Raw genomic sequence first — 56,533 nt, forward strand, 5'->3', positions numbered from 1 at the left:
GGATCGGCGACGTCCTGATCCGCAACAGCGCCACCGGCACCGACAGCTACGAGCAGAACCGCAACCTGGTCCTCTCGGACGGCACGCGCGCCGACTCCATCCCGAACCTCGAGATCGAGACCGGTGACATCGCCGGAGCGGGGCACGCCTCGGCGACCGGCCGCTTCGACGACGAGCAGCTCTTCTACCTGCAGTCCCGCGGGATCCGCGAGGACGAGGCGCGACGCCTGGTCGTGCGCGGGTTCCTCAGCGAGATCGTGCAGCAGATCAAGGTCGCCGAGCTCGAGGACCGCCTGCAGCTCGCGATCGAGGCGGAGCTCGCCGGGAGCGCCGGCCAGACCGGCTCCTCCCGCGGAGCGGCGGTCAGCGCATGAGCAACGCCGCGATGATCTGCTCGGTCTCCGAGCTGATCCCCAACCAGGCCATGCGGGTCGAGGTCGACGGAGTCGCGATCGCGGTCGTGCAGGACTCCGCCGGCGAGATCCACGCCATCGGCGACACCTGCACCCACGGCGAGATCTCGCTCTCCGAGGGCTTCGTCGAGGGCGACAGCCTCGAGTGCTGGGCGCACGGCTCCCAGTTCTCCCTCCGCACCGGCACCCCGCTGAACCTCCCGGCCTACGAGCCGGTCCCCGTCTTCGTCGTCGAGATCATCGACGGCGACGTCTACATCGACCCGACCGTCACGAAGGAAGTCTGAATGTCCGTTCTCCAGATCAGCGATCTCCACGTCAGTGTCGAGACCGAGCAGGGGACCAAGCAGATCCTCCGCGGTGTCGATCTCACCATCAAACAGGGTGAGATCCACGCGATCATGGGCCCCAACGGGTCCGGCAAGTCCACCCTCGCGTACACGATCGCGGGACACCCCAAGTACCACGTCGACGGCGGCTCGATCACCCTCGACGGCGTCGAGGTCCTCGACATGTCCGTCGACGAGCGCGCCCGCGCGGGCCTCTTCCTCGCCATGCAGTACCCGGTCGAGATCCCCGGTGTGACCAACACCAACTTCCTCCGCACCGCCAAGACCGCGATCGCCGGAGAGGCGCCCGCCATCCGCACGTGGACGAAGGACGTCAAGTCGGCGATGGCGAACCTCCGCATGGACTCGTCCTTCGCGGCGCGCAACGTCAACGAGGGCTTCTCGGGCGGCGAGAAGAAGCGCAACGAGATCCTCCAGCTCGAGCTGCTCGCCCCGCAGTTCGCCGTCCTCGACGAGACCGACTCCGGCCTCGACGTCGACGCGCTCAAGATCGTGTCGGAGGGCGTCAACCGCGCCCACCAGAGCACCGGTCTCGGCGTGCTGCTGATCACGCACTACACGCGGATCCTCCGCTACATCCAGCCCGACTTCGTCCACGTCTTCGTCGCCGGCCGCGTCGCCGAGCAGGGCGGCAAGGAGCTCGCCACCCGGCTCGAGGACGAGGGCTACGACCGCTTCCTGACCTCGGCGACGGTCTGATCATGGCGGTCACCACTCTCGAGCCGAAGCTCTTCGACCAGGTCGAGGAAGCCCTCAAGGACGTCATGGACCCCGAGCTCGGGGTCAACGTGGTCGACCTGGGCCTCATCTACGACCTGGGCTGGGACGACGAGAACGACGCCCTCGTCATCCACATGACCCTCACCTCGGCGGGCTGCCCGCTGACCGACGTGCTCGAGGAGCAGACCGCCGAGTCGCTCGACGGCATCGTCGAGGCGTTCCGGATCAACTGGGTCTGGATGCCGCCGTGGGGTCCCGACCGGATCACCGAGGACGGGCGCGACATGATGCGCGCACTCGGCTTCTCGATCTAACCGCTGCACACCGACGCCGAAGGGCCGGGAGGAGTCGTCCTCCCGGCCCTTCGGCGTTCCTGTCGTCTTCAGCCTGTCGCAGTCCGTCGTGGAGTCGGAACGGCCGGGCGGGACGGCTCCGGAGTCCGGGGCCGTCGTCGTCCCCGCCGGTCGAGTCGGTGGAGGTGCCCACCGAGGTCGAGCAGGAGGACCGGGCGGCTCGACCTCTGCCGGACGCCGAAGGGCCGGGAGGAATCGTCCTCCCGGCCCTTCGGCGTCCGTGCGACCGCTCAGCGCGAGCGGCGCGAGAGCATCGCCCAGGTGGTGGGGAGCAGCGCGGCGGCGACCAGCGCCTTGAGCGCGTCGCCGACCAGGAAGGGTGCGAGTCCCGCGGAGAGGACGGAGCCGAGGTCGGCGGGCAGCCCCAGCGAGGCGAGGGCGGCGGCCAGCCAGGGCAGACCGACGAGGTAGATGGTGGCGGTGCCGGCGAGGAAGGTCACCAGCGTGCCGAGGACGCGACGGTCCCACTGCCGCTGGGCGAGCCACCCGGTGACGATCGACGCGAGGACGAAGCCGACGATGTAGCCGCCGGTGGGGCCCGCGAGGACCGCCCAGCCGTGCGAGCCCTCGGTGAAGACCGGGGCGCCGAGAGCGCCGACGAGCGCGTACACGAGCATGGAGAGCGCGCCGCGGAGTGCGCCGAGCGTCGTGCCGACCAGGAGGACCGCGAAGGTCTGGCCCGTGAAGGGGACCGGCCACATCGGGATGAACAGCTGCGCCATCGCTGCGGTGAGACCTGCACCCGCGAGCACCAGCAGGGCGTCGGTCGCGACGGAGCGGGTGACGAGCCGGTCGGCGAGGACCGGGCGCGGGAGGGCGGAAGAGGAAGGGGACATGGGTGATCTCCGAGAGTCCTGGTCGCCCGAGAGCGAGGAGCGAGCGCGTCCGCGGTGAGCGGACGTGGATCCGCCCCGCGGCTCAGGAAATATACTAGGGGGCTGCCGCATCGCGGCCCCTTGCCCCACTCCTCCCGAACCGAACGCCATTTCTTGGCGGGAACGGACAGCACTGTGCTCAGCGTGCACGACCTCGAACTCCGAGTCGGCGCCCGACTCCTGATGGAGAACGTCTCCTTCCGGGTGGGCGACGGCGACAAGGTCGGCCTCGTCGGCCGCAACGGGGCGGGGAAGACGACGCTGACCAAGGTCCTCGCGGGCGACCTCATCGCCTCGAAGGGCACGGTCGACCGCGGCGGCGAGATCGGCTACCTCCCTCAGGACCCGCGCTCCGGCGACCCGGAGGAGCTCGCGCGCACCCGCATCCTCGACGCCCGCGGGCTGGGGCAGCTGGTGCTCGGCATGCAGGAGGCGACGGTCGCGATGTCGAGCAGCGACACCTCCGTGAGCGAGGCCGGCATGAAGAAGTACGGCAACCTCACGGACCGCTTCCTCTCCCTCGGCGGATACGCGGCTGAGGCGGAGGCCGCGTCGATCGCGAGCAACCTCAACCTCCCCGACCGGATCCTCGACCAGCCGCTCAAGACGCTCTCCGGTGGCCAGCGGCGCCGCATCGAGCTCGCGCGCATCCTCTTCTCCGACGCGAGCACGCTGATCCTCGACGAGCCGACGAACCACCTCGACGCCGACTCCGTCGTCTGGCTCCGCGAGTTCCTCAAGAACTACCGCGGCGGCTTCATCGTGATCAGCCACGACATCGAGCTGGTCGGCGAGACCGTGAACCGCGTCTTCTACCTCGACGCCAACCGCCAGGTCATCGACGTCTACAACATGAACTGGAAGAACTACCAGCGCCAGCGCGCCGCCGACGAGGAGCGCCGCAAGAAGGAGCGGGTCAACGTCGAGAAGAAGGCCGGCGCCCTCCAGCTGCAGGCCGCCAAGTTCGGCGCGAAGGCCTCGAAGGCCGCAGCGGCGCACCAGATGGTCGCGCGTGCCGAGCGCATGCTCAGCGGGCTCGAGGAGGTCCGCGCGGTCGACCGCGTCGCGAAGCTCCGGTTCCCGACCCCGTCCGCCTGCGGTCGCACCCCTCTGCAGGCTCAGAACCTGTCGAAGAGCTACGGCTCGCTCGAGATCTTCACCGCCGTCGACCTCGCGATCGACCGCGGCTCCAAGGTCGTCATCCTGGGGCTCAACGGAGCGGGCAAGACGACGCTCCTGCGCATCCTGGGCGGCGTGGACCAGCCCGACACCGGAGTGATCGAGGCCGGGCACGGCCTCCGGATCGGCTACTACGCGCAGGAGCACGAGACGATCGACGTCAAGCGCTCGGTGCTCGAGAACATGGTCTCCTCCAGCCCGAACCTCACCGAGACCGAGGCCCGCCGGGTCCTGGGCTCGTTCCTGTTCACCGGGGACGACTCGCACAAGCCGGCCGGGGTCCTCTCCGGCGGGGAGAAGACCCGTCTCGCCCTGGCGATGATCGTGGTCTCGGGCGCGAACGTTCTCCTGCTCGACGAGCCCACCAACAACCTCGATCCCGCGAGCCGCGAGGAGATCCTCGACGCGCTCGCGCACTACGAGGGCGCGGTCGTCCTGGTCAGCCACGACGAGGGAGCCGTCGAGGCGCTGAACCCCGAGCGCGTCCTGATCATGCCGGAGGGCACCGAGGACCACTGGGCGGCCGACTACCTCGACCTGATCACGCTCGCCTAGCGGGCGTCGAGCAGCTCGTCCTCGACCTCGGAGTCGCTGCGGCCGCGGCGTCGGCGGCGCTCCTCGCGCCGCTCCTCGGCCGCCACGACCTCGGGGTCGTCTGCGTTGCGGATTCGGTACTCGTGGCGGATCGCCCAGCCGAGCCCGCCGAAGCCCATGACGGCGAACAGCACCCACTGGATGGCGTAGCTGATGTGCAGGCCCTCGTCGGCGACCGGCTTGATCGCGGCCAGCGGTGGAGCGTCGACCGGCGCCGGCGCCTCGGCGACCAGCAGGCCGTACGCCGAGGTCCGCAGGGGCTCGTCCAGCTGCGTCGACAGGTCGTCGAGCTGGATCGTGGCGATCTGGCCGGCCGGTGCGGAGCGTCCGTCGATCCGTCCCTCCGCGGGCTTCAGGCGGGCGACGACGGTCACCTCCCCCTCGGGCGGCGCGGGGATCGCGTCGGGGGAGTCCTGGGTCGAGCCGACGGGGACCCAGCCGCGGTCGACGACGAACACGCTGCCGTCGTCGAGCCGCAGCGGCGTCAGGATCTCGAAGCCGGGGTTGCCGTTGTAGGGCCGGTTGCGGACGAGGGTCTGCCCCTCCGTCTCGTAGACGCCGGTGACCTCGACCGGGCGGTACTCGAGCGCGTCGTCCCACGTGGAGTCGGCGGGGAGCAGCCCGTCGAGCGCGACCGGGTCGGCGGTCCAGTTCGCGGTGACCAGCCGGTTGGTCGAGGCGGCCTGGTCGAGCCGCGCGACCTGCCAGCGCGAGAGCAGCACGCAGGCGACGGCGAAGACGATCGCGAGCGCGAGATAGCCGAACCAGCGCCGCGAGAAGACGAAGCGCCAGGAGGGACGGGGCGCGTCGCCGCTCATCGTTCCGCTCCGCGGTCGACCGTGTAGAGCGGCTTCACCTCGAGCGGGAAGTCGCGGGCGAGGAGGAACTCGCGCAGGAACTCCAGGTGCTCGCCGCAGGCCAGCCAGGTCTTCCGACGGTCCTCCGCGTGGATCCTCGGGTTCCGCCACTCGATCGCGAACGTCGCCGTCCGCGGGCAGCCCGCTCGGGAGCAGGCGTGCGCGTCGGGGACCCGGCCGAGCGGGATCACGGCCGGTCTCCCCGCGGGTCGCCGCCCTCGGGGCCGGTCGGCGCCTCGGAGTCGGGGGCGGGGGGCGGCGGGACCGGCCGGGAGAGGACGATCGCACCCGGCCGCTCGACGTTGCCGCGCTCGCCCGCACTGCCGACGTTGGCCAGCACGACGGCGAAGTAGGGCAGGACCACGGCGCCGATGGCGAAGAACAGCAGCCACCAGCCGTGGGCGAAGAGCAGGCAGATGACGCAGAGCATTCTGATGCCCATGGCGATCGAGTACTTGATCGCGCGGGAGCGCCGCTCGGCGCTCGGCGACGGCGGTAGGGAGGTGAGTGTCTCGCGTGGTTTCACAGCCCTGCAAGCCTACGTCGCGGCGGGCGGGTGCAGGCCGGGAGGGCCTCATCCCGGAATCTGTTGCGCGACGCGCCTCTAGGATGTACGGGTCGCCCGGCGCCGCACGAGCGCCGGCAGGAGGGACACCATGACCACGCCGCGCACCGTCCTCGTCACCGGGGGCAACCGGGGGATCGGCTTCGCCATCGCCCAGGAGTTCGTGGCCGCCGGTCACCGGGTCGCCGTGACCGCGCGCTCGGGATCCGGTCCGGAGGGCTCTCTCACCGTCGTCGCGGACGTGACCGACGCCGCCTCCATCGACGCCGCGTTCACGCAGGTCGAGGCGGAGCTGGGCCCGGTCGAGATCCTGGTGGCGAACGCGGGCATCACCCGCGACACCCTGCTGCTGCGCATGACGGAGGAGGACTTCACGTCCGTCGTCGACACGAACCTCACCGGGGCGTTCCGCGTCGTCAAGCGCGCATCGAAGGGGATGCTCAAGCAGCGCTTCGGCCGCGTCGTCCTCATCTCCAGCGTGGTCGGCCTCTACGGGTCGCCGGGCCAGATCAACTACTCCTCGTCGAAGGCCGCCCTCGTGGGCTTCGCCCGCTCGCTGACCCGCGAGCTCGGCGCCCGCAACATCACCGCCAACGTCGTCGCTCCCGGCTTCATCGAGACCGACATGACCGCCGAGCTCTCGCCGGAGCAGCAGGCGGAGTACCGGAAGAGCATCCCGCTCGCCCGCTACGGCACCGCTGCCGAGGTCGCGAAGGTCACGCGCTGGCTGGCCGGTGACGAGGCGGCGTACATCTCGGGTGCCGTGATCCCGGTCGACGGCGGCCTCGGGATGGGCCACTGACCGATAAGCCCTGGGCTTATATCCGGCGGATATAAGCTCTAAGCTTATGCGATGACCTCCTCCGATGTCGTCGCCGTGCTCCTGGACCTGGTGACCTCCCGCTCCCTCGTCGACCGCGCGGGTGCTCAGCGCGAGATCGAGCGGGGCTTCGCCGAGGTGGAGGCCGCGGTCCCGGCGATCCAGCCCCTGCACCCGACGGTCGGCGACGAGTTCCAGGCGATCTACCCCTCCGTCCACGCCGCGCTCCGGGCGACGCTGCAGGCGCGCCTCTCGCTCCCGGCCGGCGTCGACTGCCGCGCGGGCATCGGCCTGGGCGAGGTGCGGGTGGTCGGGTCGGGGATCGCCGGGGACCTCGAGGACGGGTCCGGCTGGTGGCGCGCGCGCGAGGCCATCGATCGCGCCCACGCGCTCGAGGACGGTGCCGTGCCCACGGCCCGCGGATGGTTCGTCGCCGGGGACGCCGACGGGGACTCCGGCGAGGCGGCCGTCAACGCCTACCTCCTCTCCCGCGACGCGCTGGTCGGAGCGCTCAGCGCGCGCGATCGCCGACTCGTGCTGGGGAGCCTGCGCGGAGCGTCGCAGAAGGAGCTGGGCGAGCAGGAGTCGATCTCGCAGCCCGCCGTCTCGCAGGCGCTGCGGCGCGCGGGAGCGGGCGCCCTCCTCGCCGGCGCGCGCCTGCTGGAGGAGACGTGCTGACGGCGCTGCTGCTCGCCGTGATCGGCCTCGGCGACCTCGCGCGCACGCACCTCCGCCGCCGTGCGGCCCTCCTCGCGATCCCCGTGCTCGCCGCCGCAGCCGTGACCGCAGCGCTCCTCGTCGGAGCCCCGCCGCTCGGTGCGGCGATCGTCGTCGTCCTGGCCGGAGCCTGGCTGCTGACGACCACGACCGTCGAGAACGCGCGGCCGCCCGGGGGTCTGCGTCCGGCCGTCGCCCTCGTCGCGGCGGTCCTGGTGCTGACCGCTGTCGACCGCGCCGCCGGCGTCCCGACGAGGCCGCTCGCGCCGACCACCGTCGCGAGCACGCTCCCTCCGATCGAGCAGCTCGCTCTGGCGGTCGGAGCCGGGCTCTTCCTGCTGGAGAGCGGCAACGTGATCGTGCGGGCGGCGCTGTTCCGCGAGCTCCCGCAGGCCGAGCCCGCGCCGCGTCCGCGCTGGAGCGAGCGGTTCGCGCGTCGGGAGCCGGCCGACGCCCGCCTGCCGGACCTCCAGGGCGGGCGCACGATCGGACCGCTGGAGCGGCTGCTGATCGCCGGTCTCACGCTCGCCGGAGCGATCGGCCTCGCCGGTGCCGTGCTCGCGGCCAAGGGGATCGTGCGCTTCCCCGAGATCTCCCGCGACGGCGGCAGCGGCGAGAAGGCGGAGTACTTCCTGGTGGGCTCGCTCGTCAGCTGGGCGCTGGCGCTCGGCTGCGCCGGACTCGTCGCGATCGCGGGCCGCTGACCTCCCTGAGGCCGGGGGAGGCGGGCCTCAGCCGCGGAGGCCGAGGACAGGCAGCAGCTGCGACAGGTCGAGGCCGCCGACGACGAGGTCGGCGCGCTCGCGCACCAGGGGCTTGGCGTTGAAGGCGACCGCGAGGGAGGCGACCGCCATCATCTCCAGGTCGTTCGCACCGTCGCCGACGGCGATCGTGCGCTGCGGCGGGACGCCCGAGACCGCCGCCCACTCGCGGAGCGCCTCCGCCTTGGCCGCGGCGTCGATGACCGCCCCGTCGACCGCTCCGGTCAGCAGGCCGTCCCCGCAGCAGAGGCGGTTGGCCCGGACGAAGTCGAGGCCGAGCGCACCGGCGACCGGGTCGAGGACCTCGTGGAACCCTCCGGACACCACACCGATGCGGCCGCCGGCGGCGTGGACGCCGGCCACGAGCTCGGCGGCGCCGGGCGTGACGCGGACGCCCGAGCTCACACCGGGGAGCACCGACTCCGGGACCCCGGCGAGAGTGGCGACCCGCTCGCGGAGACTCTCGCCGAAGTCGAGCTCGCCGCGCATCGCCCGCTCCGTGACGGCGGCGACGCGCTCCTCGGAGCCGGCGTGCACCGCGAGGAGCTCGATCACCTCGTCCTGGAGGAGGGTGGAGTCCGCGTCGAGGACGACGAGGAAGCGGGCAGGCGTCGCAGGACGCTCACTCATGGGCCGGTCCGATCGGTCGGGTGGGCGCGCCGGGGCGCAGAGCTCGACCCGCGGGGGTGCTACGGGTGGACGACGACGCCCTTGCCGACGACGGTGATGCCCGACTCGGTGACGGTGAACCCGCGCTCGCGATCGCGGTCGTGGTCCACGCCGACTCGAGCACCGGGCTCGACGACGACGTCCTTGTCGAGGATAGCGCGGACGACCAGCGCGTCCGGGCCGATGCGGACCTTGTCGAAGACCACCGAGTCGGTGACCGTCGCGTTCGACTCGATGACCGTCCAGGGCCCGACGACGCTGCGCTCGATGTGCGCGCCCGAGATCACGGTGCCGAGCGAGACGACCGAGTCGACCGTCGATCCCATGTTGCCCTTGCCGTCGCGGACGATCTTGGCCGGAGGGGAGTTCAGCTGCGACGAGAAGATCGGCCACTGCTGGTTGTAGAGGTTGAAGACCGGCAGCGCCGAGATGAGGTCCTGGTGGGCCTCGAAGAAGGAGTCGATGGTGCCGACGTCCCGCCAGTAGTAGCGGTCGCGGTCGGTCGAGCCGGGGACGTCGTTGAGCTTGAGGTCGTAGACGCCGGCCTCGCCGCGCGCGACGAAGTCGGGGATGATGTCGCCGCCCATGTCGTGGTCCGACGTGGAGGACTCGCCGTCGCGGATGACCGCGTCGATCAGGGCGTCCGCGTCGAAGACGTAGTTGCCCATCGAGGCGAGGACTTCGTGCGGGGAGTCGGCCAGGCCGACGGCGTCCTTGGGCTTCTCGAGGAACTCGGAGATCATCGTCGGGACGATGCCGTCGCCCGCCTCGTCACCGGCGAGCTGGATGACGCCGAACTGGTCCGCGAGCTCGATCGGCTGGCGGATGGCCGCGACGGTCGCCTTCGCACCGGACTTGATGTGCGCGTCGATCATCTGCGAGAAGTCCATGCGGTAGACGTGGTCGGCGCCGACCACGACGACGATGTCGGGCTTCTCGTCGCGGATCAGGTTGAGGCTCTGCAGGATCGCGTCGGCCGAGCCGCTGAACCAGCGCTTGCCCAGGCGCTGCTGCGCGGGGACCGAGGCGACGTAGGAGTTCAGGAGCCCGGAGAGGCGCCAGGTCTGCGAGACGTGGCGGTCGAGCGAGTGCGACTTGTACTGCGTCAGCACGACGATCTGAGTGAGACCGGAGTTGATCAGGTTGGACAGCGCGAAGTCGATCAGCCGGTACTGCCCGCCGAACGGCACCGCGGGCTTGGCCCGGTCCGCCGTGAGGGGCATGAGGCGCTTTCCCTCGCCGCCGGCGAGGACGATGCCGAAGATCTTCTTTGACTGCATGGCACCACAGTAGGGGCTCGGGCTTCCCCGTGGACCCCGGCTGTCGCCGGGGGAGCGCCCTGTACTACGGTTCGGGGGTGCGAGTCGATCTGCTGACCAAGGAATACCCGCCCGAGGTGTACGGGGGAGCCGGTGTCCACGTGGCCGAGCTCACCAAAGCGCTGCGCAGCGACCTGGAGGTCGTGGTGCGCTGCTTCGGCGCGCCGCGCGAGGAGGAGGGCACGTTCGCGTACTCCGTCCCCGCGGAGCTCGCCGAGGCGAACGGCGCGCTGCAGACCCTCGGGGTCGACCTGCAGATCGCGCAGGACGCGGCGGGGGCCGACCTGGTCCACTCCCACACCTGGTACGCCAACGCCGCGGGGCGTCTCGCCCAGCTCCTGCACGGCATCCCGCACGTGGTCTCGGCGCACAGCCTCGAGCCGCTGCGTCCGTGGAAGGCCGAGCAGCTCGGCGGCGGCTACCGCGTCTCGAGCTGGATCGAGCGGGAGGCGTACGAGAACGCCGACGCCGTGATCGCGGTGTCCGGCGGCATGCGCGAGGACATCCTCCGCTCCTACCCGGCCCTGGACCCGGCGAAGGTCCACGTGGTCTACAACGGCATCGACCTCGACGCCTGGCACCCGGTCGAGGACGAGGCCGTCCTCGCCGAGCTGGGCATCGACCCCTCGCGCCCCTCCGTGGTCTTCGTCGGCCGCATCACGCGGCAGAAGGGCCTGCCCTACCTGCTCCGCGCTGCAGCGACCCTGCCTCCCGAGGTGCAGCTCGTGCTCTGCGCGGGCGCCCCCGACACCCCCGAGATCATGGCCGAGGTCACCTCCCTCGTCCGCAGCCTCCAGGAGGAGCGCACCGGCGTCGTCTGGATCGACCGGCATCTGCCGCGCCACCAGCTCTCCGCGGTCCTGACGAACGCGACCACGTTCGTCTGCCCCTCGATCTACGAGCCCCTCGGCATCGTCAACCTCGAGGCGATGGCCTGCGGTGCGGCGGTCGTCGGAACGGCGACCGGCGGCATCCCGGAGGTCGTCGACGACGGCGTGACCGGCCGTCTCGTCCCGATCGAGCAGGTCACCGACGGCACCGGCACCCCCGTGGACCCGGAGCGCTACGTCGCCGACCTGGCCGCCGCCCTCGCCGAGGTCGTCGCCGACCCGGAGACGGCGAAGCGGATGGGCGCCGCGGGCCGCGAGCGCGCGCAGAGCCACTTCAGCTGGACGCAGATCGCGCGGGACACCCGGGCGATCTACGACTCGCTCGTCTGAGCCTCCCGGCCGTCTCCTTTAGAATGGCTCCCATGCCCAGCGTTGTCTCGTTCGTCGATGTGTCCTTCGTCCGGAACGGCAAGCGGATCCTCGACCACGTGTCGTGGGACGTGGCCGAGGACGAGCGCTGGGTGATCCTCGGCCCCAACGGGGCGGGCAAGACCTCGATCCTGCAGATCGCGGCCGCGCAGAACTACCCCTCGACCGGTGCCGCGCACCTGCTCGAGGAGACCCTCGGCCGGGTCGACGTGTTCGAGCTGCGCCCGCGCATCGGCTACGCCTCGACCGCGATGGCCCGCCGCCTCCCGGCGGGTGAGAGCGTGCTCGACGTCGTGATGACCGCCGCCTACGCCGTCACCGGCCGCTGGAACGAGGGCTACGACGCGATCGACGAGCGCCGCGCCCGCCGCGTGCTGTCCGAGTGGAAGCTCGAGCACCTCGCCGAGCGCACCTTCGGGACGCTCTCGGACGGCGAGCAGAAGCGCGTCCAGATCGCCCGCGCGATCATGACCGACCCCGAGCTGCTTCTGCTCGACGAGCCGGCCGCGAGCCTCGACCTCGGCGCCCGCGAGGAGCTCGTCCAGCTGCTGGGCGGCTTCGCGAAGGACCCGGCGTCGCCCGCGATCGTGATGGTGACCCACCACGTCGAGGAGATCCCCGACGGCTTCACCCACGCCCTGCTCCTCCGCGACGGAGCGGTGGTGGCGGCGGGCCCGCTGGCCGAGTCCCTGACCGAGGCGACGCTCGCCGAGACCTTCGGGCTCGACATCGCTCTCACCCGCGAGAACGGGCGCTTCTCGGCCCGCGCCCGCGGCTGACCCCGGCTCCGGGGTCGGGGCGCGGCGCGACTTCTGCGCGCGCTGCCGGTCTGGTATTCTCGGTAGCTGGTTCGGGCCCGTTCGCGGTGCGCCCGCCCTCATCCACCCGTTCCCGTCGACGACAGGTGCGGTTCAGGACCATCGACGACAGGACACGACCATGAAGACCGACATCCACCCCGAGTACTCCGCGATCGTCTTCCGCGACCTCGCGTCCGGTGAGACCTTCCTCACGCGCTCGACCGCGAAGAGCAGCAAGACGATCGAGCTCGACGGCGTGACCTACCCCGTCATCGACGTCGAGATCTCCTCCGCCTCGCACCCGTTCTACACGGGCAAGCAGCGCATCATGGACTCGGCCGGCCGCGTCGAGAAGTTCAACAGCCGCTACAAGAACTTCGGCAAGTAGCACTCCTCGAAGGGCCCTCGACCTCACGGTCGGGGGCCCTTCGTCGTTCCCGCGGGGCGGTCCTCAGTAGCGGTAGAAGCCCTCTCCGGTGGCCGTTCCGAGGCGGCCGCGATCGAGGTACTCCGTCTTCAGGTGGGCGGCGAACGCCTGGGAGGCCTCGTCCGGGGCCGCGGCGGCGATGTTGTAGGCGGTCCGCAGACCGACGACGTCGAAGATCTGGAAGGGTCCGAGAGGGGCGCCGGTGCCGATCCTCCAGGTCTTGTCGATGGTCTCGTGGTCGGCGTAGCCGCCCATGAGCAGACCCGACGCCGCGTTGAGGAGCGGCACCAGCAGCGAGTTCAGGACGTAGCCGGCCTTCTCCTTCTGCAGCCTGATGGGCTCGAGGCCGCTGGAGACGGCGAACTCCACGACGGCGTCGACCACGGCGGGGTCCGTGTCCGCCGTTCCCATGATCTCGGCCGTGTTCTGCGCCCAGACGTGGTTGGCGTAGTGCAGCGCGAGGAACCGGTCGGGTCGGCCGGTCGAGGCCTTCAGGTCGCTGGGGAGCAGCGTGGACGAGTTGGTCGCGAAGACCGTGCGCTCGGGAGCGAGCGCACCCAGGCGGCCGTACAGCTCCTGCTTCAGGCCCAGGTCCTCGGGGACGGCCTCGATCACGAGGTCGGCGTCGGCGACAGCCTCCGCGAGGTCGGAGGTGAGGCGGAGGGAGTCGAGCGCCTCCTGCGGTCCGCCGGCGACGCCGCCGGGCACCGACTCGTAGACGCCCGCGAGACCGCGGAGCCGCTCGCGCGCCGACTCGAGGACGTCGTCGGAGAGGTCGTAGACGGTGACGGCGAAGCCGTGGAAGGACGACTGGAAGGCGATCTGGGAGCCGAGCACTCCGCTGCCGAGGACGGTGACCGTGCGGATCGTGGGCATGACTTCTCCTTGCGAGAGGGGGGAGGGGGAACACGTGCTCACCCGATCCCACAGCGCCGCGGTCCGCGGAGCGAGGGCTTGCGCCGACGGGCGGGCCGTGGCCGTCGGGGAGCCGGCGCGGTAGCGTCCCGGCATGGTGTCCTTCGCCGACAAGCCGATCCTGCCGTTCACGACTCCTGAAGAGTGGGACGCCTATCTCCGCGGCGAGCCCGACCCGGACGGAGTCCGGCTGAAGCTGCGGAAGAAGGCCGCCGTCGATCCGGGGATCACCTACGCCGAGGCGCTCGACATCGCGCTCTGCCACGGCTGGATCGACGGTCAGGCGGGAGCCTTCGACGAGCAGTTCAAGCTCCAGGCCTTCACGCCGCGGCGTCGCGCGAGCCCGTGGTCCAAGGTCAACCGCGATCATGTCGCACGGCTGCTGGCTGAGGGTCGGATGCTGCCGGGCGGGCTGGCCGAGGTCGAGCGGGCACGCGACGACGGGCGCTGGGACGCGGCCTACCGGCAGCGCGATGCGGAGGTGCCGGACGACTTCCAGCGGGCGCTCGACGCGGATCCGCAGGCCCTGGCCTTCTTCGCGACCGTCGGCGGGCAGAAGCGCTTCGCGTTCCTCTTCCGCCTCTCGCAGCTGAAGCGGGCGGCGACGCGGGAGCGGCGGATCGCGGAGTACGTGGCGCTCCTGCGCGAGGGGCGCACGCTGACCTGAGGGGTCAGTGGCGGACCGGCCAGCCCCCGTCGGCGACGAAGGACTCGTCGCGGACGCGGCGCATGTACTCCTGGAAGGACTCGGCCTGGGTGCGGCACCAGTCGACCTGGAGCGCGTGCAGGGCCTCCGCGCCGACTCCGAGCTCGTCGGCGAAGGCGCGGCCCAGCGCCTGGGCGACCCGACCCGCCGCGATCGCGTCCGCGCCCGCGTCGTGCGCCTCGGTGAGGGCGACGCCGTAGTGCTCGGCGGCGAGGGTCAGGGTGCGCTTGCCCTTGCGGTAGCGGTCCACCGCCTTGTCGATCACGAGCGGATCGACGACGGGGCTCGGGTCGAGCAGCACGGGCACGCCCCAGCGGCGCGCCTCGTGGGCGAGAAGCGAGAGGTCGTAGGGGGCGTTGTAGACGACGACCGGGATGCCGCGGGCGAGGAGCGAGCGCAGCGCCTCGGAGATCTCGGCCACGACCTCGCCGGCGGGGCGGCCGTGCGCGCGGGCGTGCTCGGTGCTGATCCCGTGGACGGCGGAGGCGCCGGCCGGGATCTCGACCCCGGGATCGGCGAGCCAGGTCGTGCCCTCGATCGGCTCGCCCGCCGCGTCGATCACGCCGACGTGCGCGGTGACGATGCGGCTCGTGCGGACGTCGATGCCGGTGGTCTCGAGGTCGAACACGGCCAGCAGATCGAACCACCGCGCCCCTTCGGAGGGGACGAGCTCCTGCTCGGCGTCGTCGAACAGCATCGGCTCGGTCTGCGTCTCGGTCGTTCCGGTGGTGCTCACGCCGACAGCCTAAAGGGGGCCTCCGACATCGGCCGGAGGCCCCTCGGCGTGCTGCCGGGTCAGCGGACCTCGTGCGCCTTGGCGACGTGGAGCCAGAAGAAGCCCTGCGTGCCGAGTGTCATCGTCAGCGTGCCGTCGTCCGAGAATCCGGGGAAGCGGCCGCCGCCGAACAGGTCGCTGAGCGTCGATCCGGGGTTCTCCGGGTCCGTGATCGTGACCGAGACCGGGTTGTGGTTGAAGCTGAAGACGCAGAGCACCTCCTCGGGCTGGTCGCCCATCTCGGAGCCCGAGCCGGCGTAGTCCCGCACGAAGGCGAGCACCGACTCGTGGTCCGTCTCGAGGACGCGCATCGACCCGAGGCCGAACGCCGGGTGGCCGCGGCGCACGTGCAGGACGTTCCGCATCCAGTGCAGCAGGGAGCGGGACTGCGCCAGCTGCGCCTCCACGTTGACCTGGTTGTAGTGGTAGACGAGCGACTGGACGATCGGCTGCACGAGCTTGCCGGGGTCGGCGGCCGAGAAGCCGGCGTTGCGGTCGGGCGTCCACTGCATCGGCGTGCGCGACGCGTCGCGGTCGTTGAGCCAGATGTTGTCGCCCATGCCGATCTCGTCGCCGTAGTACAGGAACGGGCTGCCGGCGAGGGAGAAGAGCAGGGCGTTGATCAGCTCGAGCTCGGCACGCGAGTTGTCCAGCAGCGGCGCGAGCCTGCGGCGGATGCCGATGTTCGAGCGCATCCGCGGGTCGTAGGCGTACCAGCCGTACATGGCCTGGCGGTACTCCTCGGACACCATCTCGAGCGTGAGCTCGTCGTGGTTGCGGAGGAACACGCCCCAGGCGGCGCCGCTGGGGATGTCGAACGTCTCGGAGAGCACCTTCTTCAGCTCGTTCGCCGTCTGCGCGCGGAGGGAGTAGAAGATGCGCGGCATGACCGGGAAGTCGAACGCCATGTGGCACTCGGGCTCCTCCTCGGTGCCGAAGAACGCGGCGACCTCCCGCGGCCACTGGTTCGCCTCGGCGATCAGGATGCGGCCGGGGTAGTCGCGGTCGACCATGGTGCGGAGGTTCTTGATGAACTCGTGGGTGGGCGGCTCGCCCTCTCCGTTGCCCTCGTCGGACTCGTAGAGGTAGGGGATCGCGTCGAGCCGGATGCCGTCGACGCCGAGGTCGAGCCAGAACTTGACCACGTCGTGGATCGCCTCGTGCACGGCGGGGTTCTCGAAGTTGAGGTCCGGCTGGTGGGAGAAGAAGCGGTGGAAGTAGAACTGGCGGCGCTCGGCGTCGAAGGCCCAGTTCGAGTCCTCGGTGTCGACGAAGATGATGCGGATGTCCGGCCACTTGTCGTCGGTGTCGTTCCAGACGTAGAAGTCGCCGTAGGGACCCTCGGGGTCGGAGCGGGACTGCTGGAACCACTCGTGCTGGTCGCTGGTGTGGTTGAGCGGGAAGTCCATCACGATGCGCATGTTGCGCTCGTGGGCCTTCCGGACGAGGTCGCGGAAGTCCTCCATCGTGCCGAACTCGGGGAGGATCGCCTTGAAGTCGGAGACGTCGTAGCCGCCGTCGCGCAGAGGCGACATGTAGAACGGCGGGAGCCAGAGGGCGTCGATGCCGAGCCACTGCAGGTAGTCGAGCTTGGAGGCGAGCCCGTTGATGTCGCCGGCGCCGTCGCCGTTGGAGTCGTAGTACGACCGGATCATCACCTCGTAGAACACCGCCCGGCGGTACCACTGGGGGTCGAGGGCGAGTCCGGGGAGTTGGATCGGCGACGTGAAGCTCACGGTGCTCCTTCTGCTGCTGCCTGAGCGGATGACCGTCTCGCGAGACGGGTGGGCGGTGCGCCGTGTTGCGAGCGCGTGATCATGCTCCCGGCTCGGATCGAGGCCACGCAAGGCGTTGCGGCCAGATCTTCGACGGGCTTTCCCTACGATAAGGAACGCGATGACCACTCCCTCCCCCTACGCCTCCGATCTCGGCCGTGTCCCCGTCCGCGAGGCCGCGGTGGACGTCGCCGGATCCCGCACCGCCTACTGGACCTACGGCGCTCCGGACGCCTCGACCGTCCTCGTGCTGGTGCACGGGTTCCGCGGCGAGCACCACGGCCTCGAGCCCGTCGTCGCCCGTCTGCTCGCCGGGGGAGCGGACGTGCGGGTCGTCGCTCCCGACCTGCCCGGCTTCGGCGCCTCGACCCCGATGACGCGCCTGCCGCACGACGTGGACGGCTACGCCTCCTGGCTCGGCTCCTTCCTCGACACGCTGGGGCTCCGCGGCGAGGCGGCCGTCCTCGGCCACTCCTTCGGCTCGATCGTCGCGGCCGCGGCCGTCGCCGACGGGCTGCCCGCTCCGCTCCTGGTGCTGGTCAACCCGATCGGCGCGCCCGCCCTGCAGGGTCCCCGCGGCGTCCTGACCAGGCTCGCCGTCCTCTACTACCGGCTCGGCGCGCTCCTGCCGGGGCCCCTCGGACGCCGCCTGCTCAGCGACCCGTTGATCGTGCGGGCGATGAGCCTGGCGATGGTGAAGACGAAGGAGCCGGCGCTGCGACGCTTCGTGCACGACCAGCACGACCGCTACTTCAGCGCCTTCGCCTCCCGCGACACGGTCCTCGAGGCGTTCCGCGCCTCCGTCTCGCACGACGTCGGCGAGTACGCCTCCCGGATCCGGGTGCCGACGCAGCTGATCGCCGCGGCGCAGGACGACATCACTCCGCTCTCGGCGCAGTACCGCCTGCTCGAGAGGCTGCCGCACGCCCGCCTGCACGTCATCGACGGAGTCGGCCACCTGATCCACTACGAGACGCCGGACGAGGCCGCCGCCGTGCTGCGGACGGCCCTCGAGGAGGGGATCGACCGATGAGGATCGTCGTCGACTGCCGGTACACCCGGCTCGAGCGGCACGACGGGATCAGCCGCTACACCGCGGAGCTCGTCCGCGAGCTCGCGAAGCTGCACGACGTGACCATGCTGATCAGCGACCGCCGCCAGCTCGCGATGCTCCCGTCGCTCCCGTGGGAGCGCGTGACCGGGCCGACCAGCCCGTTCGAGCCGTTCGTCGCGCTGCTGGTGAACCGGCTGCGGCCCGACGTGGTCTTCTCGCCGATGCAGACCATGGGCTCGCTCGGCCGCCGCTACCGGCTCGTCCTGACCGTGCACGACCTCATCTACTACCGCCACCGCACTCCGCCGCGCGACCTGGCCGCTCCCGTGCGCGCGCTCTGGCGGCTCTACCACCTCGCCTGGTGGCCGCAGCGGAGGCTCCTTCAGCGCGCCGACGCGGTCGTCACCGTCTCGGAGACCACCCGCGACCTGATCCGCTCCCACCGCCTCACCACCCGGCCGGTGGTCGTCGTCCCGAACGCGGCGACCGAGCCCGACGAGGCGAGCGCCGCTCTGGCGGGATCGCTGCCCGACCGGTCGGCCGGGCGCTCGCTCGTCTACATGGGCTCGTTCATGCCCTACAAGAACGTCGAGACGCTCGCGCGCGCGATGCGGCTTCTGCCCGACTACGAGCTGCACCTGATGAGCCGGGCGAGCGACGAGACCGTCGAGACGCTCCGGGCCCTGGCGCCGACCGCGAAGCTGGTGTTCCACCAGGGGGCGCCGGACGCGGAGTACCGCGCGGTGCTCGCGCGGGCGACCGCTCTCGTGACGGCGAGCAGGGACGAGGGCTTCGGGATCCCGCTGGTCGAGGCGATGGCGCTCGGGACGCCGGTCGTGGTGAGCGACATCCCGATCTTCCGCGAGATCGCCCAGGACGCCGCCGTGTACGTCGACCCGTCGAGCGCGAAGGGCATCGCGGACGGCGTGCGATCGCTCGAGGACGGCGCCGTGTGGCGGACGCACTCGGCCCGGGCGAGGGAGCGGGCCGCGGCCTTCTCCTGGCGCGACTCCGCCCGGGTGCTCTTCGGGCTCCTGCACGACCTCGGCCGGCGCTGACGCGGGGCCGGCGATCGGACCGCTGCCGGGAGGAGGGCCGTCAGGCTCCCGGAGCCGGGCTGAGCACGTCGTCGAGGTCGACGTCCGCCACGACCACGTCGCCGGAGTCGTCGACGCCGACGATGCGCAGTGCCCCGTCGACGATCGCGAAGTCGTGCCGGGAGCCGTTGCCGACCGAGACGCCGTGCACGGGGAGGTCCTCGCTGCTGAGCGCCCGGATCAGGCTGCCGATGACCGCACCGTGCGTGGCGACGACGACGGACGCGTCGGGGAAGCGCTCGGCCACCTCGAGCAGCGCGGCGGTCGCCCGCTCGACGACCTCGGCGCGGGTCTCGCAGCCGGGGATCGGCGCGCGCTCGATGCCTCCGGGGAAGCGCTCGGCGAGCTCGGGACCGGTCATCCCCTCCGCCTCGCCGTAGGCGCGCTCGGCCAGGCCCGGCACCGCCAGCGGCTCGTCGAGTCCGAGACCGCGCGCGATGATCGCTCCGGTGTCGAAGGCGCGCTGCAGCGGACTGGCGACCACCGCGTCGAAGCGCCGGTCGGCGAGCAGCCGCGCCGCCGCCCGCGCCTGGGCGCGCCCGGTCGCGTTGAGCGGGATGTCGCTCCTGCCCTGGATGCGCCGGGCGGCGTTCCAGTCGGTCTGGCCGTGGCGGACGAGGGTGAGCTGGGTCACAGGGGCCTCTCGGGAGGTCGGGTGCGGAGCGGGCGGGAGCTCAGAGGGCGGCGGTGCGGCGCGCGGGCAGGCGCTCGGCGAGCTCGCGGAGCACCTCGCTGGTGCCGCCGTCGATCTTGATGCTCGCGCGCGAGTCGCCCTTGGTGGTGCCGCGGTTGACGATCACGATCGGCATCCGGGCGCGACGGGCGATCTCGAGGAAGCGGATGCCGGAGTTGACCACGAGCGACGAGCCGGCCACGAGCAGGGCGTCGGCGCCCGCGACGATGGCGCGCGCCTCCTCGAACCGCTCGGTCGGGATGAACTCGCCGAAGAAGACGATGTCCGGCTTCAGGATCCCGCCGCAGACCGTGCACTCGGGGACGGTCATCGCCGAGACGTCGTGGACCTCGGCGTCGCCGTCGGGGTTGAGGGAGGAGACGTCGGGGTCGTCGAGCCAGGGGTTGAGCGCCTCGATCCGCTCGGCCACCGCGTCGCGGGCGAAGTACTGGCCGCAGGTCATGCAGCGCACACGGTCCGCCGAGCCGTGCAGATCCACCACACGGCGCGAGCCGGCCCGGACGTGCAGGCCGTCGACGTTCTGGGTGACGACGCCCGTGAGCAGGCCGCGCTCCTCGAGCCGGGCCAGGGCCCTGTGGCCGTCGTTGGGGAGCGTGCTGGTGAAGCGGCGCCAGCCGAGCTGGCTGCCGGCCCAGTACCGGCGGCGGTAGTCGGGATCGGCGACGAACTGGGAGTAGGTCATCGGGCTGCGCACCGGGGCCCCGGCTCCGCGGTAGTCGGGTATGCCCGAGTCGGTGCTCATGCCCGCGCCGGTGACGGCGGCGATGCGGCGCCCGCTGAGGAGTTCGACGGCCTGCTCGACCGCGAGCGCCTCGGGGCCCTCGGCGACCGGTGTCGGACTCGACTCCATCCGCGCCTCCTTCGAGGGCCGTTCGAGCGGCCCCTGGACGAGTTTAGTCCGCGCCGTGCCCTAGATTGCCGGGATGCCGATCGTGCACATCACCGACCTCGACCACCCGCTCCTCGCCGACTACCACCGCCTCACCGACGTGGCGCTGCGGCGGGTGCTGGAGCCGGAGGGCGGTCTGTACATCGCCGAGTCGGCCAAGGTGATCGAGCGGGCGCTCGACGCCGGGCACCGCCCCCGCTCGGTCCTGGTGCAGGAGAAGCGGCTGCCGGACGCGGCCGGGGTGCTCGAGCGTCACCCCGAGGTGCCGGTCTTCGTGGCGCCGGATCCGCTGATCGAGGAGCTGACCGGGTTCCACCTCCACCGCGGAGCGCTCGCCTCGATGCACCGTCCGCCGCTGCGGCCGATGGCCGAGCTGCTGGAGGGCGCGCGCCTCGTCGTGATCCTGGAGGACCTGGTCGACCACACCAACGTCGGCGCCGTCTTCCGCGCCGCGGCCGGCATGGGCGCGGACGCGGTCCTCGTGACGCCGCGCTGCGCGGACCCCCTGTACCGTCGCAGCGTCCGGGTGAGCATGGGCACGGTCCTGCAGGTGCCGTGGACCCGCACCCCCGAGTGGGCACCGGCTCGCCGGGCTCTGGAGGAGGCCGGGTTCTCGGTCGCCGCGCTGGCGCTCGCTCCGGACGCGGTGCCGCTCGACGAGTACGCGGCGGCTCGCCCCGAGCGCGTCGCGATCGTCCTGGGCGCCGAGGGGGACGGGCTCAGCCGCGCGGCGCTGGACGCCTCGGACACCGTCGTCACCATCCCGATGCTGCACGGCGTCGACTCGCTCAACGTGGCCTCGGCGAGCGCCGTCGCACTGTGGGCGCTGACCCGCGGGCGCTGACCGCCGGGCTCCAGCGCTCGGCGGCCCGGTGGTGACCCGCCGCTGACGCTCGCGACGCGGGATCGGGGTCGGTGCCGCGCGTCACCCGCCGCGTCCGACGACGGGGCGGCGTCCGGGACGGGGGAGAGGCCCGCCCGTACGATGACGGGGTGACCTCCCCGACCCGATCCGACGACGCCCTCGACCTGTTCGGGGAGCCCGCCGCGCCGGAGCCGCGACCGCGTCGACGGCGCGGGGCGGTCGTCGCCGGTCTCGTCGCCGCGACCGTGCTGGTCGGCGGAGGCGGTGCCTACGCGACCAACGCGGCGACCGCGGAGCTGCCGACGGCGAGCGCCGTCGCGGTGCACCCCGACTCGAGCACCGTCGACGCGCCCGCTCCGGCCTGGCCGGCCTACGGCTCCGGCGCCGTGGCGGCCGTGGGCATCGACGGGACGGAGGAGGACGGGCTGCTCGCCCGCTACGGCTCCACCGGAACCGTGCCGACGGGGAGCATCGCCAAGGTCGTCACCGCTCTCGTCGTCCTCGCGGCGAAGCCGCTCGCGGAGGGGACGGACGGGGAGACCATCACCTTCACGAGCGCGGACGTGCAGTACTACAACGACACACTGGCCGAGAACGGCTCGAACGCTCCGGTCACCGCGGGTCTGCAGCTGACCGAGCGGGAGGCGCTGACCGCCATGATGCTCCCGTCCGCGAACAACTATGCGAAGTCCCTCGCGATCTGGGCGTACGGCTCGGAGGACGCCTTCCTCGCCGCGGCGCGCGGCTGGCTCGACGGGCAGGGGCTCGAGCGGACCTCCCTCGCCGACACCAGCGGGCTCTCGCCGGCGACGGTCAGCACGACGGCCGAGATGGTGCGCCTGGGCGAGCTGCTGATCGCGGACCCGGTGCTCGCTCCGATCGTCGCGATGCCGACCGCGGTCATCCCGGGGGTCGGCGAGGTCGACAACACCAACTCGCTCCTCGGCCGCTCGGGAGTGGACGGGATCAAGACGGGGACGACCGACGAGGCGGGCTCGTGCCTGCTGTTCTCGCTCGACGCGACCGTCGAGGGCCGGCCGGTCACCCTGGTCGGCGTGGTGGTGGGCGCGCGCACGCACCCGCAGCTCGCCGCGGACGTGCTGACCCTCGTCCCGACCGTCGAGGCGGGCTTCCGGACCGTCCCGCTGACCGTCGAGGGCCAGGACTACGGCACCCTCACCAGCGCGTGGGGGGAGACGGCGACGGCCGAGACTGCGGAGGCGCGGTCTGTGCTGGTGTGGGGCGCGGTCTCGACGACGACCACGGTCGCCCTCGATCCGCTCGAGACCGTCGCCGACGGCGAGCGCGTGGGGACCGCGACCGTCGACGTCAACGGCACCCCGTACGAGCTTCCCCTCGTCGCCGACGGGTCGATCGAGGACCCGGGCTTCGCCTGGCGCCTCGGCCACCCGGCCGAGCTGTTCGGCTGAGCGCGGGGCGAGCCGCCGCCTCCCGGGAGCGGATCAGGCCAGGGGATCCGCGGCCCTATCGCCGATGATCCGCACGCCCGCGGTCGCGATGTCCTCGGCGACCTCCTCCGGCGTCGCGTTGCCCGGCACGACCGATCCCGGCTCCGAGGCCGCGGGATCGGTGCTCCAGCGCTCGGCGGAGGGCCGCTTGGCGGTGATGAAGTCGCCGGAGGACTGGTGGCGGACGCGGCGCAGCACCCACGGCACGAGGTACTCCCGCGCCCACTGGATGTCCTCCGTGCGGGCGGCACGCCAGGTGCGGGCGTGCAGCGGCTCCGGGGCCAGGGGGCGCAGGTCGTTCTCGACGTTCAGCGACTCGAGGACCATGCGCGCGACCTCGTGGTGGCCGTGCGGGTTGAGATGCAGGCGGTCCGGCGCCCACATCCGCACGTCCTGGATCTCCTGGAGGGACCACTGGTCGGCGACGATGCAGTCGTACCGCTTGGCCAGCGCCCGCAGGTTCTCGTTGTAGATCGCGACCTTCCCGCGGATCCGTCCGAACACGGGGGAGAAGCCCACATCCACTCCGGTGAAGAGGACGACGGTCGCCCCGTCGGAGCGGAGCCGGGCGAGGCCCGACTCGAAGCGGGACGCGATGTCGTCCGGGTCGGTCCCCGGGCGGATGACGTCGTTCCCGCCCGCGGAGATGGTGATGAGGTCGGGGCGCAGCTCCAGGGCGGGCTCGACCTGCTCGTCGACGATCTGCTGCAGGAGGCGGCCGCGGACCGCCAGGTTGGCGTAGGCGAAGTCCTCGTTCTGGCTGCCCAGGACCTCCGCCACGCGGTCCGCCCAGCCGCGGTGCCCGCCGGGGCTGCCGGGCTCGGGATCGCCGATCCCCTCGGTGAAGGAGTCGCCCAGGGCGACGTAGCGGGACCACGGGTGACGCTGCTCGACCATCCCTCCATCATGCTCCGCACCCGGCCGCCGGTGGCACGGCGCGACACGCCGTGCGCCTCCCGGCGGACCGCGGAGACCGAGCCGCTGTCGGTGGCGTCGGCTAGATTCGGTCCACGTGAACAGTCCCTCGAGCTTCGGTCATCAGGTCGGCACCTCCGCCGCTGAGCACCTGTCCCCGTCGTTCCCGGGCAGGGCGCCGTGGGGTACCGCGAACAAGCTCCGCGCCTGGCAGGCGGAGGCGCTCGAGGCCTACTTCCAGCACGAGCCGCGCGACTTCCTGGCCGCCGCGACCCCGGGCGCGGGCAAGACCACCTTCGCGCTGCGGCTGGCCGCCGAGCTGCTGCACAACCGCACGGTCGACCGGATCACCGTGGTCGCGCCGACGGAGCACCTCAAGCGCCAGTGGGCCGAGGCCGCGCACCGCGTCGGCATCCGCCTGGACCCGACCTTCACCAACCGCATGGGCCGCCACGCCCGCCACTACCACGGCGTCGCCGTCACCTACGCGCAGGTCGCCGTCCGCGCCGAGCTCCACCGCGAGCTCACCCTGTCCGGGCGCACCCTCGTCATCCTCGACGAGGTGCACCACGCCGGCGACGCGCTCAGCTGGGGCGACGCGGTGCGCGAGGCCTTCGAGCCCGCCGTCCGCCGGCTCTCGCTGACCGGGACGCCGTTCCGCTCGGACACGGCAGCGATCCCGTTCGTCAGCTACCTGCCGGACGAGGAGGGCATCCGCACCTCGCTCACCGACTACGCCTACGGCTACGGCCGCGCGCTCGCGGACGGCGTCGTCCGGCCGGTGCTGTTCATGGTCTACGCCGGGCAGATGCGCTGGAAGTCGAAGGCCGGCGACGAGATGGAGGCGCGGCTCGGCGAGGGCAACACCAAGGACATCACCTCGCAGGCCTGGCGGACCGCGCTGGACCCGAAGGGCGACTGGATCCCCTCGGTCCTCCGCGCCGCGAACACCCGCCTCACCGAGGTGCGGCGCGCCGTGCCCGACGCCGGCGGCCTGGTCATCGCGACCGACCACTACACCGCGCGCGCCTACGCCGCGATGCTCCGCGAGATCAGCGGCGAGACCGTCACCGTCGTGCTCTCCGACGAGAAGGAGGCGAGCGACCGGATCGAGGAGTTCGCGAAGGACACCAGTCGCTGGATGGTCGCGGTCCGCATGGTCTCCGAGGGCGTCGACGTGCCGAGGCTCGCCGTCGGCGTCTACGCGACATCGGCGTCGACTCCTCTGTTCTTCGCCCAGGCGATCGGCCGCTTCGTGCGCGCGCGACGCCGCGGCGAGACCGCCTCGGTGTTCCTCCCGAACGTGCCCGGCCTGCTCGCGCTGGCGGGCTCGATGGAGCTGCAGCGCGATCACGCCCTCGACCGCAGGACCTCCGACGACGAGGAGTACCCCGAGGCCGATCTGATGGCCGACGCCGAGCGCAGCGACAAGGCGTCCTCGGATCTCCTGGAGGAGGGCCGCTTCGAGTCGATCGGCTCGGCCGCCACCTTCGACCGCGTCGTCTACGAGGGCGCCGAGTTCGGGATGGAGGTCGAGGTCGAGAGCGAGGAGGAGCTCGACTTCATCGGCCTGCCGGGGCTCCTCGAGCCCGACCAGGTGCGGGAGCTGCTCCAGCACCGGCAGCAGCGGCAGGCCAAGCGCGCCGGCAGCCGCGCGGGGGCGGCGGCCCCGGCCGAGCCGGCGAGCGAGATCCCGGCACCGCTCTACCGCACGCTCAAGGAGCAGCGCAGCCTGCTCAACTCCCTGGTCGGCCTGTGGGCGCGGGGGACGGGCGAGTCGCACGGCCAGGTGCACACCGAGCTGCGCCGGCTCTGCGGCGGACCCGCGGTGGCGCAGGCGAGCGTGACCCAGCTGCAGGCGCGGATCGATCTCCTGCGGCGCAGGCTCGGCTCGCACTGATCGCGGTGAGGCGCCCCGGTACGTGGCGCCGCGCTCTCGACGACGGAGCCGATCGCTGCTCCCGCCCAGCCCGGCCGGCCCCTCCGCGCGCGCCGGACAGTCCCTCCGGCGCGTTCTAGCCGATGCACCCGGCGCGGCGCCAGCCCTCCCCGGCGGACCGGGCGCGACCGTACTGTTCGAGCGTGACCCACCGGAACGACCTGCCCGCTCACGCGCCCGCAGGACGAACCGGACGGCGGTTCCGGCCGCCGGTCGTGACCACCGGAGGAGGACCGCGCGATGAGCGCTGACCGTCAGGGGAATGCTCGAGACACGCTCGCTAAGCTGAGCAGTCGGTCCGTTGCGGAAGTGACGGACCATCACCCCCGACGTCGGGCATCCGCAGACCGCACATCGGCGTCTCCCGGACTGCCCGAGAACAATCCCCTGAGGAGTCTCGTGGAGACCTGGCCCGGAACCGCCTACCCGTTGGGCGCGACGTTCGACGGAAGCGGCACGAACTTCGCCCTGTTCAGCGAGATCGCCGAGCGCGTCGAGCTGTGCCTCTTCGAGGAGGACGGCACCGAGACGCGCGTCGAGATCCAGGAGTCGGACGCCTACGTCTGGCACTGCTACCTCCCGCAGGTCCAGCCGGGCCAGCGCTACGGCTTCCGCATCCACGGACCGTACGACCCCGATGCCGGCCACCGCTGCAACCCGAACAAGCTGCTGCTGGACCCCTACGCGAAGGCGATCTCGGGGGAGATCGACTGGGACCAGTCCCTCTTCTCGTACACCTTCGGCGACCCGGACTCGACGAACGACGAGGACTCGGCGCCGCACATGATGATGGGCGTTGTCATCAACCCCTTCTTCGACTGGGCCGGTGACCGCCGCCCGCGCACCTCCTACGACAGCACCGTGATCTACGAGGCGCACGTGAAGGGGCTCACCAAGACGCACCCCGACGTGCCGGAGGAGCTCCGCGGCACCTACGCCGGAGTCGCCCACCCCGCGGTGATCGACCACCTCAAGCACCTGGGCGTCTCGGCGATCGAGCTCATGCCCGTGCACCAGTTCGTGAACGACTCCACGCTGATGGACAAGGGCCTCTCGAACTACTGGGGCTACAACACGATCGGCTTCTTCGCACCGCAGAACACCTACTCCTCCACGGGCGACCAGGGCCAGCAGGTCCAGGAGTTCAAGAGCATGGTGAAGGCGCTCCACGCGGCCGGCATCGAGGTCATCCTCGACGTGGTCTACAACCACACGGCGGAGGGCAACCACCTCGGCCCCACGCTGTCGTTCCGCGGCATCGACAACGAGGCCTACTACCGCCTCGTCGACGACGACAAGCGCTACTACATGGACTACACCGGCACCGGGAACACCCTGAACGTGCGCCACCCGCATTCGCTGCAGCTCATCATGGACTCGCTGCGGTACTGGGTGACGGAGATGCGCGTCGACGGCTTCCGCTTCGACCTCGCCTCGGCGCTCGCACGCGAGTTCTACGACGTCGACCGGCTCTCCACCTTCTTCGAGCTCGTCCAGCAGGACCCGGTGGTCTCGCAGGTGAAGCTGATCGCCGAGCCGTGGGACGTCGGGCCCGGCGGCTACCAGGTGGGCAACTTCCCGCCCCAGTGGACGGAGTGGAACGGCAAGTACCGCGATACGGTCCGCGACTTCTGGCGCGGCGAACCGTCGACGCTGGGGGAGTTCGCCTCGCGCCTCACCGGCTCGGCCGACCTCTACGCGCACTCGGGCCGCTACCCGGTCGCCTCGATCAACTTCGTCACGGCGCACGACGGCTTCACCCTCCGGGACCTGGTCTCGTACAACGAGAAGCACAACGACGCCAACGGCGAGGACGGCAACGACGGCGAGTCGCACAACCGCTCCTGGAACCACGGCGTGGAGGGGCCCACGGACGACCCGCGGGTGCTCGCGCTCCGGGCGCGCCAGCAGCGGAACTTCCTCGCGACGATGCTGATCTCCCAGGGCGTCCCGATGATCCTCCACGGCGACGAGCTGGGCCGGACCCAGAACGGCAACAACAACACCTACGCCCAGGACAGCGAGCTGGCCTGGATCGACTGGGCGCACGCCGACCGGCCGCTGCTCGAGTTCACCGCGGCGCTCATCCGCCTGCGCGCCGAGCACCCGACCTTCCGACGCATGCGCTTCTTCGACGGCCGCCCCGTCCTGCGCGGCGACGGCGAGCCCCTGCCCGACATCGTCTGGTTCACCGCCGCCGGCACCGAGATGTCCCCGTCCGACTGGGACTCCGGTCTCGGCCGATCGGTGGGCATCTACCTCAACGGCAACGGGATCCGCGAGCGCGACCAGCGCGGGCGCCCCGTCACCGACGACAGCTTCCTCCTGTACTTCAACGCCGACGACGTCGACGTCGAGTTCGCGATCCCGAGTGACGAGTACGCGCTCGAGTGGAGCGTCCTCGTCGACACCGCCGGCGCCGAGGCGGACTCGATCCCGCGTCCGGCGGGGGCGATGCTCACCGTCCAGGCGAAGTCGCTCGTCATCCTTCAGGAGCACAGCACCCCCGAGCCCGAGGTCGACCACTCGGTCGCCGCCTCGCTCGCGTCCCTGGCCGCCACCTCGGCCATCCCGATCGTCTCCTCGACGGGACCCACCAGCCCCCACGCCGAGTCGACCGACTCCGCGACCGCACCCTCGACAGGAGCCTGACGTGCGTCTGCCCGCCTCCACCTACCGCCTCCAGATCCGGTCGGCGTTCGACCTCGACGACGCCGCCCGCGTCGCCGACTACGTGCGCGCGCTCGGAGCGGACTGGCTGTACTTCTCGCCGCTGCTGAAGGCCGAGCCCGGCTCGGACCACGGCTACGACGTGGTGGACCACACCGAGGTCGATCCCGACCGCGGTGGCGCGGCCGGCCTGGCGAACGCCTCGGCCGCGGCGCGGGCGGAGGGCCTCGGCGTCCTCATCGACATCGTCCCCAACCACATGGGCGTCGCGACCCCGAGCGAGAACTCGTGGTGGTGGGACCTGCTGAGGAACGGGAAGTCCTCCCGCTACGCCACCGCCTTCGACATCGACTGGGGGGCGGGGGGCGGGAAGCTGCGCGTGCCGATCCTCGGCGACGGTGCGAGCGAGGGCGACAGCGACAGCGAGCTCGACGCGCTCGAGGTCGTCGGCGACGAGCTGCACTACTACGAGAACCGCCTGCCGATCGCGCCCGGCACCGCCGAGCCCGGCGACTCCGGCCGCACGGTGCACGAGCGCCAGAGCTACGAGCTCGTGAACTGGCGCCGCGCCGACGCCGAGCTGAACTACCGCCGCTTCTTCGCGGTGAACACCCTCGCCGCCATCACGGTCGAGCGGCCCGAGGTGTTCGACGCCTCGCACTCCGAGATCGTCCGCTGGTTCACCGAGGGGCTCGCAGACGGCCTGCGCGTCGACCACCCGGACGGCCTGGCCGACCCGGGCGGATACCTCGACGACCTGGCCCGCGCGATCGGCGGCGCGCCGATCTGGGTCGAGAAGATCCTCGAGGGCGACGAGGAGCTCCCGCCGCACTGGGCGACCGTCGGCACCACGGGCTACGACGCCCTGGCCGACGTCGACCGCATCCTGGTCGACCCCGACGCCCGCCCCGTGCTGGAGGGCCTCGACGCCGAGCTCACGGGGAAGGGCGCCCCGCTGCAGTGGGCCGACCTCATCCACGACACCAAGCGCGGCATCGCGGACGGGATCCTCCGCTCCGAGGTCCTGCGGCTGGCCCGCCTGATCCCCGGCATCGAGGGAGCGGACGACGCGCTGGCGGAGCTCCTGGCGACCTACCCGGTCTACCGCAGCTACCTCCCCTACGGAGCGGAGCACCTCGAGCACGCCCGCGTCGACGCCGTGCGCCGCCGCCCCGAGATCCGCGCGACCATCGACGAGGTCGCCGCGGCGCTCGGCGAGACCGGCACGCCGGTGTCCGTGCGCTTCCAGCAGACCTCCGGCATGGTGATGGCGAAGGGCGTCGAGGACACGGCGTTCTACCGCTTCAGCCGCCTCACCTCGCTGAACGAGGTCGGAGCGGACCCGGACGAGTTCGCGATCGACCTGGTCGAGTTCCACCGCCGCCAGGCCGTGCGCCAGGCCTCGTTCCCCGCCTCGCTCACCACGCTCTCGACCCACGACACGAAGCGCGGCGAGGACACCCGTGCCCGCATCACCGCACTGGCCGAGGACCCGGAGGCGTGGGCGGCGACGCTCCGCGAGCTCCACGACCTCGTCGGCTTCGGCGACGGCCCGATCGAGCACCTGCTCTGGGAGGCCGTCGTGGGGACCTGGCCCGCGAGCCGCGAGCGCCTGCACGCCTACGCCGAGAAGGCGTCGCGCGAGGCCGACGACTCGACGCACTGGACCGCTCCTGACGAGCAGTTCGAGAAGCGGATGCACGCGGCGATCGACGCGGCGTTCGACGAGCCCGCCGTCCGCCGGCTGGTCGAGCAGACCGTCGAGCGGGTGTCGGCCGCCGGCTGGTCGAACGGCCTCGCCGCGAAGCTCGTGCAGATCACCGCCCCGGGCATCCCGGACGTCTACCAGGGCAGCGAGCTCTGGGAGACCTCCCTCGTCGACCCGGACAACCGCCGCGAGGTCGACTTCGGGCAGCGTCGAGCGCTGCTGGAGCGGATCGACGGCGGCTGGAAGCCCGCGATCGACGCCGAGGGAGCCGCGAAGCTCCTCGTCACCTCGCGCGCCCTCCGGCTCCGCCGCGACCGCCCCGAGCTGTTCACCCGCTATGCCGCCGTCCCCGCGATCGGGCCCGCCGCCGAGCACGCGATCGCCTTCGACCGCGGCGGCGCGCTGACCGTCGCGACCCGGCTCCCCGAGGGCCTCGCCGCTTCGGGCGGGTGGAACGGCACGGTCGTGGTCCTGCCCGGGCACCCGATGGAGGACGTCCTGACCGGCCGCACCTTCGCGGGAGGAGTGACTCCGGTCGCCGAGATCCTCGCCGACTACCCCGTGGCACTGCTCGCCCCGGTCTCCTGACCGGTTCCGCCACCGCACCGCAGACCGATCCGACCCCTCCTGGAGACAGCAGTGATCAGCACGACTCCCTACCGCTACGCACTCCCGACGACCGGGCCCGAGCGGTTCGACGTCTGGGCCCCCGAGGCCTCGACGGTCGAGCTCCTTCTCGGCGACGACTCGTCGATGACGATGACCCGCCACGGAGACGACGGATGGTGGCGGGCGCCCGCGTCGGCCCCGGCCACCGGCGAGGTCGACTACGGGTACCGGGTGGACGGCAGTGGTCCGCTGCCGGATCCCCGCTCGCGTCGCCAGCCGAAGGGCGTGCACGAGCTCTCGCGCACGTTCGACCCCTCGGCGCACGAGTGGGGCGACTCCGCCTGGACCGGGCGCGAGCTCGCCGGCGCCGTCATCTACGAGCTGCACCTCGGCACGTTCACACCCGAGGGCACCCTGGACGCGGCGGCGGAGCGCTTCGAGCACCTGCGCTCGATCGGCGTGGACTTCATCGAGCTGCTGCCGGTCAACGCGGTGAACGGAACGTACAACTGGGGCTACGACGGCGTCCTCTGGTACGCCGTGCACGAGCCGTACGGCGGACCCGAGGCGTACCAGCGCTTCGTGGACGCCGCCCACCGTGCCGGCCTCGGCGTGGTCCAGGACGTCGTCTACAACCACCTCGGCCCGAGCGGCAACTACCTGCCGGAGTTCGGCCCGTACCTCAAGAACGAGAAGGCCAACACCTGGGGCAGCTCGATCAACCTGGACGGCGAGGGTTCGGACACCGTCCGCGGGTACATCATCGACAACGCTCTGATGTGGCTGCGCGACTACCACGTCGACGCCCTGCGCCTGGACGCGGTGCACGCCCTCTCGGACGAGCGGGCCGTGCACGTGCTCCAGGAGATGGCGAGCGAGGTGGCCGTGCTGTCGGCTCACGTCGGGCGCCCTCTGACGCTGATCGCCGAGTCCGACCTCAACGACCCGACGCTGATCACTCCGCGGGAGGCGCACGGCTACGGGCTCGACGCGCAGTGGAGCGACGACTTCCACCACGCGGTCCACGTCGCGCTGACCGGGGAGACCACGGGCTACTACGAGGACTTCGCGCCGCTCGGCGCCCTCGCGAAGGTGCTGACCCGGGGCTTCTTCCACGACGGCACCCTCTCGACGTTCCGCGGCCGCCACCACGGCCGTCCGGTGGACACCGAGCACATGCCGACCTGGCGCCTGGTGGTCTGCAGCCAGAACCACGACCAGATCGGCAACCGGGCGGTCGGCGACCGTCTGACGGCGTCCCTCGACGAGGGCCGTCTCGCGATCGCCGCTGCTCTGACGCTGCTGGGCCCTTTCACTCCCATGCTGTTCATGGGCGAGGAGTGGGCGGCGTCGACCCCGTGGCAGTTCTTCACCTCGCACCCGGAGAAGGATCTGGGCGAGGCGACGGCGAAGGGCCGCATCGAGGAGTTCGCGAAGATGGGCTGGGACCCGGAGGTCGTGCCCGATCCGCAGGACCCGGAGACGTTCCTGCGCTCGCGGCTCGACTGGTCCGAGGTCGGGGAGGGGCGTCACGCCCGCACCCTCGAGGTGTACCGCGAGCTGGCGGCGATCCGCCGCCGCTACCCCGAGCTGACGGACCCGCGCTTCGGGTCGCTCCGCGTGGAGTTCGACGAGGAGGCCCGCTGGCTGACTCTCGGCCGCGGTCGGGTGACCGTGGCGATCAACGTCGGCGAGTCCGCCGCCCGCATCGCCCTGCCGGAGGTGGCGGAGACGCTGCTCGGCGTCGGGGAGTACGCGGTGCAGCCCGGGGACACCGAGGTGGACCTCGGCGCCTCCTCGCTGCTGGTGACGCTGAGCGCCTGAGCGCCTGAGCTCCGTGGCGGCCGGCTGATCAGGTGGCCGGCCGCCGCTGTCCTGAACGGCCGCCTCGGGCCCGAGCGCTCAGAGCGTGACCGCGGCGTACTCCGTCGCGGTCACGACCCGCACTCCCTCGTCGTGGACGAGCAGGAGCGCGCGAAGGGGGATGGCCCGCTTGTGGCACGCCGCCGCCAGGTGACGGGCGAGGACCCGATCGGTCTCGCCGAGGAAGGCGCGCCCGGGACGTTCGAGGGCGAAGGCGAGCGAGCCCACGTCCTGGTGCGCCACGGCCTTGGCGAGGGTGGCGACGATCCGCTCGGTCTTCTCCTCGTCGGGGTGCACGGGGAGCCCGTCCACCGGGTAGAGGATCGGCAGCTGCACGCCGTCGCGGTCGAGGAAGATCGGCCACAGGGCCCGGCGGTAGGCCGGTCCGATCAGCGAGGAGACGCGCTCGCGCAGCTCGCGGTCGTTCAGGAGCGGCGCATCGAGGTGCGGAGCGGGAGCGGCGTGGTCGAGAGTGGTCATGGTGTCGCTTTCTCGTGGGGCGAGCGGGCGGTGCCGCTGAGGGGTCATCGGAAGTTGCGGGAGGTGGTGCGAGCGCCGACCGTGAGGGTCTCGAACCTGTCGGCGAGGAGGTTCGTCACCCCCTCGTCGGAGCGCTCGAGGATTCCCCTGACCAGCAGGGCGGGTGCCTCGCGGGCCACGCGGCGGTAGCGGTTCCATACTCCGACGGAGCAGATCACGTTGAGGATCCCGTGCTCGTCCTCGAGGTTGAGGAAGGTCACTCCACCGGCTGTGGAGGGACGTTGGCGGTGGATCACGACCCCGCCGACCTCGATCCGGGTCCCCGAGGGGATGGCGGGGAGATCGGCCGAGGAGCGGGCGCCGCGGCGAGCGAGTCCCTCGCGGAGGTGGCGCAGCGGATGGTCGTCGGGCGAGATGCCGGTGGCCCAGAAGTCGAAGACCACGCGCTCCTGAGGGGAGAGCATCGGCAGGAGCGGGGGCTGCACGACGACCGTGGAACCGGCGAGGAACTCCTCGCGGTCGCCTGCGGCGGTGCCGGCCTCCCAGAGCGCCTGCCGGCGCTGCAGACCGAGCGAGTCGAAGGCGCCCGCGGCACCGAGGGCCTCCAGCTGAGCCGCGGTCGTGCCGACCCGACGCGAGAGGTCGGCCATGCTCGCGTAGGGTCCGCCGCGCTCGCGCTCGGCGACGATGTGCTCGGCGAGCGCGGTGCCGATGCCCTTCACCCCGGCCAGCCCGAGCCTGATCACGAAGCCGCTGTCGCGCCTGTGGTCGTCCGTGTGGAAGTGCTCGGTGCGGTCGAACAGCCCCGTGGGCGGCTGATCGGCGCGGAGGCAGTCGTCGCTCCCGTAGGCGGCGACACCCCTCCGGCGTGCGGGGGCGTCCTCCTTCGCCTCGAGCCCGGGAGGCGCCAGCGAGCGGTTGACGTCGGGCGAGACGACCTCCACTCCGTGACGCCGGGCATCTGCGACCAGGGTGTGCGGGGCGTAGAAGCCCATGGGCTGCGCCCGCAGCAGCGCGGCGGTGAACGCAGCGGGGTAGTGCAGGCGGAGCCAGGCGCTCGCGTAGACCAGCAGGGCGAAGCTGATCGCATGGCTCTCGGCGAAGCCGAAGTTCGCGAAGGCCTGGATCCGGAGGTAGATGTCGTCCGCGACCTCGCCCGTGATGCCGTTGCGGGCCATCCCCTGGTAGAGCCGCTCGCGGAGGGTCTCGATCTTCTCGGTCCCGCGCTTGGACCCCATCGCCCGGCGCAGCAGGTCGGCGTCCTCCGCGTTGCAGTCGCCGACGGCCACGGCCACCTGCATGAGCTGCTCCTGGAAGAGCGGCACGCCGAGGGTGCGCTTGAGCGGCGTCACGAGGAGGGGGTGCTGGTACGTCACCGGCTCCTCGCCGAGCTTGCGGCGGATGTAGGGGTGGACCGCACCGCCCTGGATGGGGCCGGGGCGGATGAGCGCTACCTCGATCACCAGATCGTAGAAGCGGCGCGGCTGCAGCCGGGGGAGGGTGCCCATCTGCGCCCGGCTCTCGACCTGGAACACCCCGATCGAATCGGCGCGGCAGAGCTGGTCGTAGACGCCCTTCTCCTCCCGGGGGAGGGTGGAGAGGTCCCACTTCTCGCCGACGTGCTCGGCGACGAGGTCGAACGTGTACTGCAGGGCGGCGAGCATCCCGAGCCCGAGGAGGTCGAACTTGACCAGGCCCATCCAGGCGCAGTCGTCCTTGTCCCACTGCAGGACGGTGCGGTCCTCCATCCGGGCGGGCTCGATCGGGCAGACCTCGCCCACGGGCCGGTCGGTCAGCACCATGCCGCCGGAGTGGATGCCCAGGTGCCGGGGCGTGCCCAGCACCTGGGTGGTCAGGGCGACCACGTCCTCGGGGATGTCGTGGTCGGTGCTCTCGGTGACGGACCCCCACCGCTCGACCTGCTTCGACCAGCCGTCCTGCTGCCCGGCGCTGTATCCGAGGGCCTTGGCCATGTCGCGCACGGCGAACTTGGGCCGGTAGGTGATGACGTTGGCGACCTGGGCCGCGTTCAGACGTCCGTACTTCCGGTAGACGTACTGGATCACCTCCTCGCGCCGCTCCGAGTCGAAGTCGACGTCGATGTCGGGCTCCTCGTCGCGGATGCTGGAGAGGAACCGCTCGAACGGCAGGTCGTAGAAGATCGAGTCGACCGCCGTGATGCCCAGGACGTAGCAGACCGCCGAGTTGGCGGCCGAGCCGCGTCCCTGGCAGAGGATGCCGTTCCGCTTGGCGTAGTGGACGATGTCGTGGACGATCAGGAAGTAGCCCGGGAAGTCCTTCTGCTCGATCACCGCGAGCTCCTTCTCGAGGCGCGCGAGGACGTCGGCGTCGGCGCGGGGGTACTTGGCCGGCACGGCCTCGCGCACGAGCTCGCGCAGCCAGCTCATCGAGGTGTGCCCCTCGGGGACCTCCTGGCGCGGCAGCCGGGGCCGGACTCGGCCGAGCTCGAAGGCGATCTCGTCGGCGACTCGCACCGTGTTCTCCACGGAGCCGGGGTAGCGGCCGAAGCGCTCGGCCATCTCGGCGCCGGAGCGCAGGTGGGCGCCGCCCGCGGCGGGGAGCCAGCCGTCCATCTCGTCGAGGCTCCGGCGTGCTCTGACCGCGGCGAGGGCCGTCTGGAGGGGGCGCTCCTCCGGCCGGGCGTAGTGCACGTTCCCGGTGGCGACCGTCCGCAGCCGGAGCTTCTCGGCGATCGCCGCCAGCTGGTCGTTGGCGCGCGAGGCGAGGGGATCCCCGTGGTCGTACAGCTCCACGAGGACGTTGGCGGGACCGAAGAGCCGGACGAGCTCGCAGACCTCCTGCTCGGCCGCGGCCACTCCTGCGGCGGCGAGCGCTTGACGGACCGCTCCCTTGCGGCAGCCCGTCAGCACGATCCAGTGGCCGTCGGCGGCGCGCGCGAGCTCCTCGAGGTCGTAGCTCGGCTTGCCCTTCTCGGCTCCGGCGAGCTGGGCGGTGGTGATCGCACGGGCGAGGCGGTGGTAGCCCTCCTCGCGGCGCGCGAGGACGAGCAGGTGGGTCCCCTCCGGATCGGCGACCCCGTTCTGAGGCGAGGTGAGCCCGATCGAGAGCTCGGCTCCGAAGGCCGTGCGGACGGCGTGCCCCTGCGCGGCCTCGGCCATCCTCACGATGCCGTAGAGGCCGTCGTGGTCGGTGAGCGCGAGAGTGTCGATGCCGAGCCGGACCGCCTCCTCGACCAGCTGCTCCGGCTTGCTCGCCCCGTCGAGGAAGCTGAAGTGGGAGTGGGCGTGCAGCTCGGCGTAGGGCACCGGATGAGCCGGCGGACGGACGTCGTCCCCTGCCACGTAGGCGGGGCGCTTGTGCGACCAGGCCGGACTGTCGCCGCCGTCGCCCCGGACGACCGTGCCGTCGGCGCGCTTGCCGCTGGAGAGGCGGCGCTCGAACTCCGACCAGGGGATCGGCGGGTTGTTCCAGCCCATCGGGGCTCCTTCGGTGCTCGTTCGCGGTGGTGGAGGGATGCTCCGGTTCAGTCGTAGCGGGCCTCTGCTGCCCAGACCCCGTCGAGGCAGAGCAGCAGCCAGGCGACACCGGCGGCGTCGACCACCTGGAAGCGGTCGTAGCGGACGGCGGTGCTCGGATCCCACCAGCGCTCGTCGATCGGCCAGGGACCCGCCCATCCGGCGAGGGGCTCCAGGCGTGCCTGAGAGGTCCCGGGGGTGAAGTAGGCGGGCACGGAGCTGAGGGCGCCGCGCTCGTCGACGGCGACGGGTTCGCCCCTCGGTCCGCGGACCAGCACGGCCGCGGGCTCCGCGAAGACCGTCGGCGGGAGGGGCGGCGGCAGGGAGCCGGGCCAGGGCAGGGTCCTCGGCCGTGCGTCGCCCGGCTCCCGGTCGCCCCAGGGGATCAGGTGCTGGCGGTCGCGGAGGGATCGACCCCCGCCGATCGACGCGGTCATCACGGCCTCGTGCCCGAGCATGCTCTGCACACGGCTCAGCCCGTGGTGGACGCGCTCCTCCGGAGCGGTGCCCCAGAGACCCTGCTCGTGGTTGCCGATCGCGTCGACCGCCTCGGGCTCGACGCACAGCCGCGAGATCGGCGCTCCGAGACCGGTGTCGATCTCCCCGCTGCCCTGCAGCTGCCAGCGGACCCGGTCGAGCACGTCGCCCGGGGTGAACCATCTCGGGTGCAGCCAGCTCCGGGAGGAGACCTCACCGCGCTCGCTGACGACCTCGATGCGGATGGCGGTCGCGACCAGCTGTGCGCGGGTGAGCCCGGCGACGAACTCCTCCGCGGGGACGCGGAAGGCGAAGGCGGCCTGGTCGATGCGGTCCAGAGGGGGCTCGAACTCCATCGCCCGGTCGAGACGCTCCGGCGGGAGCCGGGGCACCACCGTCTCCGACTCCGCACCGGCGGCGAGGAGGTGCGCGTGGGCGCCCTCCGGTCCGAACCGGGCGGCGACGTCCTCGCGAGGGAGGGCGGCGAAGGCGCCGAGGGTGCGGACGCCGAGTCTGCGCAGGAGCGCCACCAGGTCGTCCCCCCGGCGGGGAGCACGGGCAGGGGCTGCGACGGACTCGGTCTCGAGGGCGTCGAGCGGGAGAGGAGCGAGGAAGCCTGCCGCTGCTCCTGGGGGCACGACGGCGACGGGGCGGCCGGAGTGCTTCGCGGCGAGCTCGGAGGCGAAGAGCCCGTCGGCGATCCCGATGCGGGCGTCGGGGAGACCCAGCTCGGCCAGCCGCTGCAGGATCGCCTCGGCCGCGCTCTGCTCGCTCCCGTAGTAGCGGCGCGGACCGCGGGCGCGGATCGCGCACAGACCGGGCCGGATCAGCTGGACGCCCGGGGTGATCTCCTCGAGCGCCTGGATGAGCGGCTCGAACGCCCGGTGGTCGAGCACCGGGTCGTACGGGAGGACGGCGAGACCCGTGCAACGGGACTGCGCCTCGCGCACGCGCATGCCCCGCCGGACCCCCTCCGCCCGGGCAGCGGGGGAGGAGGCGAAGACCAGGCTCTTCTCCGTGAGGGCCAGGGGGTGCTCGTCGCCGAGGCCGGCGTCGGCGGCGGCCGCGAGGAGGGGCCAGTCGGGGCACCAGACGAGGATCGTCCGCCGCAGCTCAGGTGCGCTCGCCATCTCAGACCGCCCGCTCGTGCAGGCGGCCGTGCTCGACCCGGGAGCCGAAGGCGCTCTCGACGCCGGGCATGCTCATCCGCACCGTGCGCACCCGGGTGCCGGCCCGGCCGACCACATCGACCATCGCCTCCCGGGAGCGCAGGTAGCCGTGGCCGTCGCCGAGCCCCTCCCAGCGGCTGCTGCGGATGCTGAGCCGCGCCTCGGCCTGGGGCCACTCGCCGAGGACCACGAGCGCGGCACCCCGCTGGCGCAGTCGTGCTCCCAGACGCGAGACGTCGGCCGAGGAGACGGAGGCGGGCGGACGGGTGAGCACGACGGTCAGCACATCGACCAGAGCGGCGGTGACGGTGAGCCAGTGCTCGGCCGGTGCGGGCACGAGCACCAGGCGCTCGAGGTCGATCCCCATGCCGGCCGCGGCCTCGGCCCCGAACTCCGGGACGCCCACCACGCCGCACCACGAGCCCTCGGCGGACGGGCCGGCGAGCAGCCCCATCGCCAGACTCATCGAGCCCTCCACCGAGTAGGCGGCACCCTGCTTGAGCGAGCCGCCCGGGAGCACGGAGGAGAAGGCCGGCAGGGTGGCGAGGCTCCTGGTCTCGAGAGTGGTCGCCTGCATGTCCCGGATGCGGGACTGCAGCTCCTTCACCGACGCGAGCTGCCGCAGAAGGGGCTCTGCGGCCTCGGCCGTCTCCGCGGAGACGAGGGGTGAAGGGGGGCTCATCTGCCCATGTTCGAACATGTGTTCGAGTATGTCAATCGCCACCGACATCCACCGGCGAGCCGCTCGGACCCTTCCGCGACCGCCCGGCGAGGCGCACTGAGGAGGAGGTTCCAGACGTCCCGGGCAGTCTCGCATCCGCCTCCGACATCCCCGTCCGGGGGCGTTCTCCACCGGGTCTCGGCGAGGGAGGGCCTCCTGCCGCGCCTCTACCATGGGAGCCATGTCCGACGCCCTGCCCGACCCCGCCGACTCCGACGCCACCGCCCCGGCCGCGCCGCGCAGAAGGACCCTCGTGGTCAAGATGGGGTCCAGCTCGGTCACCAAGCAGTCGGGTCCGGATCCCGTTCTCCTGGCCAGCGCGCTCGAGAGCGCCTTCGCCGCCCGCGCGCTGGGCTGGGACGTCGTGCTGGTCTCCTCCGGCGCCGTCTCCTCGGGCCGGGCGCTCTTCGCCCGCTCGCAGGAGGAGCCGATCAGCGCCCGCCTGGCGGCAGCGGTGGGCCAGACCGTCCTGATGGGCTTCTACCGCTCGGTGGCCGAGCTCTCGGGCGCCCTGGTCGCGCAGATCCTCATCGGCGAGTCCGACCTCGCCTCTCCCCGGCAGATGGCACACGTCGCCGAGGCGATCCGCCACGCCCTCGACGCCGGAGTCGTGCCCGTGGTCAACGGCAACGACACGATCGACTCCGCCGGCTCGGACAACGACGGCGTCGCCGGCGGACTGGCGATGCTCCTCGGCGCGGACCTGCTGCTGCTGCTCACCGACGTCCCCGGCGTCTTCGCCGGCAGCATCGCCGAGGGCGTGCACCTCGAGGAGCTGGGCATCTCGGAGCTGCGCCGCATCGGCGTGCAGAAGGGCGGTACCGGCCGAGGGGGCATCCGCTCCAAGCTGCGGGCCGCCGAGCTCGCCGCGCACAACGGCGTCTCGACCAGGATCGCCGGGGCGCGCACCCCCGAGGTCATCCTGGGCGCCCTGGGAGGGCCGGGCCCGGGCACCCTCGTCCGCGCCGTGCACGCGCATCCGCCCGTGGAGCAGCGCTGGATCTCCGGAGTGGCCACCGGTCGCGGCCGCGTCGAGATCAACCTCGAGGCCGAGCGGAGCATCGGAGCCGGCTCGAGCCTGTTCGCCTCGGGCATCAAGCGCGTCTCCGGCGAGTTCGGCGGCGGCGACGTGATCGAGGTGCGCGCCCTCAGCGGAGAGCTCCTCGCGCGCGGCGTCTCCCGCGTCTCCTCGCGTCTGCTGACCCTGGTCCGCGCACTCCGGGTCGACGAGATCGCCCGCGTCTTCGTGGCGGTCCTCGGCCATGCCGCCACGACGGCGCCGTCGGCGAGTCCGGAGGGGGAGGAGAGGCCGCAGCTGACCCGCGCTCTGGAGTACGCGCGCACTCTCTCCTCCGAGCACGCGCGAGCCGTCGCGATGGAGATCGTCTCCCTCTTCCCCGCCGAGAGCATCTCGGCCCTGCTGGGACAGGGCGCGGGGGAGGGCGAGCTCGTCGAGCGCTACACCCGCCTCGTCCGCACCCTCGCCATCGTGGAGAACGAGAACCTGGCCGTCTTCCGCTCCTGACCGCCGGTGGCGCGCCACGTCTCAGTGCATTTCGCGCCTTCGCGTCATGATCGCCGTTCTCCGGTGTCTTCCTGGTGATGGCGCCGCTCCTGGGCGCCCCCGACGGAACGGATCATCGATGAGCGTCCCCACTTCCACAGCCGGCCACTTCCGCGAGTCCGACATCACGCCCGAGAGCTTCGAGACCGAGAGGCTCGAGCGGCGGCTCGCCCTGCTCGAGGCCTCGATCGCCCAGGGGGAGCGGGCACTGCTGAGCCGGGTCGACCCGAGCAGCGGAGCTCCCCTCCCAGGCGCCTGCGGGGGGCACCGAGCCCAGCTGGTCAGCAACCTGACGACGGAGCGGGCCCTCGCCGACCGCATCCGGGAGATGCTCGCCGCTCGGAGCTGACGGGGTGCGTACGGCACGATGGGGCCATGGTCACCATCACCGTCGCCGGTCTCGCCCAGCACTTCCACCCCGCCGAGCGGGGCACCGTCCGCCTCGAGATCCGGCGCGAGTCGCGATCCCGGCCCCAGGCGCTCGCCGAGGTCACCGCCCTGCACGCGCGGGTCCGTGAGGAGGCGGCCGCCGAGCAGGCGTCCGGCGCCGCCACCTGGTGGTCCTCCGATCAGATCTCGGTCTCCTCGATCCGCCGGTACATCAAGGACTCGGACGTCACGCAGCTGTTCCATGTCGCGGCCGCCGGGGTCCGGGTGAAGTACCGGGACTTCGCGGCTCTCGGGCGCTGGGTCGGCTCGATCTCGGAGGTGCCGGGGATCCAGATCTCGGGGGTCGATTGGGACGTGACGGCGGCACGACGGGCGGGCATCGAGCGCGAGGTCCGCACCGCTGCTGTCCGCGACGCGCGCGAGCGGGCCGAGGCCTATGCGGCGGCTCTCGGCCTGACCGAGGTGCGGGTGCTGACCCTCTTCGAGCCGGGACTGCGGCCGCACACGCGCATCGAGGGCGGCTCGGCGGTGATGAGCCGCGCCAAGGCGTTCTCCTCTCCTGAGGAGCCGCTGGCCCTCAAGCCGGAGGACATCGAGGTCACCGCCTCGGTCTCCGCCGACTTCGAGGCGCACTGACGCGGAGACGCGACCGGGCGACCGGTTCCGCTGCGGACGGAGAGCGCCTGCCTGCACCTGCGACCCGCTGATCGTCTGCATGGCGACCCCGAGAGTCGCCCCGAGGCGACCGACCATCGGCTCCACGACCACCCCTCTCCGCCCCATCAGCGGGCACGCGACCACCATACGTGTATTGAGGACTCCTCGGGAGCGCTGTCGCGGTTCGGCGACCGCCGTGCACACCCTCCGGGAATAGCGGGGGACTCCCGGGCGCTGAGGCAGGCATGGTCTCGCGCATCGGCTTCCTCTCCTTCGGCCACTACCAGTCCGTCCCCGGGTCTCAGACCCGCTCTGCTCGCGACGTCCTCCTCCAGGCGATCGAGCTCGCGGAGGCGGCGGAGGAGATCGGCATCGACGGCGCCTACGTCCGCGTGCACCACTTCGCGCCGCAGCTCGCCTCGCCGTTCCCGCTGCTGGCGGCGATCGCCGCGCGCACCCGCCGCATCGAGATCGGCACCGGGGTCATCGACATGCGCTACGAGAACCCGCTCTACATGGCGGAGGAGGCGGCCGCCACCGACCTGATCTCCGACGGCCGGCTCGAGCTCGGGGTCAGCCGGGGATCGCCCGAGACGGCCCTGCGCGGGTCCGAGGCGTTCGGCTTCGTCCCCCCGGAGGGGATGACCGACGCCGACCTCGCCCGGCAGAAGGTGCGGATCCTCCGGGAAGCGCTCGCCGGGTCGCCGGTCGCGCAGTCCGATCCTGCGATGACGCGCCAGTCGCTCCCGCTCTCGATCGAGCCGCGCTCGCCCGGCCTCGAGGACCGGATCTGGTGGGGTGCCGGCAGCTTCGCGACCGCGCGCTGGGCGGCCGAGCAGGGCATGAACCTGCAGTCGTCGACCCTGCTCCTGGAGGAGGAGGGCGTGCCCTTCGACGAGCTGCAGGCCCGCCAGATCCGCGAGTACCGCGCCGCGTGGAGCGAGGCGGGCTGGGAGCGCACCCCGCGCGTCTCCGTGTCGCGCAGCGTCCTTCCGATCACGACCGATCTCGACCGCCTGTACTTCGGCGGCCGCGGCGAGCAGGACCAGGTCGCCACCCTCGAGGGCGTCCGCGCCCGATTCGGCCGCAGCTACACGGGCGAGCCGGACGCCGTCGCCGCCGAGCTCGCTGCGGACGCCGCCGTGCAGGAGGCGGACACGCTGCTGCTCACCGTTCCCAACCAGCTCGGGGTCGAGTACAACGCGCGGCTCCTGCGCACTGTCGTGGAATCGATCGCTCCGGCTCTCGGCTGGTCGCCGGCGACAGCAGGCGTCTGACGCCGAGGCACGGTCTGTGCAGGAGGGCCCTGCGGTGCAGGAGCGCCCGTGCGGTGCAGGAGCGCCCGTTTACTGCAGGAGCGCCCGTTTACTGCAGGAGACGCCCCGCCTCTTCGGGAAAGAGCGGGGCGTCTGCTCTCTCCGCCCGCCGCATCCCTCCCACCGGCACGAGGAGGGAGGTGCCGGAAACGACGGAACCCCCCCGCCTCTCCGAAGAGAGACGAGGGGTTCCGATCAGTGTGTCCGAGGGGGGACTTGAACCCCCACGCCCTATACGGGCACTAGCACCTCAAGCTAGCGCGTCTGCCATTTCCGCCACCCGGACGAGTGTTTCCTTCGACCTGCGTTTCCGCGGCCGAAGAAGACATTAGCACGGTTCCGGGGCCTCTCACGCCACCTCCCGGCCCACCGGCCTCCGCGCGCCGTCGAGCCCGCGCCGGTACCGTTGCCCGCATGTCCGACAGCATCGACAGCGCGCCCGTGACCGACAGCACCCTCGACGAGACGGCGCTCATCGCGCGCGATCTCATCCGCTTCGACACCAGCAACTACGGCGACGGGAAGGCGGAGCCGGAGCGCCCGGCCGCGGAGTACGTCGCGGCGAAGCTGCGCGACCTCGGCCTCGAGCCGGAGCTGATCGACTCCGACCCGGGACGCACGAGCGTCGTGGCGCGGGTCGCGGGGGAGGACCGCGAGCGCGGCGCCCTCGTCGTCCACGGGCACCTCGACGTGGTGCCCGCCATCGCCGACAACTGGAGCGTCGACCCGTTCGGCGGCGAGATCAAGGACGGCATGCTCTGGGGTCGCGGCGCGGTCGACATGAAGAACATGGACGCGATGATCCTCGCCTCGCTCGGCGACATCCTCCGCGAGGGGAGGCGCCCCTCCCGCGACCTCGTCATCGCCTTCTTCGCCGACGAGGAGGCGGGCGGCGTGCGGGGATCGGGATTCCTGGCCCGTGAGCGGCCCGAGCTGTTCGCCGGAGCGACCGAGGCGATCAGCGAGGTCGGCGGCTACTCGATCGAGCTGGCCGGCAAGCGCGCCTACCTCGTGCAGACGGGCGAGAAGGCGCTGATGTGGCTGACCCTCCGCGCGCACGGCACGGCGGGGCACGGCTCGCAGATCAACTCCGAGAACGCCGTCACCCGGCTGGCGCAGGCGATCGCCCGCATCGGCAGCGAGGAGTGGCCCACGCGCCTCACCGACACCACGCGCGAGCTGCTCGACGAGGTCGCCCGCCTGCTCGGCCACGACCCCCAGCGCAGCACTCCGGAGGAGCTGGCACTCGCCACCGGCACCGCCTCGCGCTTCATCGCCGCGACGCTGCGCACCACCGCCAATCCGTCGATGCTGTCGGCCGGCTACAAGGCCAACGTCATCCCGGACACCGCGGAGGCCACCATCGACGTGCGCGTCCTCCCCGGCGAGGAGGATTCCGTGCTCGAGCGGCTGAAGGTCCTCGCGGGCGAGCACGTCGAGATCCTCGTCCAGCACCGCGACATCGGACTCGAGGTGCCCTTCGCCGGCCCCCTCGTCGAGAGCATGGCCGCCTCGATCCGCCGGTTCGATCCGGGCGCCGAGGTCCTCCCGTACCTGCTCTCCGGAGGCACCGACAACAAGGCGCTCTCGACGCTCGGCATCACCGGATACGGGTTCGCGCCGCTCCAGCTGCCGTCGACCCTGGACTTCCCGGCGCTGTTCCACGGGGTCGACGAGCGCGTTCCACTTGACGCACTAGTGTTTGGCAGGAAGGTCCTGACCGATCTCCTGCTGAGCTCCTGACGGCGCCGCGGACCGGGTCAGCACCGACCGATCCCGACCGACTGCTGGCCGACGACGCCCCAGCCCTCCTCGAAAGTGACGCATGGGCCTGCTCGACGCGCTGATCCTGGGACTCGTCCAGGGTCTGACCGAATTCCTCCCCATCTCCTCCAGCGCCCACCTCCGGATCGTCAGCGAGCTGCTGCCCGGTCTCGGCGGCCGCGACACCGGAGCCGCTTTCACCGCGATCACGCAGCTGGGCACCGAGACCGCCGTCATCATCTACTTCTGGCGCGACATCGCGCGGATCGTGTCGCACTGGGCGCGCTCCCTCGTCGGCCGGATCCCGCGCTCGGACCCGGACGCCCGCATGGGCTGGCTCATCATCCTGGGCAGCCTTCCGATCATCGTCCTCGGCCTCGTCTTCCAGGACGCGATCGAGACGACCCTCCGCTCTCTGTGGGTGGTGGCCACCACCCTCATCCTCTTCGGCATCCTGCTCGGCATCGCCGACGCGGTCGGCGCGAAGAAGCGCCGCCTGCGCGACCTGGGCGTCCGCGACGGCTTGATCTTCGGAGGCGCGCAGGCACTCGCCCTGATCCCCGGCGTCTCGCGCTCGGGAGGCACCATCACCGCCGGCCTCTTCCTCGGCTACGAGCGCAAGGCGGCGGCGCGCTACTCCTTCCTTCTCGCGATCCCCGCGGTGTTCGGCAGCGGTCTCTACCAGCTGTACAAGAGCATCAGCGACCCGGTCGTGCTCCCGAACCAGGTCCAGGTCGGCGGGCTCGAGACCCTCGTGGCGACCATCGTCGCGTTCGTGGTCGGCTTCGTCGTGATCGCGTTCTTCATGAGCTACATCTCCCGCCGCAGCTTCCTCCCGTTCGTCGTGTACCGCATCGTCCTCGGCGTCGTCCTCATGGTCGCGCTCGCCACCGGCCTGATCGCCGCCTAGATGCGCGCCTGGACCGCCGCCGACGTCCCCGCCCTGCCCGGCCGGGGGAGCGCACCGCGCCTGCACGACACCGCGACCGCCGGCCCCGTCGAGCTCGACGCGCCCAGCGGAGTCGCGAGCCTCTACGTCTGCGGCATCACGCCCTACGACGCCACCCACCTCGGGCACGCGTCGACCTACCTCGCCTTCGACACGGTCCAGCGCGTCTGGCTCGACGCGGGCTACACGGTCGAGTACGCCCAGAACGTGACCGACGTCGACGACCCGCTGCTCGAGCGTGCGACGGCCACCGGCGTCGACTGGCGCGACCTCGCCGAGGAGCAGGTCGAGCTGTTCCGCGGCGACATGGCCGCCCTGCGCGTCCTGCCTCCGCAGCACTACGTCGGAGTCACCGAGACCGTGGATCCCATCGCGGAGGCGGTCGCCCGCCTGGAGCGCGACGGCGTCGCCTACCGCGTCGCTGCTCCGGACGCGGCGGAGGAGGGCGCGAGCGACCTCTACTACGACATCGCCGCGGCCGAGAGCGCCGTCTGGCACCTGGGCAGCGAGAGCCGGCTCGACGCGGAGTCGATGGCCCGCTTCTCGGCGCTGCGCGGGGGCGACCCGGAGCGCGCCGGCAAGCGCGACCCCCTCGATCCGCTGCTCTGGCGGGCCGAGCGCGCCGGCGAGCCCGCCTGGGACGCCGAGGTCGGCCGCGGCCGTCCGGGCTGGCACATCGAGTGCTCGGTGATCGCCCTCGACCGGCTCGGACCCGAGTTCACCCTGCAGGGCGGCGGGAGCGACCTGGTCTTCCCGCACCACGAGTTCAGCGCCGGCCACGCCGCTTCGCTGTCCGGCCGTCCTCTGGCCCGCGCCTACGCGCACGCCGGGATGGTCGCCTACCAGGGCGAGAAGATGAGCAAGTCGCTCGGGAACCTGGTGCTGGTCTCCCGTCTGCGGAGCGAGGGCGCGGACCCGCGGGCGATCCGCCTCGCGCTCCTCGCGCACCACTACCGCTCCGACTGGGAGTGGCTGCCCGAGGACCTGCCGTCGGCCGAGGCGCGCCTGGCGCGCTGGGAGTCGGCCCTCGCCGCCGTCGGACCGCGCTCGGCGCTCGAGGTGCTGGCGCAGCTGCGCGAGGCGCTGGCCGACGACCTCGGCACTCCGGCCGCCCTCGCCGTCGTCGACGCCGCACTGACCGAGGGCGTGGACGACCCGTCGCTCCTGCGCGACGCGGTCGACGCCCTGCTCGGGGTGCGCCCGGCCTGAACCCCGTCAGGCTCGAGTCCCGTAAGCCTCGAGTCCCGGACGGCTCGAGTCCCGTCAGGGGCGAGTCCCGTCAGGGCGGCCGGGAGGGTCATCGGTCGGGAACAGTCCAGTGATCGACGACCGTCTCGGATGAGTGGGCGCCGGCGGAGGCTACGGCCGCCAGGGCTCCTCGCCGGAGCGGCCGTCGCCGCGGCGGCGCAGGTAGCGCTCGAACTCCTGGGCGATCGCCTCGCCGCTCGCCTCGGGCGAGTCGACGGTGTCGCGCGCCTGCTCGAGCTGGGCGATGTACGACGCCATCTCCTCGTCCTCGGCGGCGAGGGCGTCGATGCCGCGCTCCCACTCCTCCGCCTCCTCGACGAGGTCGCCGCGGGGGATCGCCAGGCCGACGACCTCCTCGAGCTTCTCGAGCAGCGCCAGCATCGCCTTGGGCGAGGGCGCGTTGTGCACGTAGTGTGGGACGGAGGCCCAGATCGAGACGGCGGGGATGCCGACCTTCTGCGCGGCCTCGCCGATCACGCTGAGGATGCCGACCGGCCCCTCGTAGCTGGAGCGCTCGAGCTCGAAGGAGCTCCGCAGCTCCGCGTTCTCGCTCGAGGCGAAGATCGAGATCGGCCGGGTGTGCGGGACGTCGGCGAGCATCGCGCCGAGGAAGACGACGGCGGAGATGTCGATCGCGAGCATGGCGTCGACGACCTCGGCGGCGAAGCTCTTCCAGCTGCGCGAGGGCTCGGTGCCGATCATGAGGTACAGCGCGCTCTCGGCGTCGACCGAGGTGTCGGCCGGGCCGAAGATCTGGGTGCCGGGCCAGGCGAGGCTGCGGCGGCCGTCCTCGCCGATCGAGAGCATGGGGCGGGTGTACTGGAAGTCGTAGTACTGCTCGGCGTCGACGGCGAAGAGGGGCACGTACTCCCCGGCGTCCTTGACCAGCCGCAGCGCGCCGCTGGCGGCGTCCCCGGCGTCGTTCCAGCCCTCGAAGGCCACGACCAGGACGTTCCCCGTGATCACGTTCATAGGCAGGATCTCCGCGTTCGGCTCGATGTGCGGGGAGCGCACACCGCGCCTGTCCCTCCGTCCAGGATAGGACCGCCCCCGGCCGCGCCCGTCCCGTCCGGCGGGATCGGCCGCGCTGTTCGCTCTCGGCCCGCGGCCGGGGAGGGGCGCGGCCCTGCCGGTACCATGGTCGCTCGTGACTCCCGAGACCTCCGCCCGGCCGCTGTACTCCGAGCCGCTCGGAGGAGCGTCCGCCCCCGCCCCCGCCGCCGTCCTCTGGGACATGGACGGGACGCTCGTCGACACCGAGCCGTACTGGATGGCGTCGGAGCACGCGCTCGTCTCCTCCTTCGGCGGAGTGTGGACCCACGAGGACGCGATGGGACTCGTCGGCTCGGGCCTGCCCGCCGCCGCCCGCATCCTGCAGGGCAAGGGCGTCGACCTCTCCGTCGACGCGATCATCGACCGGATGACCGACGAGGTCGTCGACCAGCTGGCCGTGAGCATCCCGTGGCGACCGGGCGCGCTCGAGCTGCTGCACTTGGTGTCCGAGGCGGGTGTGCCGCAGGCGCTGGTCACGATGTCGATCTCGCGGATGGCCGCGGCCGTCGTGGACCGGATCCCGTTCCCCGCCTTCGCCGCCGTCGTCAGCGGCGACATGGTCGAGCGCAGCAAGCCCCACCCCGAGGCGTACCTCCTCGCCGCGAGCACCCTCGGTGTCGACATCGCCGCCTGCGTCGCGATCGAGGACTCCCTCACGGGCCTCGGCGCGGCCGTCGCCTCCGGAGCCGCGGCGATCGGCGTCCCGCACCAGCTGGAGCTCGACCCCGCCGCCCCCTACGCCCTCTGGCCCACCCTCGCGGGCCGCACCGTCGCGGACCTCGCGACGGTGTCCTCCGAGCACCGCGGCTCCGGCCCGGCCACGACCGAGACGGAGGCCCGCCGATGACCGGTGAGGCACTGCAGCATTCCGGACCCTTCCGCGCGGGGGACCGCGTCCAGCTGACGGGACCCAAGGGGCGGATGAACACCATCACGCTCGTTCCCGGCAAGGTGTTCCACACGCACCGGGGCGGCATCGAGCACGACACGGTGATCGGGCTGCCCGACGGCTCGGTGGTGACCAACACCGTCGGCGTCGAGCACCTCGCGCTGCGACCCCTCCTCGCCGACTTCGTGATGTCGATGCCCCGCGGCGCGGCGATCGTGTACCCGAAGGACGCGGCCCAGATCCTCGCCCTCGCCGACGTCTTCCCCGGCGCCCGCGTGGTCGAGGCCGGTGTCGGCTCCGGCGCGCTCTCGCTCTGGCTGCTGCGGGCGGTCGGTCCGACCGGCCGGCTGTCGTCGTTCGAGCGGCGCGAGGAGTTCGCGGATGTCGCGCGGGCGAACATCGAGACCTTCCTCGGCTACACGCCCGACAACTGGAGCGTCACCGTCGGCGACCTCGTCGAGGCGCTGCCCGGCACGGTCCCGTCCGGCGAGGCCGACCGCGTCGTGCTCGACATGCTCGCGCCCTGGGAGTGCCTCGACGTCGCCGCCGAGGCTCTCACGCCCGGGGGAGTGCTCCTCTGCTACGTGGCCACCGTCACGCAGCTCTCGCGGACGGCGGAGGCGATCCGCGCCTCGGGCCTGTTCACGAACCCGTCGTCGAACGAGACCATGGTCCGCGGCTGGCACGTCGAGGGCCTCGCGGTCCGGCCGGACCACCGGATGATCGGCCACACCGGCTTCCTCATCACCGCGCGCCGGCTCGCTCCGGACACCGTGCTCCCCGAGCTCAAGCGGCGCCCGTCGAAGACGGACTTCAGCGACGAGGACGTGGAGGCCTGGACCCCCGGTGCGCTCGGCGAGCGCGCCGTGAGCCCCAAGAGCCTGCGCAAGCGGGTCCGCGAGTCCGCCACCAGCGCCGAGCTCTCCCGGGCGCGCGGGTTCGGCGAGGAGACCGCGGAGCCCGACGACGAGGGCATCCTCTAAGCTGTTCCCGGCCTCCGGGCCGTCTCCACCCCGGGCGTCACCGCTCCCCTTCTCTCGAATCGAGGACCCGTGCGCAGGACCACCGCGCTCATCGCCGGCATCGGCATCGTCGCCGCTCTCACCGGATGCACCGCGTCCTCCTCGCAGGCGGACTGCGACGCTCCGTTCTCCTCCGGCGACTCCTCGGCGGCGGTCAGCGCCACGGGCGACTTCGGAGCGAAGCCGGACGTCAGCGTCCCGACGCCGCTGAAGGCGGACGGCACGCAGGTCAGCACCCTCATCGAGGGCTCGGGCGCACCGCTCGAGAAGGGCCAGCTCGTCACCATCGACTACACCCTGGTCAACGGAGCGGACGGCACGGTCCTCGAGACCTCGCCCTACGACGGGTCGAGCACCGCCCGCTTCGGCGTCGGCGGAGCCGGGCTCGTCGGCCTGAACGAGGGCCTCCTCTGCACGCAGGTCGGCTCGCGCGTCGCCATCGCGATCGCCCCCGAGGACGGCTTCGGCCAGTCCTCGTCGCAGCTCGGCATCTCGGAGGACGACACGCTCGTGCTCGTCGCGGACGTCCGCGAGGCCTCGCTGGCCCGCGCGAACGGCGCCGCCCAGCCCGCGCCCGACGGCTTCCCGACGGTGACGCTCGGCGACGACGGACGCCCGGGGCTCGCGAAGCCCTCCGGCGACGCGCCGACCGACCTCCGCATCGCCCAGCTCAAGAAGGGCGACGGCGACGTCGTCGCCGAGGGCGACCAGGTCGTCGTGGCCTACACCGGCTGGCAGTGGAGCGACGGGAAGGTGTTCGACTCCAGCTGGGAGAAGGGCGCTCCCGCCGTGTTCACTGCCGCCGACGGCTCGACCACCCAGGGCGGAGTCATCGCCGGATTCGCCGACGCCCTCATCGGCCAGCCCGTCGGATCCCAGGTCATCGCGGTCATCCCGCCCGACCAGGGCTACGGCGACCAGGGCTCCCCTCAGGGCGGGATCCCCGGCGGCGCGACGCTGATCTTCGTCGCCGACATCCTCGGAAAGGTCTGACCGGGCCCGGCCCTAGACTGGAGGGCGTGCCTTCCGACGCCCCGTCCTCGAGCCGCGTCCCGGCCGAGGAGCGTCTGTTCAACCTCGTGCTCGCGCTCGTCGCGGCCGAGAACGGACTGACGAAGGCCGACGTCCTCTCCACGGTGCAGGGCTACCGGCAGCGGGTGGGCCGGGGCGACCGGACCTCGCTCGAGCGCCAGTTCGAGCGCGACAAGGACGACCTGCGCGAGCTGGGCATCCCGATCGAGACGGTCGACGCCCCGGGCGATCCGGGCAACACCCAGACCGTCCGGTACCGCATCGCGAAGCGCAGCTACGACCTCCCGGCCGACCTGACCTTCGATCCGGAGGAGCTCGCGCTGCTCCGCCTGGCCGGGGCGGTCTGGCGCGAGGGGACGCTCTCGGCGGAGTCGCGGCGCGCGCTGATCAAGCTGCGCTCGATCGGGGTCGAGTCCGTCGACCCCGTCATCGGCATCAGCCCCTCGATCCGGGTTCGCGAGTCCTCGTTCGAGCCGCTCAACGCCGCGCTCGACCGCGGCCAGGTCGTCCGCTTCCCCTATCTGAAGCCCGGCGGCGAGGAGCCGCGCGTGCGCACCGTGCAGCCCCGCGCCCTGGTGAACCACCAGGGGCGCTGGCACCTCCACGGCTGGGACGAGGGCGCCGAGGGCACGCGGACCTTCCTCCTGTCGCGGATCGTCGGGCCGGTCGCCTCCACCGGCCGCACCGCGCCTCCCGCGGCGGGGGACCACGCGGCGACCGCTCTCGCCCAGCTCGACGAGATCCTGCAGCGCAACAGCGCGCTCCTGCGCGTCGCCCCCGACTCCGACGCCGCCCTCCGTCTCGGCGGGCGTGCCGAGGCCGAGGGCGAGGGCCAGGGCCTGCTGCGCCTGCACTACACCGACCCGGACGTGCTCGCGGACGAGCTCGCCGGTCACGGTCCCGAGGTGCGGGTGCTCGAGCCGGAGGAGCTCCGCCGCCGCGTCCTCGACCGCCTCCGCCGCACCCTGGACGACCATGGAGGGGATCCCCGTGGCTAGACCCCGCTCCCTGCAGGCGCGCGACCGCCTGGCCGTCCTCCTCTCCCTGGTTCCCTACCTGCTCGACCGGGGCCGCGTCTCCGTCGCCGAGGTCGCCGCGCACTTCGAGATCCCGGAGGAGGAGGTGCGGCGCGCGGTGCGCCTCATCGCCGTCTCGGGCATCCCCGGCGAGACCGCGCAGTACCAGGCGAACGATCTCTTCGACATCGGCTGGGACGACTTCGAGGAGAACGACCACGTCGTCCTCACCCACCAGGTCGCGATCGACGACTCGCCGAGGTTCTCGGCGCGCGAGGCCGCCGCCCTCATTGCCGGCATGCAGTACCTCGCAGCCCTGCCCGAGAACCAGGGCAACGACCGGATCGCCTCGCTGATGGGGAAGCTCGCACGCGGCGCCTCCTCGGCCCCGAGCGCGGTGGCGGTCTCGCGCGGCACGGGCGCGGACAGCGCTGTGGCGCTCCTGCGGACAGCGATGGGCTCGGCGACGCAGGTCGCTTTCGACTACCGCAGCGCCCGCGGCGAGACCGAGTCCCGGCTCGTCGACCCCTTCGTGCTCGAATCGGTCGACCGGGACTGGTACCTGCGCGGATGGGACCACCTCCGCGAGGGCGTCAGGACGTTCCGGGTCGACAGGATGCGCTCCCTCCGCGACACGGGGACGCCGATCGTCCGGCGCCGCAACGAGGTGACCCTCTCGGAACGGCTCTTCGAGGCCTCCGCCTCCGATCTCGTCGTGGACCTGCGCGTCGCTCCCAGCGCCGTCGTGCTGCTGGGCGACTACGCGGCCGACGCCGAGTTCCCCGATCCCGTGCCGGGGGAGGAGGACCACGGTGTCCTCGTCCGTCTCCGCGTCGCCCATCTGGAGGGACTGACGCGCCTGGTGGCGTCGTTGGCGGGTCTCGTCACCGTGGTGGCACCCCCCGAGGCGCGCACCGCGGTCGCGCACTGGGCGGCCTCCGCGCTCGCCGCGAACGAGGGGGAGCCGTCGTGACCTGGTGGTCGTGGATCCTGATCTGGCTCGGCCTCGCGCTGGGCGCTCTGGCGATGCTGGTCCTCTTCGCCCTCTCCTACTGGCGCAAGGGGAAGGTGCTCCTCGGACAGCTGTCCGAGGCCACCGCGAAACTCGAGACACTGAGTCCTGGAGTGGCGGACGACCTGCCGCCCCGGCCGCCCTCGTCGCTGTTCGCCGATCGCGACGACGTGAGGCGTGCGCACGAGGGCCGACGTGACGCACGTCGCGACAGGATCGATCTCCGCCGGTCAGGACGGGTCGAACGGGGTAAGCTCCTCGTACACCGCAACCGACAAGTGAAGTGAGTCTGCAATGTTCGCTGGCCTCCAGGGGTGGCACCTCCTCATCATCCTCGCCGTGATCCTCCTCCTGTTCGGTGCGCCCAAGCTCCCGCAGCTGGCCCGCAGTGTCGGGCAGTCGATGCGGATCTTCAAGAGCGAGGTCAAGACCATGAAGGACGAGGACGGCACCGAGCGCCGTGAGTCGACCGAGGGGACCACCGGCACCGTCGCCGGATCCACCGGCTCGACCACCGGCACCGGCACCACCACGCCGCCCGAGTCCCCGCTCAAGTAATGACGTCCGTGGCACCGAAGAAGCCACGGACGAAGCGGACGAAGAACCCCGACGGGCGCATGTCGCTCGGGGCGCACCTCGTCGAGCTTCGCAACAGGCTCTTCAAGTCGGCGATCGCGATCGTCATCGCGTGTGTCGCGGGGTGGTTCGTCTCGGAGTGGGTCTTCGAGGCCCTCAAGGCTCCGATCTCCGAGGTGGCCTCCACCCAGGGCAAGGAGGCGATCCTCAACTTCCCGACGATCGCCGGTGCCTTCGACCTGCGGCTGCAGATCGCCATCACGGTGGGCATCGTCCTGGCGAGCCCGGTCTGGCTCTACCAGATCTGGGCGTTCCTCGTCCCGGGCCTGACCCGCAAGGAGATGCGGTACGGCCTCGGCTTCATCCTCACCGCCATCCCGCTGTTCTTCGCGGGCTGCGCCGCCGGCTGGTTCGTGTTCCCGCACATCGTGGAGCTCCTGACGAGCTTCACCGGCAGCAACGCGGCGAGCTTCCTCGACGCCAAGATCTACTACGAGTTCGTTCTCAAGCTCGTGCTGGTCGTCGGCATCGCCTTCGTGCTGCCCGTCTTCCTGGTGCTCCTCAACTTCCTCGGCATCCTCCCCGGCATGCTGATCCTCAAGTCGTGGCGCATCGCGATCATGGCGATCGTGCTCTTCACGGCGATCGCGACCCCCGCGGCCGACCCGATCTCGATGTTCCTCCTGGCCATCCCGATCATCTTCCTGTTCTTCCTCGCCTGCGGGATCGCGATCCTGCACGACCGGCGCGCCGCCAAGCGCCAGCTGGTGTTCGACGGCAGCCCCTCCGACCTGCCCGCGTGACCGGACCGTCTCCCGCCGAGCGGTTCGCCGCGTTCCGGACGCGCCAGGGCCACGCGAGGGTCGAAGCGTTCCGCTCGACCCTCGCGTTCGACCTCGACCCCTTCCAGTACGAGGCCTGCAGCGCGCTCGACGACGGCCACAGCGTCCTCGTCGCCGCGCCCACCGGCGCCGGCAAGACGGCGGTGGCCGAGTTCGCGATCCACCTGGCCATGCAGGACCCGACGGCCAAGGTCTTCTACACGACGCCGATGAAGGCGCTGAGCAACCAGAAGTTCCAGGAGTTCGTCGAGGACTACGGAGCCTCCGAGGTCGGTCTGCTGACCGGCGACTCCAACGTCAACGCGCGCGCCCGCATCGTCGTGATGACGACCGAGGTGCTGCGCAACATGCTGTACGCCGACTCGGACCTCCTGCGCGACCTCGCCTACGTCGTGATGGACGAGGTGCACTACCTCGCCGACCGCTTCCGCGGCGCCGTCTGGGAGGAGGTCATCATCCACCTCCCGCAGCGCGTGCGGCTGGTCTCGCTCAGCGCGACCGTGTCGAACGCCGAGGAGTTCGGCGACTGGCTCCAGACCGTCCGGGGCGAGACCGAGGTCATCGTCTCCGAGGAGCGGCCCGTCCCGCTCGACCAGCACGTCCTGGTGGGCGGCAAGCTGGTCGACCTCTTCGACTCCTCCGGTCGGGCGGCGACGAACCGGGTGAACCCCGAGCTCGCCCGCATGGCCCAGGGCGGCTCCCGGGTCGAGCGCGGCGGCAGGGGCGGCCGCAACGGCCGAGGCGGTCGCGGCCGCTACCCGGAGCAGCGCACCGAGGAGCTCGTGCTGCGCTCGGAGGTCGTCGAGATCCTCCGCGGCAAGAACCTCCTCCCCGCGATCTTCTTCGTCTTCAGCCGTGCGGGCTGCGACCAGGCCGTGCGCCAGGTGCTGCGGTCGGGCGTGCGCCTCACCGAGCGCCACGAGCGCGACGAGATCCGCGCGATCGTCGAGGAGCGGTGCCGGACGATCCGCGACGAGGACCTCGCGGTGCTCGGCTACTGGGAGTGGCTCGACGGACTCCAGCGGGGCGTCGCCGCGCACCACGCCGGGATGCTCCCCGCCTTCAAGGAGGTCGTCGAGGAGCTGTTCCTGCGCCGGCTCGTGCGCGTGGTCTTCGCGACCGAGACGCTCGCGCTCGGCATCAACATGCCGGCCCGCACGGTCGTCCTCGAGAAGCTCGAGAAGTTCAACGGCGAGGCGCGCGTCCCGATCACACCGGGGGAGTACACCCAGCTCACCGGCCGGGCGGGCCGACGCGGCATCGACGTCGAGGGCCACTCGGTGATCCAGTGGCGCGGCGGGATGGACCCCCAGGCGGTCGCGTCCCTCGCCTCCCGGCGGACCTACCCGCTCAACTCCAGCTTCCGCCCCAGCTACAACATGGCCGCGAACCTGATCGAGCAGTTCGGGCGGGTGCGCACGCGCGAGATCCTCGAGTCGTCGTTCGCGCAGTTCCAGGCCGACCGGTCCGTCGTCGATCTCGCCCGCCGGGTCCGCCAGCAGGAGGAGTCGATGGCGGGCTACGTCACGGCGATGCAGTGCCACCTGGGCGACTTCGAGCAGTACGCGGCGATCCGCCGTGAGATCGGCGACCTCGAGCGCCGGGGCGCGGTGCGCGGCGAGTCGGCCTCCCACGCCGAGCGCGAGAAGCGCCAGGGACAGCTCACGAGCCTGCGGCGCCGGATGAAGGCGCACCCGTGCCACGCCTGCTCCGACCGCGAGCAGCACGCGCGCTGGGCCGAGCGCTGGTGGAAGCTGCGCCGCGAGACCGACGAGATCGAGCGCCAGATCCGCTCGCGCACCGGCGCCGTCGCCCGCATCTTCGACCACATCACGGACGTGCTGCTCGAGCTCGGCTACTTCCGCCGGGACGAGGTCGGCGAGCTCTCGCTGACGCCCAACGGTCGCACGCTCCGCCGGATCTACGGGGAGCGGGACCTGCTCGTCGCCGAGTGCCTCCGGAAGCAGGCGTGGACGGAGCTCGATCCGGCCGGCCTCGCGGCGATGGCGTGCTGCCTGGTCTTCGAGCCGCGACGCGAGGAGGGGACGCTCGGCGAGCAGTTCCTGCCCCGCGGCGCGTTCCCCGAGGCGCTGGAGAGGACCCAGCTTCTGTGGGCCCGGCTCGACGACGTCGAGCGGGAGCACCGCCTGCCGGGCAGCAACCCGATCTCGACGAGCCTGGCGCTGTCGATGAACATGTGGGCCAAGGGCATGCCGCTCGACATGGTGCTCCGCGAGT

The 56,533-nt window shown here is 72.0% G+C and carries 53 protein-coding genes and 1 tRNA gene (2 of these 54 only partly in view); 36 read left to right on the top strand and 18 right to left on the bottom strand.

Going from position 1 to position 56,533, the window contains the following annotated elements; translation table 11 throughout:
• The 4 genes in view from sufD to GSU40_RS07665 are tightly spaced (at most 2 nt apart) and all read left to right on the top strand, a layout consistent with a single transcriptional unit that may run on beyond the window.
• A protein-coding gene (gene sufD / locus GSU40_RS07650; RefSeq protein WP_160034304.1) for a Fe-S cluster assembly protein SufD crosses the window boundary here: on the top strand, positions 1-374 show its end. It extends 865 nt beyond the left edge of the window; only the last 374 of its 1,239 coding nucleotides appear in the window; its start codon lies off the left edge, out of view; it ends in the stop codon at positions 372-374.
• On the top strand, positions 371-700 hold the full coding sequence (locus GSU40_RS07655) for a non-heme iron oxygenase ferredoxin subunit (RefSeq protein ID WP_077222834.1): 330 nt from the start codon (positions 371-373) through the stop codon (positions 698-700). The genes sufD and GSU40_RS07655 overlap by 4 nt, the downstream gene beginning before the upstream one ends.
• Positions 701-1,462 (top strand): Fe-S cluster assembly ATPase SufC, encoded by a 762-nt coding sequence (gene sufC / locus GSU40_RS07660; protein WP_160034306.1) that lies wholly within the window; start codon positions 701-703, stop codon positions 1,460-1,462. It begins immediately after the preceding gene.
• A gap of 2 nt (positions 1,463-1,464) precedes the next feature.
• Complete coding sequence (locus GSU40_RS07665) at positions 1,465-1,797, top strand: metal-sulfur cluster assembly factor (protein ID WP_104221939.1); 333 nt, start codon at positions 1,465-1,467, stop codon at positions 1,795-1,797.
• Positions 1,798-2,066: 269 nt separating this feature from the next.
• On the opposite strand, the gene GSU40_RS07670 is transcribed toward GSU40_RS07665, so the two are convergent.
• Positions 2,067-2,672, bottom strand: a complete 606-nt coding sequence (locus GSU40_RS07670; protein ID WP_160034308.1) for a biotin transporter BioY — start codon at positions 2,670-2,672, stop codon at positions 2,067-2,069.
• Between the two features lie 174 nt (positions 2,673-2,846).
• On the opposite strand from GSU40_RS07670, the gene GSU40_RS07675 reads away from it, so the two are divergent.
• A complete protein-coding gene (locus tag GSU40_RS07675; RefSeq protein ID WP_104221943.1) occupies positions 2,847-4,445 on the top strand; it encodes an ABC-F family ATP-binding cassette domain-containing protein in 1,599 nt (532 codons plus the stop codon).
• On the opposite strand, the gene GSU40_RS07680 is transcribed toward GSU40_RS07675, so the two are convergent.
• The 3 genes from GSU40_RS07680 to GSU40_RS07690 are packed head-to-tail and all read right to left on the bottom strand — an operon-like array spanning position 4,442 to position 5,867.
• Positions 4,442-5,302: an SURF1 family protein gene (locus GSU40_RS07680; RefSeq protein ID WP_160034310.1), complete on the bottom strand. Its 861-nt coding sequence runs from the start codon at positions 5,300-5,302 to the stop codon at positions 4,442-4,444. The two genes, GSU40_RS07675 and GSU40_RS07680, sit on opposite strands and share 4 nt — an antisense overlap.
• Entirely contained in the window at positions 5,299-5,532 is a 234-nt protein-coding gene (locus tag GSU40_RS07685) for a hypothetical protein (protein WP_104225286.1), read from the bottom strand. Before GSU40_RS07685 ends, GSU40_RS07680 begins: the two co-directional genes overlap by 4 nt.
• Positions 5,529-5,867, bottom strand: coding sequence for a DUF3099 domain-containing protein (locus GSU40_RS07690; RefSeq protein WP_104221949.1), 339 nt, complete (start codon positions 5,865-5,867; stop codon positions 5,529-5,531). The genes GSU40_RS07685 and GSU40_RS07690 overlap by 4 nt, the downstream gene beginning before the upstream one ends.
• Positions 5,868-5,997: 130 nt before the next feature.
• Between GSU40_RS07690 and GSU40_RS07695 the strand changes: the two genes are divergently transcribed.
• The 3 genes from GSU40_RS07695 to GSU40_RS07705 are packed head-to-tail and all read left to right on the top strand — an operon-like array spanning position 5,998 to position 8,147.
• Complete coding sequence (locus GSU40_RS07695) at positions 5,998-6,708, top strand: beta-ketoacyl-ACP reductase (protein ID WP_104225284.1); 711 nt, start codon at positions 5,998-6,000, stop codon at positions 6,706-6,708.
• A gap of 51 nt (positions 6,709-6,759) precedes the next feature.
• Positions 6,760-7,404, top strand: coding sequence for a SatD family protein (locus GSU40_RS07700; RefSeq protein WP_104221954.1), 645 nt, complete (start codon positions 6,760-6,762; stop codon positions 7,402-7,404).
• Positions 7,398-8,147 carry a hypothetical protein gene (locus tag GSU40_RS07705; RefSeq protein WP_160034312.1) on the top strand — a complete coding sequence of 250 codons (750 nt, stop codon included), beginning with the start codon at positions 7,398-7,400 and terminating at the stop codon, positions 8,145-8,147. Before GSU40_RS07700 ends, GSU40_RS07705 begins: the two co-directional genes overlap by 7 nt.
• Before the next feature lie 27 nt (positions 8,148-8,174).
• Here the strand turns inward: GSU40_RS07705 and serB are convergent, their stop codons facing one another.
• On the bottom strand, positions 8,175-8,834 hold the full coding sequence (gene serB, locus GSU40_RS07710; protein ID WP_104246808.1) for a phosphoserine phosphatase SerB: 660 nt from the start codon (positions 8,832-8,834) through the stop codon (positions 8,175-8,177).
• 59 nt (positions 8,835-8,893) lie between these two features.
• Positions 8,894-10,153 carry a glucose-1-phosphate adenylyltransferase gene (locus GSU40_RS07715; protein ID WP_160034314.1) on the bottom strand — a complete coding sequence of 420 codons (1,260 nt, stop codon included), beginning with the start codon at positions 10,151-10,153 and terminating at the stop codon, positions 8,894-8,896.
• A gap of 77 nt (positions 10,154-10,230) precedes the next feature.
• Between GSU40_RS07715 and glgA the strand changes: the two genes are divergently transcribed.
• The 3 genes from glgA (at position 10,231) to GSU40_RS07730 (ending at position 12,639) form a co-directional block, all read left to right on the top strand.
• Positions 10,231-11,412, top strand: a complete 1,182-nt coding sequence (gene glgA / locus GSU40_RS07720) for a glycogen synthase (RefSeq protein WP_104225282.1) — start codon at positions 10,231-10,233, stop codon at positions 11,410-11,412.
• A gap of 32 nt (positions 11,413-11,444) precedes the next feature.
• Positions 11,445-12,230: an ABC transporter ATP-binding protein gene (locus GSU40_RS07725; protein ID WP_104221964.1), complete on the top strand. Its 786-nt coding sequence runs from the start codon at positions 11,445-11,447 to the stop codon at positions 12,228-12,230.
• A 160-nt stretch (positions 12,231-12,390) separates the two neighbouring features.
• Positions 12,391-12,639 (top strand): type B 50S ribosomal protein L31, encoded by a 249-nt coding sequence (locus GSU40_RS07730; RefSeq protein WP_068253003.1) that lies wholly within the window; start codon positions 12,391-12,393, stop codon positions 12,637-12,639.
• Positions 12,640-12,702: 63 nt separating this feature from the next.
• Here the strand turns inward: GSU40_RS07730 and GSU40_RS07735 are convergent, their stop codons facing one another.
• A complete protein-coding gene (locus tag GSU40_RS07735) occupies positions 12,703-13,554 on the bottom strand; it encodes a 3-hydroxyacyl-CoA dehydrogenase (RefSeq protein ID WP_104287902.1) in 852 nt (283 codons plus the stop codon).
• 133 nt (positions 13,555-13,687) lie between these two features.
• Here GSU40_RS07735 and GSU40_RS07740 point away from each other — a divergent pair, with 133 nt between their 5' ends.
• Complete coding sequence (locus GSU40_RS07740; protein ID WP_160034316.1) at positions 13,688-14,260, top strand: YdeI/OmpD-associated family protein; 573 nt, start codon at positions 13,688-13,690, stop codon at positions 14,258-14,260.
• A gap of 4 nt (positions 14,261-14,264) precedes the next feature.
• Here the strand turns inward: GSU40_RS07740 and GSU40_RS07745 are convergent, their stop codons facing one another.
• On the bottom strand, positions 14,265-14,996 hold the full coding sequence (locus GSU40_RS07745) for a 3'-5' exonuclease (protein WP_104222136.1): 732 nt from the start codon (positions 14,994-14,996) through the stop codon (positions 14,265-14,267).
• Between the two features lie 98 nt (positions 14,997-15,094).
• On the bottom strand, positions 15,095-16,810 hold the full coding sequence (treS, locus tag GSU40_RS07750; RefSeq protein WP_160034318.1) for a maltose alpha-D-glucosyltransferase: 1,716 nt from the start codon (positions 16,808-16,810) through the stop codon (positions 15,095-15,097).
• A gap of 160 nt (positions 16,811-16,970) precedes the next feature.
• Between treS and GSU40_RS07755 the strand changes: the two genes are divergently transcribed.
• Positions 16,971-17,882 carry an alpha/beta hydrolase gene (locus tag GSU40_RS07755; RefSeq protein WP_160034320.1) on the top strand — a complete coding sequence of 304 codons (912 nt, stop codon included), beginning with the start codon at positions 16,971-16,973 and terminating at the stop codon, positions 17,880-17,882.
• Positions 17,879-18,961 carry a glycosyltransferase family 1 protein gene (locus GSU40_RS07760; protein WP_104232622.1) on the top strand — a complete coding sequence of 361 codons (1,083 nt, stop codon included), beginning with the start codon at positions 17,879-17,881 and terminating at the stop codon, positions 18,959-18,961. Before GSU40_RS07755 ends, GSU40_RS07760 begins: the two co-directional genes overlap by 4 nt.
• Before the next feature lie 40 nt (positions 18,962-19,001).
• Here GSU40_RS07760 and GSU40_RS07765 read toward each other — a convergent pair whose 3' ends face one another.
• Both GSU40_RS07765 and GSU40_RS07770 read right to left on the bottom strand, forming a co-directional pair.
• Positions 19,002-19,634, bottom strand: a complete 633-nt coding sequence (locus GSU40_RS07765) for a histidine phosphatase family protein (protein WP_104232621.1) — start codon at positions 19,632-19,634, stop codon at positions 19,002-19,004.
• A gap of 40 nt (positions 19,635-19,674) precedes the next feature.
• Positions 19,675-20,544 carry a Sir2 family NAD-dependent protein deacetylase gene (locus GSU40_RS07770; protein ID WP_104250355.1) on the bottom strand — a complete coding sequence of 290 codons (870 nt, stop codon included), beginning with the start codon at positions 20,542-20,544 and terminating at the stop codon, positions 19,675-19,677.
• A gap of 73 nt (positions 20,545-20,617) precedes the next feature.
• Here GSU40_RS07770 and GSU40_RS07775 point away from each other — a divergent pair, with 73 nt between their 5' ends.
• The gene (locus tag GSU40_RS07775; RefSeq protein WP_104232619.1) at positions 20,618-21,427 is read left to right on the top strand and encodes an RNA methyltransferase; all 810 of its coding nucleotides are present in this window, start codon (positions 20,618-20,620) and stop codon (positions 21,425-21,427) included.
• Positions 21,428-21,576: 149 nt separating this feature from the next.
• The gene (locus GSU40_RS07780; protein ID WP_160034322.1) at positions 21,577-22,878 is read left to right on the top strand and encodes a serine hydrolase; all 1,302 of its coding nucleotides are present in this window, start codon (positions 21,577-21,579) and stop codon (positions 22,876-22,878) included.
• A gap of 33 nt (positions 22,879-22,911) precedes the next feature.
• Here GSU40_RS07780 and GSU40_RS07785 read toward each other — a convergent pair whose 3' ends face one another.
• Positions 22,912-23,814, bottom strand: a complete 903-nt coding sequence (locus tag GSU40_RS07785; RefSeq protein ID WP_160034324.1) for an SGNH/GDSL hydrolase family protein — start codon at positions 23,812-23,814, stop codon at positions 22,912-22,914.
• Positions 23,815-23,929: 115 nt separating this feature from the next.
• Here GSU40_RS07785 and GSU40_RS07790 point away from each other — a divergent pair, with 115 nt between their 5' ends.
• The 4 genes from GSU40_RS07790 (at position 23,930) to treZ (ending at position 32,582) form a co-directional block, all read left to right on the top strand.
• Positions 23,930-25,732, top strand: coding sequence for a DEAD/DEAH box helicase (locus GSU40_RS07790; RefSeq protein WP_104237466.1), 1,803 nt, complete (start codon positions 23,930-23,932; stop codon positions 25,730-25,732).
• 438 nt (positions 25,733-26,170) lie between these two features.
• Entirely contained in the window at positions 26,171-28,423 is a 2,253-nt protein-coding gene (glgX, locus tag GSU40_RS07795; protein ID WP_160034326.1) for a glycogen debranching protein GlgX, read from the top strand.
• A 1-nt stretch (position 28,424) separates the two neighbouring features.
• A complete protein-coding gene (treY, locus tag GSU40_RS07800; RefSeq protein WP_160034328.1) occupies positions 28,425-30,737 on the top strand; it encodes a malto-oligosyltrehalose synthase in 2,313 nt (770 codons plus the stop codon).
• Positions 30,738-30,788: 51 nt separating this feature from the next.
• Positions 30,789-32,582, top strand: coding sequence for a malto-oligosyltrehalose trehalohydrolase (gene treZ, locus GSU40_RS07805; protein WP_244229628.1), 1,794 nt, complete (start codon positions 30,789-30,791; stop codon positions 32,580-32,582).
• A 78-nt stretch (positions 32,583-32,660) separates the two neighbouring features.
• Here treZ and GSU40_RS07810 read toward each other — a convergent pair whose 3' ends face one another.
• From GSU40_RS07810 to GSU40_RS07825, 4 genes are read right to left on the bottom strand one after another with little or no spacing between them, the layout of a single operon-like run.
• Positions 32,661-33,101: a hypothetical protein gene (locus GSU40_RS07810; protein ID WP_104221992.1), complete on the bottom strand. Its 441-nt coding sequence runs from the start codon at positions 33,099-33,101 to the stop codon at positions 32,661-32,663.
• A 44-nt stretch (positions 33,102-33,145) separates the two neighbouring features.
• Positions 33,146-36,559, bottom strand: coding sequence for an error-prone DNA polymerase (locus GSU40_RS07815; RefSeq protein WP_160034330.1), 3,414 nt, complete (start codon positions 36,557-36,559; stop codon positions 33,146-33,148).
• Positions 36,560-36,606: 47 nt separating this feature from the next.
• Entirely contained in the window at positions 36,607-38,205 is a 1,599-nt protein-coding gene (locus tag GSU40_RS07820; RefSeq protein ID WP_104225271.1) for a DNA polymerase Y family protein, read from the bottom strand.
• Between the two features lies 1 nt (position 38,206).
• A complete protein-coding gene (locus GSU40_RS07825) occupies positions 38,207-38,926 on the bottom strand; it encodes a hypothetical protein (protein ID WP_104225270.1) in 720 nt (239 codons plus the stop codon).
• Positions 38,927-39,146: 220 nt separating this feature from the next.
• Here GSU40_RS07825 and proB point away from each other — a divergent pair, with 220 nt between their 5' ends.
• The 4 genes from proB to GSU40_RS07845 all read left to right on the top strand — a co-directional run bounded on the left by proB (position 39,147) and on the right by GSU40_RS07845 (position 42,853).
• Positions 39,147-40,490 (top strand): glutamate 5-kinase, encoded by a 1,344-nt coding sequence (gene proB, locus GSU40_RS07830; protein WP_160034332.1) that lies wholly within the window; start codon positions 39,147-39,149, stop codon positions 40,488-40,490.
• Between the two features lie 118 nt (positions 40,491-40,608).
• Positions 40,609-40,878 (top strand): hypothetical protein, encoded by a 270-nt coding sequence (locus GSU40_RS07835; RefSeq protein WP_104250347.1) that lies wholly within the window; start codon positions 40,609-40,611, stop codon positions 40,876-40,878.
• 26 nt (positions 40,879-40,904) lie between these two features.
• A complete protein-coding gene (locus GSU40_RS07840) occupies positions 40,905-41,555 on the top strand; it encodes an SIMPL domain-containing protein (protein ID WP_160034334.1) in 651 nt (216 codons plus the stop codon).
• A gap of 266 nt (positions 41,556-41,821) precedes the next feature.
• Positions 41,822-42,853 (top strand): LLM class flavin-dependent oxidoreductase, encoded by a 1,032-nt coding sequence (locus tag GSU40_RS07845; RefSeq protein WP_160034336.1) that lies wholly within the window; start codon positions 41,822-41,824, stop codon positions 42,851-42,853.
• Between the two features lie 240 nt (positions 42,854-43,093).
• Here GSU40_RS07845 and GSU40_RS07850 read toward each other — a convergent pair.
• Positions 43,094-43,178: transfer RNA gene (locus GSU40_RS07850), tRNA-Leu, on the bottom strand.
• Between the two features lie 128 nt (positions 43,179-43,306).
• Here GSU40_RS07850 and GSU40_RS07855 point away from each other — a divergent pair.
• From GSU40_RS07855 to mshC, 3 genes are all read left to right on the top strand, one after another.
• The gene (locus tag GSU40_RS07855; RefSeq protein ID WP_244229629.1) at positions 43,307-44,635 is read left to right on the top strand and encodes a M20/M25/M40 family metallo-hydrolase; all 1,329 of its coding nucleotides are present in this window, start codon (positions 43,307-43,309) and stop codon (positions 44,633-44,635) included.
• A gap of 82 nt (positions 44,636-44,717) precedes the next feature.
• On the top strand, positions 44,718-45,566 hold the full coding sequence (locus tag GSU40_RS07860) for an undecaprenyl-diphosphate phosphatase (protein WP_160034338.1): 849 nt from the start codon (positions 44,718-44,720) through the stop codon (positions 45,564-45,566).
• Positions 45,567-46,814: a cysteine--1-D-myo-inosityl 2-amino-2-deoxy-alpha-D-glucopyranoside ligase gene (gene mshC, locus GSU40_RS07865; protein ID WP_104222010.1), complete on the top strand. Its 1,248-nt coding sequence runs from the start codon at positions 45,567-45,569 to the stop codon at positions 46,812-46,814.
• Between the two features lie 150 nt (positions 46,815-46,964).
• Here the strand turns inward: mshC and GSU40_RS07870 are convergent, their stop codons facing one another.
• Positions 46,965-47,825 carry a PAC2 family protein gene (locus GSU40_RS07870; protein WP_104222142.1) on the bottom strand — a complete coding sequence of 287 codons (861 nt, stop codon included), beginning with the start codon at positions 47,823-47,825 and terminating at the stop codon, positions 46,965-46,967.
• Between the two features lie 202 nt (positions 47,826-48,027).
• On the opposite strand from GSU40_RS07870, the gene GSU40_RS07875 reads away from it, so the two are divergent.
• The 9 genes from GSU40_RS07875 to GSU40_RS07915 all read left to right on the top strand — a co-directional run.
• Positions 48,028-48,753, top strand: coding sequence for an HAD family phosphatase (locus GSU40_RS07875; RefSeq protein ID WP_279630847.1), 726 nt, complete (start codon positions 48,028-48,030; stop codon positions 48,751-48,753).
• On the top strand, positions 48,750-49,778 hold the full coding sequence (locus tag GSU40_RS07880; protein WP_104222012.1) for a tRNA (adenine-N1)-methyltransferase: 1,029 nt from the start codon (positions 48,750-48,752) through the stop codon (positions 49,776-49,778). The genes GSU40_RS07875 and GSU40_RS07880 overlap by 4 nt, the downstream gene beginning before the upstream one ends.
• Positions 49,779-49,847: 69 nt before the next feature.
• Positions 49,848-50,810: an FKBP-type peptidyl-prolyl cis-trans isomerase gene (locus tag GSU40_RS07885; RefSeq protein ID WP_104222014.1), complete on the top strand. Its 963-nt coding sequence runs from the start codon at positions 49,848-49,850 to the stop codon at positions 50,808-50,810.
• 26 nt (positions 50,811-50,836) lie between these two features.
• Positions 50,837-51,847 carry a WYL domain-containing protein gene (locus GSU40_RS07890; RefSeq protein WP_160034340.1) on the top strand — a complete coding sequence of 337 codons (1,011 nt, stop codon included), beginning with the start codon at positions 50,837-50,839 and terminating at the stop codon, positions 51,845-51,847.
• On the top strand, positions 51,840-52,838 hold the full coding sequence (locus GSU40_RS07895) for a WYL domain-containing protein (RefSeq protein ID WP_104283651.1): 999 nt from the start codon (positions 51,840-51,842) through the stop codon (positions 52,836-52,838). Before GSU40_RS07890 ends, GSU40_RS07895 begins: the two co-directional genes overlap by 8 nt.
• A complete protein-coding gene (locus tag GSU40_RS07900) occupies positions 52,835-53,164 on the top strand; it encodes a hypothetical protein (protein ID WP_160034342.1) in 330 nt (109 codons plus the stop codon). Before GSU40_RS07895 ends, GSU40_RS07900 begins: the two co-directional genes overlap by 4 nt.
• A gap of 7 nt (positions 53,165-53,171) precedes the next feature.
• Complete coding sequence (gene tatA / locus GSU40_RS07905; protein WP_104232603.1) at positions 53,172-53,435, top strand: Sec-independent protein translocase subunit TatA; 264 nt, start codon at positions 53,172-53,174, stop codon at positions 53,433-53,435.
• 59 nt (positions 53,436-53,494) lie between these two features.
• Positions 53,495-54,256, top strand: a complete 762-nt coding sequence (gene tatC, locus GSU40_RS07910; protein ID WP_104232683.1) for a twin-arginine translocase subunit TatC — start codon at positions 53,495-53,497, stop codon at positions 54,254-54,256.
• Positions 54,253-56,533: the 5' portion of a DEAD/DEAH box helicase gene (locus tag GSU40_RS07915; protein ID WP_104222026.1), read on the top strand. Its footprint extends 158 nt past the window's final position; 2,281 of the gene's 2,439 nt are visible here — the first part of the coding sequence; its start codon is at positions 54,253-54,255; its stop codon lies off the right edge, out of view. Before tatC ends, GSU40_RS07915 begins: the two co-directional genes overlap by 4 nt.

The sequence above is a fragment of the Rathayibacter sp. VKM Ac-2805 genome, assembly GCF_009834265.1.
In the GTDB taxonomy this organism is placed as follows: domain Bacteria; phylum Actinomycetota; class Actinomycetes; order Actinomycetales; family Microbacteriaceae; genus Rathayibacter.

Coding starts and splice junctions, on each gene's coding strand:
- GSU40_RS07670 (WP_160034308.1), bottom strand. CDS start 2,672: ATGTCCCCTTCCTCTTCCGCCCTCCCGCGCCCGGTCCTCGCCGACCGG.
- GSU40_RS07665 (WP_104221939.1), top strand. CDS start 1,465: ATGGCGGTCACCACTCTCGAGCCGAAGCTCTTCGACCAGGTCGAGGAA.
- GSU40_RS07695 (WP_104225284.1), top strand. CDS start 5,998: ATGACCACGCCGCGCACCGTCCTCGTCACCGGGGGCAACCGGGGGATC.
- GSU40_RS07740 (WP_160034316.1), top strand. CDS start 13,688: ATGGTGTCCTTCGCCGACAAGCCGATCCTGCCGTTCACGACTCCTGAA.
- GSU40_RS07870 (WP_104222142.1), bottom strand. CDS start 47,825: ATGAACGTGATCACGGGGAACGTCCTGGTCGTGGCCTTCGAGGGCTGG.
- GSU40_RS07755 (WP_160034320.1), top strand. CDS start 16,971: ATGACCACTCCCTCCCCCTACGCCTCCGATCTCGGCCGTGTCCCCGTC.
- proB (WP_160034332.1), top strand. CDS start 39,147: ATGTCCGACGCCCTGCCCGACCCCGCCGACTCCGACGCCACCGCCCCG.
- GSU40_RS07770 (WP_104250355.1), bottom strand. CDS start 20,544: ATGGAGTCGAGTCCGACACCGGTCGCCGAGGGCCCCGAGGCGCTCGCG.
- GSU40_RS07820 (WP_104225271.1), bottom strand. CDS start 38,205: ATGGCGAGCGCACCTGAGCTGCGGCGGACGATCCTCGTCTGGTGCCCC.
- GSU40_RS07785 (WP_160034324.1), bottom strand. CDS start 23,814: ATGGTCGAGCAGCGTCACCCGTGGTCCCGCTACGTCGCCCTGGGCGAC.
- GSU40_RS07655 (WP_077222834.1), top strand. CDS start 371: ATGAGCAACGCCGCGATGATCTGCTCGGTCTCCGAGCTGATCCCCAAC.
- GSU40_RS07815 (WP_160034330.1), bottom strand. CDS start 36,559: ATGGGCTGGAACAACCCGCCGATCCCCTGGTCGGAGTTCGAGCGCCGC.
- GSU40_RS07855 (WP_244229629.1), top strand. CDS start 43,307: ATGTCCGACAGCATCGACAGCGCGCCCGTGACCGACAGCACCCTCGAC.
- mshC (WP_104222010.1), top strand. CDS start 45,567: ATGCGCGCCTGGACCGCCGCCGACGTCCCCGCCCTGCCCGGCCGGGGG.
- GSU40_RS07775 (WP_104232619.1), top strand. CDS start 20,618: ATGCCGATCGTGCACATCACCGACCTCGACCACCCGCTCCTCGCCGAC.
- GSU40_RS07700 (WP_104221954.1), top strand. CDS start 6,760: ATGACCTCCTCCGATGTCGTCGCCGTGCTCCTGGACCTGGTGACCTCC.
- GSU40_RS07745 (WP_104222136.1), bottom strand. CDS start 14,996: ATGCTGTTCGACGACGCCGAGCAGGAGCTCGTCCCCTCCGAAGGGGCG.
- GSU40_RS07680 (WP_160034310.1), bottom strand. CDS start 5,302: ATGAGCGGCGACGCGCCCCGTCCCTCCTGGCGCTTCGTCTTCTCGCGG.
- GSU40_RS07840 (WP_160034334.1), top strand. CDS start 40,905: ATGGTCACCATCACCGTCGCCGGTCTCGCCCAGCACTTCCACCCCGCC.
- GSU40_RS07725 (WP_104221964.1), top strand. CDS start 11,445: ATGCCCAGCGTTGTCTCGTTCGTCGATGTGTCCTTCGTCCGGAACGGC.
- GSU40_RS07860 (WP_160034338.1), top strand. CDS start 44,718: ATGGGCCTGCTCGACGCGCTGATCCTGGGACTCGTCCAGGGTCTGACC.
- GSU40_RS07845 (WP_160034336.1), top strand. CDS start 41,822: ATGGTCTCGCGCATCGGCTTCCTCTCCTTCGGCCACTACCAGTCCGTC.
- serB (WP_104246808.1), bottom strand. CDS start 8,834: ATGAGTGAGCGTCCTGCGACGCCTGCCCGCTTCCTCGTCGTCCTCGAC.
- GSU40_RS07825 (WP_104225270.1), bottom strand. CDS start 38,926: ATGAGCCCCCCTTCACCCCTCGTCTCCGCGGAGACGGCCGAGGCCGCA.
- GSU40_RS07760 (WP_104232622.1), top strand. CDS start 17,879: ATGAGGATCGTCGTCGACTGCCGGTACACCCGGCTCGAGCGGCACGAC.
- GSU40_RS07730 (WP_068253003.1), top strand. CDS start 12,391: ATGAAGACCGACATCCACCCCGAGTACTCCGCGATCGTCTTCCGCGAC.
- GSU40_RS07880 (WP_104222012.1), top strand. CDS start 48,750: ATGACCGGTGAGGCACTGCAGCATTCCGGACCCTTCCGCGCGGGGGAC.
- GSU40_RS07715 (WP_160034314.1), bottom strand. CDS start 10,153: ATGCAGTCAAAGAAGATCTTCGGCATCGTCCTCGCCGGCGGCGAGGGA.
- GSU40_RS07835 (WP_104250347.1), top strand. CDS start 40,609: ATGAGCGTCCCCACTTCCACAGCCGGCCACTTCCGCGAGTCCGACATC.
- GSU40_RS07735 (WP_104287902.1), bottom strand. CDS start 13,554: ATGCCCACGATCCGCACGGTCACCGTCCTCGGCAGCGGAGTGCTCGGC.
- sufC (WP_160034306.1), top strand. CDS start 701: ATGTCCGTTCTCCAGATCAGCGATCTCCACGTCAGTGTCGAGACCGAG.
- GSU40_RS07810 (WP_104221992.1), bottom strand. CDS start 33,101: ATGACCACTCTCGACCACGCCGCTCCCGCTCCGCACCTCGATGCGCCG.
- tatA (WP_104232603.1), top strand. CDS start 53,172: ATGTTCGCTGGCCTCCAGGGGTGGCACCTCCTCATCATCCTCGCCGTG.
- tatC (WP_104232683.1), top strand. CDS start 53,495: ATGTCGCTCGGGGCGCACCTCGTCGAGCTTCGCAACAGGCTCTTCAAG.